The sequence below is a fragment of the Chryseobacterium sp. 2VB genome (assembly GCF_005503635.1).
GTDB classification, from domain to species: Bacteria; Bacteroidota; Bacteroidia; order Flavobacteriales; family Weeksellaceae; genus Chryseobacterium; species Chryseobacterium cupriresistens.
Genome location: NZ_SCNC01000002.1, coordinates 288,358 through 346,028, shown reverse-complemented (window position 1 = coordinate 346,028; position 57,671 = coordinate 288,358). Strand labels below are relative to the sequence as shown.

Annotated in this window: 54 protein-coding genes (2 of these 54 only partly in view); 21 read left to right on the top strand and 33 right to left on the bottom strand. The window is 37.5% G+C overall.

The features are described 5' to 3' along the window. The 3 genes from FFS26_RS03675 to FFS26_RS03665 all read right to left on the bottom strand — a co-directional run. Positions 1-286, bottom strand: partial view of a type VI secretion system Vgr family protein gene (locus tag FFS26_RS03675; RefSeq protein WP_110009763.1) — the 5' end (the start) only. The gene continues 1,877 nt to the left of window position 1, outside the view; only the first 286 of its 2,163 coding nucleotides appear in the window; its start codon is at positions 284-286; its stop codon lies off the left edge, out of view. Positions 287-818: 532 nt separating this feature from the next. Further along, on the bottom strand, positions 819-2,585 hold the full coding sequence (locus tag FFS26_RS03670; protein ID WP_137904308.1) for a S41 family peptidase: 1,767 nt from the start codon (positions 2,583-2,585) through the stop codon (positions 819-821). 76 nt (positions 2,586-2,661) lie between these two features. Then, the gene (locus FFS26_RS03665) at positions 2,662-3,165 is read right to left on the bottom strand and encodes a DinB family protein (protein WP_110009761.1); all 504 of its coding nucleotides are present in this window, start codon (positions 3,163-3,165) and stop codon (positions 2,662-2,664) included. A gap of 147 nt (positions 3,166-3,312) precedes the next feature. Between FFS26_RS03665 and FFS26_RS03660 the strand changes: the two genes are divergently transcribed. Together FFS26_RS03660 and FFS26_RS03655 are read left to right on the top strand one after the other, a co-directional pair. Further along, positions 3,313-4,464, top strand: a complete 1,152-nt coding sequence (locus FFS26_RS03660; RefSeq protein ID WP_110009760.1) for a tetratricopeptide repeat protein — start codon at positions 3,313-3,315, stop codon at positions 4,462-4,464. 63 nt (positions 4,465-4,527) lie between these two features. Beyond that, positions 4,528-4,866, top strand: a complete 339-nt coding sequence (locus FFS26_RS03655; RefSeq protein ID WP_110009759.1) for a nuclear transport factor 2 family protein — start codon at positions 4,528-4,530, stop codon at positions 4,864-4,866. Here the strand turns inward: FFS26_RS03655 and FFS26_RS03650 are convergent. From FFS26_RS03650 to FFS26_RS03635, 4 genes are all read right to left on the bottom strand, one after another. After that, on the bottom strand, positions 4,863-5,426 hold the full coding sequence (locus tag FFS26_RS03650; RefSeq protein WP_110009758.1) for a DUF6624 domain-containing protein: 564 nt from the start codon (positions 5,424-5,426) through the stop codon (positions 4,863-4,865). The genes FFS26_RS03655 and FFS26_RS03650 overlap by 4 nt on opposite strands. A 57-nt stretch (positions 5,427-5,483) precedes the next feature. Continuing rightward, complete coding sequence (locus tag FFS26_RS03645) at positions 5,484-6,035, bottom strand: AAA family ATPase (protein WP_110009757.1); 552 nt, start codon at positions 6,033-6,035, stop codon at positions 5,484-5,486. 56 nt (positions 6,036-6,091) lie between these two features. Next, entirely contained in the window at positions 6,092-7,087 is a 996-nt protein-coding gene (locus tag FFS26_RS03640) for an MsnO8 family LLM class oxidoreductase (RefSeq protein ID WP_137904307.1), read from the bottom strand. A 65-nt stretch (positions 7,088-7,152) separates the two neighbouring features. Further along, entirely contained in the window at positions 7,153-7,509 is a 357-nt protein-coding gene (locus FFS26_RS03635) for a winged helix-turn-helix transcriptional regulator (protein ID WP_110009755.1), read from the bottom strand. 108 nt (positions 7,510-7,617) lie between these two features. On the opposite strand from FFS26_RS03635, the gene FFS26_RS03630 reads away from it, so the two are divergent. Further along, the gene (locus FFS26_RS03630) at positions 7,618-8,751 is read left to right on the top strand and encodes an MFS transporter (RefSeq protein WP_228449384.1); all 1,134 of its coding nucleotides are present in this window, start codon (positions 7,618-7,620) and stop codon (positions 8,749-8,751) included. 127 nt (positions 8,752-8,878) lie between these two features. Here FFS26_RS03630 and putP read toward each other — a convergent pair whose 3' ends face one another. Beyond that, positions 8,879-10,375 (bottom strand): sodium/proline symporter PutP, encoded by a 1,497-nt coding sequence (gene putP / locus FFS26_RS03625; RefSeq protein ID WP_137904305.1) that lies wholly within the window; start codon positions 10,373-10,375, stop codon positions 8,879-8,881. Positions 10,376-10,629: 254 nt separating this feature from the next. Further along, positions 10,630-11,925 (bottom strand): Ig-like domain-containing protein, encoded by a 1,296-nt coding sequence (locus FFS26_RS03620; RefSeq protein ID WP_137904304.1) that lies wholly within the window; start codon positions 11,923-11,925, stop codon positions 10,630-10,632. A gap of 235 nt (positions 11,926-12,160) precedes the next feature. Here FFS26_RS03620 and FFS26_RS03615 point away from each other — a divergent pair, with 235 nt between their 5' ends. The 8 genes from FFS26_RS03615 (at position 12,161) to FFS26_RS03580 (ending at position 20,697) form a co-directional block, all read left to right on the top strand. Then, positions 12,161-13,042 carry a cupin-like domain-containing protein gene (locus FFS26_RS03615; RefSeq protein WP_110009751.1) on the top strand — a complete coding sequence of 294 codons (882 nt, stop codon included), beginning with the start codon at positions 12,161-12,163 and terminating at the stop codon, positions 13,040-13,042. 122 nt (positions 13,043-13,164) lie between these two features. Further along, on the top strand, positions 13,165-13,878 hold the full coding sequence (locus FFS26_RS03610) for a hypothetical protein (RefSeq protein ID WP_110009750.1): 714 nt from the start codon (positions 13,165-13,167) through the stop codon (positions 13,876-13,878). Positions 13,879-13,941: 63 nt separating this feature from the next. Continuing rightward, on the top strand, positions 13,942-14,478 hold the full coding sequence (locus tag FFS26_RS03605) for a TetR/AcrR family transcriptional regulator (RefSeq protein ID WP_137904303.1): 537 nt from the start codon (positions 13,942-13,944) through the stop codon (positions 14,476-14,478). Between the two features lie 10 nt (positions 14,479-14,488). Beyond that, a complete protein-coding gene (locus FFS26_RS03600; protein WP_110009748.1) occupies positions 14,489-15,022 on the top strand; it encodes a Crp/Fnr family transcriptional regulator in 534 nt (177 codons plus the stop codon). Between the two features lie 67 nt (positions 15,023-15,089). Next, positions 15,090-15,473 (top strand): hypothetical protein, encoded by a 384-nt coding sequence (locus FFS26_RS03595; RefSeq protein WP_137904302.1) that lies wholly within the window; start codon positions 15,090-15,092, stop codon positions 15,471-15,473. Positions 15,474-15,566: 93 nt separating this feature from the next. Beyond that, positions 15,567-16,703, top strand: coding sequence for a DUF4236 domain-containing protein (locus tag FFS26_RS03590; protein WP_137904301.1), 1,137 nt, complete (start codon positions 15,567-15,569; stop codon positions 16,701-16,703). Positions 16,704-16,844: 141 nt separating this feature from the next. Further along, a complete protein-coding gene (locus FFS26_RS03585) occupies positions 16,845-19,655 on the top strand; it encodes a TonB-dependent receptor (protein WP_137904300.1) in 2,811 nt (936 codons plus the stop codon). A 7-nt stretch (positions 19,656-19,662) separates the two neighbouring features. Further along, positions 19,663-20,697, top strand: coding sequence for a phytase (locus tag FFS26_RS03580; protein ID WP_137904299.1), 1,035 nt, complete (start codon positions 19,663-19,665; stop codon positions 20,695-20,697). A 123-nt stretch (positions 20,698-20,820) separates the two neighbouring features. Here the strand turns inward: FFS26_RS03580 and FFS26_RS03575 are convergent, their stop codons facing one another. Further along, positions 20,821-23,070, bottom strand: coding sequence for an ATP-binding cassette domain-containing protein (locus FFS26_RS03575; protein WP_137904298.1), 2,250 nt, complete (start codon positions 23,068-23,070; stop codon positions 20,821-20,823). 51 nt (positions 23,071-23,121) lie between these two features. Between FFS26_RS03575 and FFS26_RS03570 the strand changes: the two genes are divergently transcribed. Then, on the top strand, positions 23,122-23,544 hold the full coding sequence (locus tag FFS26_RS03570) for a MarR family winged helix-turn-helix transcriptional regulator (RefSeq protein ID WP_137904297.1): 423 nt from the start codon (positions 23,122-23,124) through the stop codon (positions 23,542-23,544). Between the two features lie 9 nt (positions 23,545-23,553). Here the strand turns inward: FFS26_RS03570 and FFS26_RS03565 are convergent, their stop codons facing one another. The 9 genes from FFS26_RS03565 to FFS26_RS03525 form a co-directional block, all read right to left on the bottom strand. Then, the gene (locus tag FFS26_RS03565) at positions 23,554-24,207 is read right to left on the bottom strand and encodes a sterol desaturase family protein (RefSeq protein WP_228449383.1); all 654 of its coding nucleotides are present in this window, start codon (positions 24,205-24,207) and stop codon (positions 23,554-23,556) included. A gap of 148 nt (positions 24,208-24,355) precedes the next feature. Then, positions 24,356-24,625: a hypothetical protein gene (locus FFS26_RS03560; RefSeq protein ID WP_110009742.1), complete on the bottom strand. Its 270-nt coding sequence runs from the start codon at positions 24,623-24,625 to the stop codon at positions 24,356-24,358. 80 nt (positions 24,626-24,705) lie between these two features. After that, positions 24,706-26,046: a S41 family peptidase gene (locus FFS26_RS03555; protein ID WP_137904296.1), complete on the bottom strand. Its 1,341-nt coding sequence runs from the start codon at positions 26,044-26,046 to the stop codon at positions 24,706-24,708. 6 nt (positions 26,047-26,052) lie between these two features. Beyond that, on the bottom strand, positions 26,053-26,796 hold the full coding sequence (locus FFS26_RS03550) for a hypothetical protein (protein ID WP_228449382.1): 744 nt from the start codon (positions 26,794-26,796) through the stop codon (positions 26,053-26,055). Positions 26,797-26,973: 177 nt separating this feature from the next. Beyond that, entirely contained in the window at positions 26,974-27,897 is a 924-nt protein-coding gene (locus FFS26_RS03545; protein WP_110009740.1) for a T9SS-dependent choice-of-anchor J family protein, read from the bottom strand. A 75-nt stretch (positions 27,898-27,972) separates the two neighbouring features. Next, positions 27,973-29,265, bottom strand: coding sequence for a hypothetical protein (locus FFS26_RS03540; RefSeq protein WP_110009739.1), 1,293 nt, complete (start codon positions 29,263-29,265; stop codon positions 27,973-27,975). 324 nt (positions 29,266-29,589) lie between these two features. Next, positions 29,590-30,882, bottom strand: a complete 1,293-nt coding sequence (locus FFS26_RS03535) for a hypothetical protein (protein WP_137904295.1) — start codon at positions 30,880-30,882, stop codon at positions 29,590-29,592. Positions 30,883-31,170: 288 nt separating this feature from the next. Next, a complete protein-coding gene (locus FFS26_RS03530; RefSeq protein ID WP_137904294.1) occupies positions 31,171-34,458 on the bottom strand; it encodes a TonB-dependent receptor in 3,288 nt (1,095 codons plus the stop codon). A gap of 47 nt (positions 34,459-34,505) precedes the next feature. Further along, positions 34,506-35,462 (bottom strand): FecR family protein, encoded by a 957-nt coding sequence (locus FFS26_RS03525; RefSeq protein WP_110009736.1) that lies wholly within the window; start codon positions 35,460-35,462, stop codon positions 34,506-34,508. Between the two features lie 241 nt (positions 35,463-35,703). Between FFS26_RS03525 and FFS26_RS03520 the strand changes: the two genes are divergently transcribed. Further along, a complete protein-coding gene (locus FFS26_RS03520) occupies positions 35,704-36,330 on the top strand; it encodes an RNA polymerase sigma factor (protein ID WP_137904293.1) in 627 nt (208 codons plus the stop codon). A gap of 211 nt (positions 36,331-36,541) precedes the next feature. Here FFS26_RS03520 and hxpB read toward each other — a convergent pair whose 3' ends face one another. Both hxpB and FFS26_RS03510 read right to left on the bottom strand, forming a co-directional pair. Further along, on the bottom strand, positions 36,542-37,189 hold the full coding sequence (gene hxpB / locus FFS26_RS03515; RefSeq protein ID WP_137904292.1) for a hexitol phosphatase HxpB: 648 nt from the start codon (positions 37,187-37,189) through the stop codon (positions 36,542-36,544). A gap of 27 nt (positions 37,190-37,216) precedes the next feature. Further along, the gene (locus tag FFS26_RS03510) at positions 37,217-37,837 is read right to left on the bottom strand and encodes a helix-turn-helix transcriptional regulator (protein ID WP_137904291.1); all 621 of its coding nucleotides are present in this window, start codon (positions 37,835-37,837) and stop codon (positions 37,217-37,219) included. Between the two features lie 194 nt (positions 37,838-38,031). Between FFS26_RS03510 and FFS26_RS03505 the strand changes: the two genes are divergently transcribed. From FFS26_RS03505 to FFS26_RS03490, 4 genes are all read left to right on the top strand, one after another. Further along, the gene (locus FFS26_RS03505) at positions 38,032-38,658 is read left to right on the top strand and encodes a superoxide dismutase (protein ID WP_137904290.1); all 627 of its coding nucleotides are present in this window, start codon (positions 38,032-38,034) and stop codon (positions 38,656-38,658) included. Between the two features lie 23 nt (positions 38,659-38,681). Then, entirely contained in the window at positions 38,682-39,182 is a 501-nt protein-coding gene (locus FFS26_RS03500; RefSeq protein ID WP_110009731.1) for a DUF2480 family protein, read from the top strand. 3 nt (positions 39,183-39,185) lie between these two features. Continuing rightward, the gene (locus FFS26_RS03495; RefSeq protein WP_137904289.1) at positions 39,186-39,743 is read left to right on the top strand and encodes an NADPH-dependent FMN reductase; all 558 of its coding nucleotides are present in this window, start codon (positions 39,186-39,188) and stop codon (positions 39,741-39,743) included. Positions 39,744-39,913: 170 nt separating this feature from the next. Continuing rightward, entirely contained in the window at positions 39,914-40,264 is a 351-nt protein-coding gene (locus tag FFS26_RS03490; RefSeq protein WP_137904288.1) for a 4Fe-4S dicluster domain-containing protein, read from the top strand. A gap of 85 nt (positions 40,265-40,349) precedes the next feature. Here the strand turns inward: FFS26_RS03490 and FFS26_RS03485 are convergent, their stop codons facing one another. The 3 genes from FFS26_RS03485 to FFS26_RS03475 form a co-directional block, all read right to left on the bottom strand. Then, a complete protein-coding gene (locus FFS26_RS03485) occupies positions 40,350-41,285 on the bottom strand; it encodes a ketopantoate reductase family protein (protein WP_137904287.1) in 936 nt (311 codons plus the stop codon). A 64-nt stretch (positions 41,286-41,349) separates the two neighbouring features. Then, a complete protein-coding gene (locus FFS26_RS03480) occupies positions 41,350-41,931 on the bottom strand; it encodes a Crp/Fnr family transcriptional regulator (RefSeq protein WP_137904286.1) in 582 nt (193 codons plus the stop codon). Positions 41,932-42,149: 218 nt separating this feature from the next. Further along, complete coding sequence (locus FFS26_RS03475) at positions 42,150-43,811, bottom strand: GIY-YIG nuclease family protein (protein WP_228449381.1); 1,662 nt, start codon at positions 43,809-43,811, stop codon at positions 42,150-42,152. Positions 43,812-44,009: 198 nt separating this feature from the next. Here FFS26_RS03475 and FFS26_RS03470 point away from each other — a divergent pair, with 198 nt between their 5' ends. Further along, positions 44,010-44,765 (top strand): helix-turn-helix domain-containing protein, encoded by a 756-nt coding sequence (locus FFS26_RS03470; RefSeq protein WP_137904285.1) that lies wholly within the window; start codon positions 44,010-44,012, stop codon positions 44,763-44,765. 27 nt (positions 44,766-44,792) lie between these two features. Further along, entirely contained in the window at positions 44,793-45,956 is a 1,164-nt protein-coding gene (locus FFS26_RS03465) for an FAD-dependent oxidoreductase (RefSeq protein WP_137904284.1), read from the top strand. A gap of 100 nt (positions 45,957-46,056) precedes the next feature. On the opposite strand, the gene FFS26_RS03460 is transcribed toward FFS26_RS03465, so the two are convergent. From FFS26_RS03460 to FFS26_RS03450, 3 genes are all read right to left on the bottom strand, one after another. Beyond that, the gene (locus tag FFS26_RS03460) at positions 46,057-49,059 is read right to left on the bottom strand and encodes a reprolysin-like metallopeptidase (RefSeq protein ID WP_110009724.1); all 3,003 of its coding nucleotides are present in this window, start codon (positions 49,057-49,059) and stop codon (positions 46,057-46,059) included. 647 nt (positions 49,060-49,706) lie between these two features. After that, a complete protein-coding gene (locus FFS26_RS03455; RefSeq protein WP_137904283.1) occupies positions 49,707-51,131 on the bottom strand; it encodes a tetratricopeptide repeat protein in 1,425 nt (474 codons plus the stop codon). Positions 51,132-51,302: 171 nt separating this feature from the next. Continuing rightward, positions 51,303-52,796 (bottom strand): tetratricopeptide repeat protein, encoded by a 1,494-nt coding sequence (locus FFS26_RS03450; protein ID WP_137904282.1) that lies wholly within the window; start codon positions 52,794-52,796, stop codon positions 51,303-51,305. A 378-nt stretch (positions 52,797-53,174) separates the two neighbouring features. Here FFS26_RS03450 and FFS26_RS03445 point away from each other — a divergent pair, with 378 nt between their 5' ends. Continuing rightward, the gene (locus FFS26_RS03445; RefSeq protein ID WP_228406492.1) at positions 53,175-53,678 is read left to right on the top strand and encodes a GNAT family N-acetyltransferase; all 504 of its coding nucleotides are present in this window, start codon (positions 53,175-53,177) and stop codon (positions 53,676-53,678) included. A 269-nt stretch (positions 53,679-53,947) separates the two neighbouring features. Here the strand turns inward: FFS26_RS03445 and FFS26_RS03440 are convergent, their stop codons facing one another. The 3 genes from FFS26_RS03440 to FFS26_RS03430 form a co-directional block, all read right to left on the bottom strand. Continuing rightward, a complete protein-coding gene (locus FFS26_RS03440) occupies positions 53,948-54,634 on the bottom strand; it encodes an MBL fold metallo-hydrolase (protein ID WP_110009721.1) in 687 nt (228 codons plus the stop codon). Between the two features lie 55 nt (positions 54,635-54,689). Then, the gene (locus FFS26_RS03435; protein ID WP_110009720.1) at positions 54,690-55,277 is read right to left on the bottom strand and encodes a Crp/Fnr family transcriptional regulator; all 588 of its coding nucleotides are present in this window, start codon (positions 55,275-55,277) and stop codon (positions 54,690-54,692) included. A gap of 120 nt (positions 55,278-55,397) precedes the next feature. Continuing rightward, entirely contained in the window at positions 55,398-56,075 is a 678-nt protein-coding gene (locus FFS26_RS03430; RefSeq protein ID WP_110009719.1) for a MarR family winged helix-turn-helix transcriptional regulator, read from the bottom strand. Positions 56,076-56,336: 261 nt separating this feature from the next. Here FFS26_RS03430 and FFS26_RS03425 point away from each other — a divergent pair, with 261 nt between their 5' ends. Continuing rightward, entirely contained in the window at positions 56,337-56,624 is a 288-nt protein-coding gene (locus FFS26_RS03425; RefSeq protein WP_110009718.1) for a hypothetical protein, read from the top strand. Between the two features lie 49 nt (positions 56,625-56,673). Here the strand turns inward: FFS26_RS03425 and FFS26_RS03420 are convergent, their stop codons facing one another. The 3 genes in view from FFS26_RS03420 to FFS26_RS03410 are tightly spaced (at most 28 nt apart) and all read right to left on the bottom strand, a layout consistent with a single transcriptional unit that may run on beyond the window. Beyond that, positions 56,674-57,045, bottom strand: a complete 372-nt coding sequence (locus tag FFS26_RS03420; RefSeq protein ID WP_047422842.1) for a response regulator — start codon at positions 57,043-57,045, stop codon at positions 56,674-56,676. Between the two features lie 28 nt (positions 57,046-57,073). Further along, positions 57,074-57,652, bottom strand: a complete 579-nt coding sequence (locus FFS26_RS03415; protein WP_228449380.1) for a chemotaxis protein CheB — start codon at positions 57,650-57,652, stop codon at positions 57,074-57,076. A 2-nt stretch (positions 57,653-57,654) separates the two neighbouring features. Next, positions 57,655-57,671: the end of a CheR family methyltransferase gene (locus FFS26_RS03410; protein ID WP_110009717.1), read on the bottom strand. It continues 814 nt past the right edge of the window; the window shows 17 of its 831 coding nt (coding positions 815-831); the start codon falls outside the window, past its right edge; its stop codon occupies positions 57,655-57,657.

Sequence of the window (57,671 nt, the reverse complement as noted above, 5' to 3'; positions counted from 1 at the left end):
CTGAAGTTGGCTGCTTAGCCCACACTTTATCTTCTACCAGTGTGGGAGGGTTGGATTGTTTAACCTGGTTCATAAACATTTGGGACCCGTTTTGAGCCATCCCTGTATAGGCCTGGGCCTGAGCCATTTTTTCTGAAGCTTTTTTAATGGTTCCACTCGATTTTTCCTGTGCTTCCTGAGCAGCTTTATGAACTGCCTCATCCGTCAATGTTTGTTTAACATTCTTTACAGCTGAAATTTTATCTTTGGAAACAGGCAATTTGGGTGAATGATCGTCCTGAAACATAATGGTAATATTTGATTGATTGGGTGTCAGATTTTTTTATGCTGAAAGTGATCCGGACCATAAACTTCAGATCATTTCACTATCCGTGCTTCATCTGTAAAGAGGAATCCGGATATTGAGGTCGTAACAGGGTGTTAAAAGGAAAAGCACAACTATAAGTTTACTTTGTATCCCTGTTGAAATTCAGGATTTCGCCTGATTTTATTGTTGTAATATGCAGATTGTAATCATTATTAATTTTTTGTCATTTGATTGGTGGTATTACAAAGATAAAGCGGTAATTGCTATTCAGGAAATTTTCAATGGATAATCTGAAATTTTGTCGTAGTTCTACGACTTTTCATCAATAATTCCAAAATAAATGATTAAAAAAAAGAAATAAATACCTCAATATCAAATAAATATTTAACATTTTTTAATAAATGAAAAGTATAAATTTATCACTTAAAATAGAAATAATCTAAAATGTTATAATAAAAAACCAGCTGCAAAAAATAAATTTACAGCTGGCTTTATAGGTGTGAAAAATTTTTTATTGTTTTCTAAGTTCTGCTACTTTTTTCAGATAAACATCGGTCTGATCAAGAAATTCCTGATCGGTCTGCTGTATTGTCACGTGAGGAATAATCCCCTGTCCTCTTTTCTGATCAGGAAGATTTTGAGCATCCTGAATGACGTGAACAATAGAAAATCCTGTCTGGATTCCGGTATTAGGAAGTTCATACACCAATGGAAGATGGCCATTATGTTCATAATAGCCTCCTACCGTTTCTTTTCCAATCACAACAGCATTGGTATAGGATTTAATAAGGGAAGCAAGGTGTGAAGCTGCAGAAGCTACCCTTTGATCAACAAGCAGATAAAGCTGTCCTTTAAAAGTTCTTTCATTAGGCAAAACGGATGGATTCTTATCATCTGCCCAGTAATATTTTCCCTGAACACTTTTAGGATAAAGCTGTTTCAGATAGGCATTAAGGCCATGTTTATCCTGTACGCCGTTAGAAAGGAAAAGAGGAGTTATAATGAGTTTTTCCTCCAAAGGGACTTCATTGAATTGGGTGTAAGCATAGTGACTGTCACGGAAAGGTCTTTGTGTAAGATAAGAGAATACTTTTTCATAAAGAGCTCCTGTGCCTCCTGTATTTCCTCTGAGATCAATGATCAGATTCTGTATTTTTTCCTTTTCCAGAGTATCCATCATCTGATCAAGAAAAACACTGAATTTTTTATAGGCCGGATCTTCTTTTCCGGTGGCAAAATCGAATCCTCTCAAAGATAATCTGTAAATTCCTTCTCCTTCTTTGCTGAAGCTATATTTTTCAGACAGCATTTTTTTGTCAAAGGCAAGCGAATATCTTGATTCCTGAAGTTTTTTGAAAGTTTCCAATGGTATTCCTTCCAGAGAAACTTCTTTTACGGCACCATTCCATTGATATCGGATCACATAATTTTTATGGTTTCCGAATTCCATATAAAATTTATCCAGCATTCCTCTTTCAAAACCTGTTGTTTCCTTGTAAGGCATAGAATAGCCGTCAGAAAAATAGTATTGCGAAAAACGGCTGATCATTTCTTTTGCAGGAACTCCGTTGATGGAAAGAATTTCGGCACCAAGAGGTATTGCTGCCTCTTTTGAATCCTGAAGCAGGCGTCCGTCAATATTCTTCAGAGTGATGGGCAGATATTCAGGTTTCTGGGTGAGATAATAGGAGGCGTGATTAGGTAAATCCGTATAATTATGGCAGCTTCCTTCAAATCCGGTAATTCTGGCAATGATTTTATAGAAATCAAAAATATTTTTGCTGTTTCTGGCTTCTGCTTCCGCCTGCTGGTAGATGCTGTCTATCTGCTTTTTGCTTCTGTACACATAGAGTCCGGAATTTGCTTTTTCCCTGATCAGACGGAATGTTCTGAGATCTTCCACAAACTGATCGGAACTGAACTGGCCGTTCAGAACAGGTACGCTTTTAGATTCGGCAATAGATACTTTTGCGATTTTACTTTTTTCAAGATAAGATTTAGCCCAGATCTTTACTTCATATTTCTTTCCTTTTTCAGGAGTAAAATATAGGCGCTCCACACTTTTTATTCCTCTGGAATCATCCTGTTCTTTCAGTTTCTTTCCATCCATGAACAAAGCAATTCCCAAATTAGCATCAGCCGACTGTACTGAGATCCATGATGGTTTGTAAGATTGTGGTGAATATTTCAGGGTGTCTCCCGGTTTAAGCTCCAGATGAGTCTGTGCATATGTACTGTTTAAGAATAGCAAAAGAGGGATGATAAGAGGTCTGGCCATTATTATTTTTTTGAATGGGCTAATATACAAATTAACCTCAACCGATTGAATATTCTTCGGCTATTCCCTTTCAGCACTATAGTTTCACACTCATATCCTGTACTTCTTCTGCAGAAAATCCATAGATCTGTGGGGTTTTTACATCCAGAAGGTTCAGATAGATATATAATTCTGCCCTGTGGTGGATTTCATGTTCTATCATAGCCCGGAGCCATTTCCACAAAGAAATTTCATGATTGGCAGGAGTAAGGCATTTCCTGGTAAGATCCTCATCTGAAAGTCCTGCGATGATTTCAAGAGTCTGCCTGTGCATTTCATTAAAAAACTTAACGGTATCCGCATAGCCGTCAGCAAGGTCTTTACCACAACCCGGATAAGCACTTTTCCTTCCTGATATAGTTTCCCCGTACATATACCTTTCGATGGCTGCAATATGTCTTATCTGATCTCCAATGGTAAATTTTCCCGGTTTATAGGAAAAATCAATATGCTCAGGAGGAACAACTTCAATAATGCGGTTGGTTCTCTCTCTTATTTTCTCATAATAATCAATGAATGACTGTACAGTTTTTATTTCCATATCTTATGCCTGATTTTTATATAAAGTGAATATAAGAAATCTGACTTAGTGTTTCATCATAAACCATTCAGAATAAAAAAATCCCCGATAAGTGAGACTAAAATTTGGATCCCTGGTAAATAACCTATATTTTAGTTAAAAATAACCATGATGAAAAGAGGAATCTGCTTGTGTATTATTCTATTAAGCTTTAAAAATCTTACTGCCCAGTCTGCAAAAATTGATACTGAAAAACTTCTTGAGTATTACGAAACACAACGTTATGCTGATGCAGCTAATTATCTTCAGAGCATATATCCCGGAGATACACAGGATATAAAAGCTCTGTCGCAAATAGCCTATTGTAATATGATGGCCGGAAAACTACCGGAAGCAGAAAAAAATTATCTGAAGATCAACACTATTCAACCCGACAGTGTGCCCACCTTATTCAGTTTGGCCAGTATCAATTCCAGACGGGGAAATGTTTCCAATGCCAAAACGTATCTTCAACAGATTATCCGGCTGGACAGTCTTAACTTCAGTGCTTATAAACAGCTTGCGGCTTATGCAGAAACTCCTGAATCCAGACTTTCTTACCTCAAAAAAGCCAATACCCTTAATTCTGCAGATCCCGATGTTGCTTTTGATCTTTCTGCAACTTACAGCAGCCTCAAACAATATCAGTCTGCGTATGATGTATTGAAAACAGCCATTGCAGCCGATACTGAGAACTTTACTTTACTGCAGGCTCTACTTCCGGCTGCCAACCAACTCCACAAATATCCGGAAGTGATTGAAACAGGTGAAAAGCTCCTGAAAAACCATGCTGATGTTAATGTAATGAATGATCTCGGACAGGCCTATTTTTATGTCAAGGATTATCAGAAATGTATCACGCTTTATAAAACACTGGAAGATATGGGAGTACAAAATGAAGGTACATTATATTTTATGGCCCTGAGCTATCGTGAACTGAAAGATTATAACAATGCTGCCCTCTATGCACAAAAGACTATTGACGAAGCTATTTCAGATCACACCAACCTTTATTATGCTGCACTTGCAGGCATTTATGAAGCTAAAAACCAGTATAATGATGCTTTGACAGCTTATAAAAGAGGATTAACTTTTGGTACCAGCAATATTATTTATTACCGTTTGGGGCTTCTTTATGACCTCAATCTGAAGCAGCCTAAGAATGCCGCAACATATTATCAGACATACCTCAAAAACAATCCTGATCAGGACAAGGAAAAAGAGCAGATTGCCTATGCAAAAGGAAGAATTATTGCTTTAAAACAGATAAGCTCTTTATGATTATAGTCACAAGCAGAATCTCCGGTGATCCGTTAATTTTGTATAGACAATAAACAGAATATTATGGACAATACAACTCAAAACACAGCAGAACTGTTTATCCAATATCTAAACGAAGAAAATTTTGATAAGGCAGAAAGCTGTCTTGATCCTGATTTTACATTTATAGGAGTAATGGGAAAGAGAGAAGGAGCCTCTGTTTACATCAAAGATATGAAGCAGATGAAGTTTAAGTATGAGATTCTTAAGACTTTTACTTCCGGTGAAGATGTTTGTTTCTGGTACAATATTGATATGGGAGAAAAAACAATAGAGTCTTCGGGATGGTATCACATCAAGGATGGAAAGATCCGTACTTTAAAAGTTCTGTTTGATCCGAGACCTTTATTAAAAGAGTCTTAAATCCATCCTGTTTTTTTCCTCCAGGCGGTATATTCAGCGTCTTTGCTATCAATTTCCGGAATGTCCTGGACCTCCGGGATTTTATTAATATCTGATTCGGAAAGGACCCGCAGATTTACCTTTTCGCGTTCTGTATTTAATTTTTCCTTGTTCTCTACGGGATAAATTATTCCGTCGGAGGTCAGCTGAGTACCATATTTTTGAGGTTTACCCTGAAAAACCTGAATCCTGTCATATAAGTAGGCTTTATGGATAGGATTAATATCATTACAATGCTTTTCCATCATAGCGTAGCTTGTTTTCATAAATTCGGGTTCGCCGATAGCATGCTGGATGATCAGCCATGCTGCATCATTAGCTTCCTCGCCTACTTTTGAGATGGTAGGATAACCGATTTCTGCAATAATTTCACGCAGCCGTTGTGCATTGGCTCTATGGATCTTTTCCATTTCGGGATGATAGCCTGCGGATAATTCTCCAGCCAGCAATAGTTTTTCTCTTACAGACAGGTCTTTGTCAGCCATTTCGATCAGTTCTTTTTCAAAAGGAAGATGATTCATACTTGATAATTGATGAGTGATGAGTGATGAGTGATCATTGATAGATGATGAAATACTTTATAAGAGCCTGTCAAGGATAAAAAGGGCTCTGTTTTCTACTGAAATTTTCGGGACTTCTATGATATTGTAACCATATTCCTGATAAATTTCGTTCATGCATTCAAAGGTAAGCATAGATTTCTCGAAGGTTTGTTTTCTTTCAGGGTCATTTTCGTAAATCTCTTTCCATGGCGGCAGAATGAAAACATTGTTATGATAAATCATTTCTCTTGCTTTAACCTCCATAGATTCCGGAACAGGAATATTTTCAAGTTTCATATAACCCAGTGTATCCAGTATTCCACGGTCAAAGAAAACAGGTTTTGCAGAAGCTGTCTGACTTATTCTCAGGTAGGTTTTTACAGATTCTTCGAACATCAGTTCTGCAAAAAGTTCTTTGTTAAGCCATGGAAGCCCTTCACCACCGGAATCCATCTGTTCTTTAATGATTCTCCTTCCTTCTTCAGGTACAGTTAACAGTTCATGGCTGCTTAATTCATCCAGCAACGTTGTTTTTCCTGCTCCGGGACCTCCGGTAATGATATAGAATGTTGAAATATTCTGTTTCATGGGTTTGAATTATAGTATAAAACTCCATCATACAGCAGAATTTCATACTGTGGAGTTTATCTGTTATTTTTAATGATACTTTTATACGTGTTGATGCGGTCTTCTTCCCGGTACATATTACACAATATCAGGAGATCATCGGTATTGTACTTTTGGGCAATTTCATCTAATCTCTGGTTAACAGATTCCGGTGTTTCTATAATAATTCTGTTTAAAACAGTATAGAATTCTTCTTCATCCTTTGTTCCCAGAATCTTCTGTTCCACCACTTCCGGAGAAAGAACCGCATCCGGACTTTCTAATTTCCGGGATTGTAAAAACTGATAGGCCATTCCGTAAGCATTCCGTCTGGCAACTTCTATCGTATCTGCTACTGATACCGATACGGCAACCTGCAGAGAAGGCTGGGAAAAATATTGTGTTCCGTCAAATTCTCTGAGATATGTATCTGTATTTTCCTTTCCGTTCTCACTATTCATAAAAGCAGCGAATGAATATCCAACTCCATGCTTTGCAGCTTCCCGGGCGGAGGTCATTCCTGAGCCCAGCCACATAATTTCCGGAATATGCTGTACATGAGTCGGCTGTGCAATAAGGCCTTCATAGACTCCTTCTTCGTCCTTTATGAATTGAATGATCTCTTCCAGCTTTGTTTCCATATTGGATAACACTACCGGTTTATGATTGTTCAGTGCCATGACAGCATCTTTTAATCCTCCGGGAGCTTTTCCCAGGCCGAGAATAAAGCGTTCAGGATAAAGGGTCGACAGCATTTTGGTCCATTCTGCAATCTTATAGGCAGAATAGTTTCTCATCATGATTCCGGCAGTTCCTATTTTGATCCGGTTTGTTTTACTGAGAGCAATTGCAGCTAAAAGCTCGGGACTGGAACTTCCATAAGCTTCTACTCCATGATGTTCGGAATACATGATGCTGTGAAACCCTGTTTCTTCAGCCATTACAGCAAGATTAAGACTGTTTTTCAATGCAGATGCCGCACTGCCGCCCATGGTGGCGGGTGACTGATCTAATATCCCTAATTTCAGCTTCATACTGTTGGATCAATTTTATGGTGAAGGTATGAAAAAAGCTTTATGCAACAGAAAATGAAGTGTTATCATTCTTTAGGCGGGAAGACAATTCCCTCATCCTTAATCAGATCGTAACCAAATTTCATGATAGTTTCAATAACCGGAATGGCTTTCTCTCCTTTCTTTGTAAGACTATACTCTACTTTTGGAGGAATTACGGGAAATACTTCCCTGTGAATCATCTCTTTAGCTTCCAGCTCACGCAGCTGACTGGTGAGCATTTTATCTGTAATATGAGGAATATCCTTTTTAAGCTCGCTAAAACGGAGTGGCTTCTCCTGCAGTCTCCACAAAATCGGCATCTTCCATGTTCCGCCGATATGACTTAATGCAAATTCAATAGGAGTATAATACAGTCTTTTATCATGGAAAAATTCAGGCATAACAACGTTTTTTAGATTAACACTTTCAAAAAGGTAAGTATAGAACTAAAAGGTAAGTATATAGTTTTCTGATAGTCTATTCTGCAAATTTGCAAAAAAATAATGAATATGAACAGAAATCTTTATGTACTGGCACTAGGTGTTTTCGGAATTACCACTACAGAGTTCGGAGTGATTGGAGTATTACCCGAACTTGCTTCCGCATTCCGGGTTTCCATTGAAAAAGCGGGATGGCTGCTGAGTGCATTTGCATTGATCGTTGCTGTTTTCGGGCCCTTCATGCTTCTTATATTGTCTTCTTTCAAAAGGAAAAGCTTATTAATTTTTTCTTTATCGGTTTTTGTTGCTGCCAATATCCTGTCTGCATTTATTACCAATTTTTATCTCCTTCTCATCGTTAGAATGATTCCTGCATTTTTTCATCCGGTATACTGGTCCATTGCTTTATCTGTCGCCGGGCAAACCTCAGATCCTGCAGAGAAATCCAGGGCTGTTAGTATTATTTTTTCCGGGCTTACACTAGCAACGGTTTTAGGAGTGCCATTGGCAACATTTATATCTGGCCTGCTTTCCTGGCAGTCCTCTTTTTTACTTACCGCTTCCATTAATGGAGTTGCTCTGGCGGGAGTATGGTTTTATCTGCCATCCATTCAGAATACGGGAGCATCTTCAGGTAAATTTCCCATTAAAATATTCCGGAATAAACATCTATGGAACGGGCTTTTTCTGGCATTCTTCATCATTGCAGCCATGTATTCAACTTATGGTTATATGGCAGATTTTTTAAAGAATGTCACCCAAATGAACGGGAAACAGATCAGTATACTATTTTTTCTGTTTGGAACCGCAGGAATTGCAGGAAACAGAATTGCAGGAAAATATATGAGCAGGTTTCCGTTTCAGACTACTTTTGTGTTCCTGATTTTATTATCCGGAATCCACCTTCTGATTGGGCATTACGGAAGTTATTTTATACCGATGATTTTGATTGTAACCTTTTGGGGGCTTATTCATTCCGGAGGTTTTCTGATCAGCAATATCAATGTAACGTCCTCCTCATCAGAGACCTCTGAGTTCATCAACAGTATTTTTACTTCCTGCGGGAATTTTGCCGTTACAGCCGGAACTCTGCTTGGAGGGAGCTGGATTGCCCATTATGGTATTGAAAATATAATATGGTCGAGCATTATAGGCTTTATCCTTGCACTTATTATGCTAATCATTAATGGCAAAAAACAGTAAAACACCTATAGCACAGACTGTTAAATAATAATAAATTTTCGATTTTATTTTAAATGTAAAATAAAGAATCTCCCCTTACTTGTGCAAGAGGAGATTCTTTATAACTGTAATATTTTAGTGCCGGATGCTATTCGTGCATGATCTTTTGAACTTCATTGAATTCGCTTTCAATGACAGGATCAGGCTTATATGTTGATAATGAAACAATCACGTTAGTCAACAGGGAAAGCGTAAACCCAGGAATGATTTCATACCAGTCTTTCAGCGGATGTTGTAGATAAACCCAGGCTAATACTGTGATTCCTCCTACCATCATTCCGGCAAAACCTCCCTGCCATGTTGCCTTTTTCCATAAAAGCGACAGCAGGATCAGGGGCCCGAATGCAGAACCAAAACCTGCCCATGCATTTCCCACCAGATTGAGAATACTATCCTTTGGATCCAGGGATAAAAGTACCGCAATGACAGCTACCAGTAAAACAGAAAGCCTGCTTGCTATTAATAATTGCTTAGGAGTTGCTTTTTTATTCAGAAAAGCTTTGTAAATATCTTCTGTTAATGAACTTGAAGTCACCAATAACTGAGAGGAAATCGTACTCATTACCGCTGCCAGAATAGCTGTAAGTAAAAATCCTGCAATGAACGGATGGAATAATATACGGGAGAAATAAATGAAAATAGTTTCTGCTTCCGTCTTTGATCCGTCAAACTTCATCATGGTATTCATATCGAACTTTTGCAGATAAGCGATTCCTACCAATCCTATGGCCAGAGCTCCGGCAACAGTAAAGATCATCCATGTAATCCCGATGCGTCTCGCTTTGATCAGATCTTTCGGTTTGTCAATGGCCATAAAACGTACCAGAATATGAGGCTGACCGCAATATCCTAATCCCCATGCCAATAAAGACACAATACTTACGGTTGTGGTTCCTCTGAACAGATCCAGATATTTTGGATTTTTTGCTTCAATCAGGGAAAACGTCTCTCCCACATTTCCGATTTGGGAAATCGCTACAATCGGAACAATCACCAATGCTAATACCATAATGGTACCTTGCACAAAATCAGTAAGACTTACAGCCAGAAATCCACCTAAAAATGTATACAGCACTACCACCAGACTTGTCAGAAGTAAGCCAGCAGTATAATCCATTCCGAAAGCAGATTCGAATAATTTTCCTCCCGATACCATTCCTGCAGAAGTGTACAGGGTAAAAAATACCAGAATGAAAATAGACGATGTAATTTTCAGGAGCTGATTTTTATTTTTAAACCTGTTTTCAAAAAATACAGGTAACGTAATGGCATTCTGTGCCACCTCTGTATAAATTCTGAGTCTTGGGGCTACAATAATATAATTGAGATAAGCACCAATGGTTAGCCCTATCGCAATCCACGAACTTGAAATTCCGGACAGATACATTGCTCCCGGAACCCCCATCAAAAGCCATCCGCTCATATCGGCTGCTCCCGCGGATAATGCTGTTACGGCAGCTCCCATTTTCCGGCCGCCAATTAAAAACTCTTCTGAATTACTTGTTGATTTTCTATAAGAATATATGCCTATACCTATCATTAATAACAGATACAACCCCACAGAAATCCCTTCATATACTTGCATATCATTATTTTTACGAAGCCGAATATAATGATTTTCTAATGAATGGAATTACGAAAAGCAAACTCAGCTTTTACTTTTGCAGCTTTTTTCGAACTCTGCCAAACAACAAATGATAATATAAAACCGAGCCCCATAAACAGAACAGGAATATATTTACCCCAAACTTTCTGTAATACTGAAAGGAACAACAATAAGCAGAAAGCAAACTATTGGAACTGTATATAAAAGCTGGTTATCACTCATTTGTAATCAAACTATTTTTCCCTCGTTTTAAATTTTATAACCAGGTTTTCATCTTTCAGAGGGTATCCTTCTTTAGACCTGAAACTTTTATTGGTAAGTATAAATTCATACTCTTTGCCCGGCTTTACATCTACTTCCAAGACCAACGTTTTATCATTATTTTCCATTCCTTTCACTTTGGTCATCGGCATATATTCTTTTCCTTTATCAGAAAGATTGAAAGAATAATATCCGGGAACCATTTCCTGTGAAAAAGTAATTCTGAGTTCTTTTGTATCGGCACTTACGCTCGCAGAGCCATTTTCAGGATCTATTTTTACAACATATGGCTGCTTCTTACGATATTCTTTCAAAAGATCAGCGGTTTTTTCCTTGAAAAACTTTGATTTGCCCAGGAAATCTTCAACAGCTTTATTATCATCATAATTCAGCTCAATAATATCTTTGATGGCCTGCTTTTTATCTTTTGCATTCTGGTAGTACATTTTACTGATTTCATACCCCACATAATACCCTAAATCAGCTCCCTCTCCTTTTTGTCTTCCATTATAAAACCAGTTGGGAAGATTACCGCTAAACATTTCTTTTTTAAACTGAGCTTTAATTTCAGCTTCGTAAGCCATTCCGTATGAAATATATTTCCTTTTCAAAGGTTCATTCATCACCAGTTCGGCAATCAGATCACATGAGCCTTCCTTTATGGCCTGGTTTAAAACCCTGTTTTGATTTCCGCTCTGCTGGGTATGGATATATTCATGAATATTCAGGGAAACGATATTATCCGGAGACTGATTGGCAAAAACACCCTTCAGCCATTCATCTTTAAATTCTGAGACCTCTGTTGCTTCTGTTCCGCTGGCAAGTTCTGCACCTACCAATACCATATTTCCGCTCACAGTTCCGCCAGAGTTAAGTGCCCCAATTGTAAAATACATTTCGGCATCTTTAAGTTCAGGATACAATTGCTTCAGCCTGACAACACCAGCTTCCAACTCTTTGGTCTTGGTTTTTATTATTAAGGTATTCGGCCTTACTGAATTCCAGAATTTAGGGTATTTTTCTATGACTTTTACATATACACTATCGTTATAATCTCTGGCATCCATAAAAGCTTTTAAGCCTTTTGTTGCTTTATCAGTATAGAGTCGTTTGATAAGATCAAGCTTTCCGGAATAATCATTTGTTTTTTGAATGCTGTCATAAGCCACCCAAAAATTATCAATATCTGAAGTAAAAATCCTTGTTGATTTCTGTGAAAAAGCACTTGCAAATACAAGCGAAAGAAGAATAGTCGAAATACGCTTCATGGCTGTTTTTAATACAACAATGATACATACAATTATTGTATTCTACAAATATCGTTTATCGTTTGCACACAATAGAATTAAAAGAATAACAGAAACATCCTCATCATAATAACTCCAAAAAAGTAAAGTGTAAATCTGCATTTTTACTCTTTATTTATATTAATTCCAAATAATTTTAATTCTTTCCATCTTTTTATCACAAATATTTAATACTTTAGCTTAATAATTTGAACGAATGGGAATAATCCTTAAACCAATTGATATTGTAGATGACATTTCACAGGAAGATTTCCGTGAAAAATATCTAAAGCCATGTAAGCCGGTGGTAATCAGAAATATGGCAAGAAAGTGGCCCGCTTATCAGAAATGGACGATGGATTACATGAAAGAAGTAGTAGGCGATGTTGAAGTTCCCCTTTATGATAGTTCCAAAGCAGATCCTGCCGCTCCTATCAATACTCCGACTACAAAAATGCCTTTTCGTGATTATGTTGACCTTATTCAGAAAGAGCCTACTGATCTGAGAATTTTTTTCTTTGACCCTATAAAATTTGCGCCCAAACTGTTAGACGATTATGTTCCGCCAAAGAATCTTATGGGTGGGTTTTTAGATAAATATCCCAGTATGTTTTTCGGAGGTAAAGGTTCTGTCACATTCCTTCATTACGATATTGATATGCCGCATATCTTCCATACCCATTTTAATGGAAGAAAGCATGTTCTTCTGTTTGAATACAAGTGGAAAACACGTCTGTATAAACTTCCTTATGCCACCTATGCACTGGAAGATTATGATATCGCCAATCCTGACTTTGAAAAGTTTCCTGCATTGGATGGTATTGAAGGTATTGAATGTTTTCTGGAACACGGAGATACCTTATTTATGCCTACAGGCTGGTGGCACTGGATGAAATATCTGGACGGATCTTTCTCTATTTCCCTGCGTGCCTGGGATAAAAGCTGGGCTGTAAAAGCACATTCCCTATGGAATCTTGCTGTTCAGCGTAATTTTGATAACTTTATGAAAACCAGATACAAGAAAAGGTATATGGACTGGAAAGAAAGAAAAGCAGTAGAAAAAGCCCATATCGCTTTGAAAAAAGGACTGCCAAAATAAAAACCTTTTAGATAAAAAAGTGGATGATTCGCTCGGAATCATCCACTTTTTTTATTCACTTTTGAGATGTATTGCAAAAAATAATTAAATTGCAAACGTTCCCTTAATACAAATACACATACATGTTTGAAAAATTAATCGATAGCTTTGAGAAGCTGTGCCTTCAGATTATTATTGAAATTTTACTGGTTCCTGTAACGATATTCAAATTGTTTCAGGATCCGCGACGCTGTTATGACCTGTCTGTTCATGAGATGGAAAAAGAAGAGGCTGAACGTTTTCACGACTACCTTTCTCCTATCAAACTGTCTGTTTATACCTCTGTGATTGTCTCTGTAATTTTAATGGATTATGGTGGTGAGCATAATATTATTTCAAAAATCAAAGGGCTCAGTATGGTAGAAAAAGCGCTCTTTATATTTTTGATGAATAATATTACTGCAGTCATATTCACTGTTGCTTTGTTATGGTACAAAAAAGAAAAAGTGAATACCGTCACCTTCCGGACGTTATTATTTTCTTTTATTTATACAACCGTCTACACCTCTACTCCTTTTTTTATATTAATCAGCTCGGCTATGTTTCTTGGAGAAACTTTGAATGTAGATGCTTATATAGAAAGTCTGGGAAAGATAAGTAATTATGGAACAAGAGAATATTTGTTCTTTCTGGTTTTTCTGGTTTTTATTATCATTGGAATCATCGGAATCTTCAAGCTTTTCAAAGCTTTACACTATATTCTGAAGAATAATTTCAGCTACCATCCTTATATCGTATGGTTTTTCACCGTATTATTCTTCGTTATTCAGCTTTATTATGCCAGAGGTTTTATTTAAAATCATTTACTTTTTCAAACATACCGGTCTGTTTATTTTCTACATTTGTAAAAATTTCACATTATGCCTAAACCTCGCGAAAGAATATTAAACACAGCAATGGTTCTCTTCCATAGACAAGGTTATAACAATACGGGCATCAATCAAATCATTGAGGAGTCTAAAGTATCCAAGGCAAGCTTTTACCAGCATTTTAAATCTAAAGATGATCTTTGTATAGAATTTCTTAATAAAAGATATGATTACTGGGTGTCTGAACTTGAAAAATTCACAGCAGAAGCAGAAACACTACAAGAAAAGTTCCGGAAATCCTTCGATTTCCTGATCGACATGAATGAAAGAGAAGATTTCAGAGGATGCAGTTTTCTGAATATTCTGTCGGAAATTCCTGCAGATAAGGAAGAAATTCATAAAGTAATCCGTGATCATAAAATAAAGTTGAGAGAATCCTTCAATGAAGATATTCAAAACGATATGATTTCAGCCCATATCTATCTTCTTTTTGAAAGTTCAATACTGACCAGCCAGCTTTACAGATCCAATGAACTGATTGAAAAATCTAAAGTGATCGTACAGGATATACTGAACATCTCCCATTAATCCTTCAGATATGCACATTCCAGATCTTCATTCTTTTTTGAAAACAGACCTTCATTTATCAACTGAAATTACTTATCCTGCTAAAACTATCCTGCTTGAGGAAGGAAAGATCTCAGATAAGATGTTCCTGGTAAAAAAAGGAGCCTTAAGAATATTCTTCTATCAGGACGGAAAAGAACTTACCCTGGAGTTTATAACAGAAAATCAGGCAGTTTCATCTTTTGACAGCTTCCTGAATGGCAATCCCAGCGATTTTGTTATTGAAACTCTGGAATCAACCACTGTTTATGAATTACACGCTGAAACTTTTCACAGGCTCATGGAAAATGAGGAATTCCAGCACACTTTTCAGCCGCTTTTTTACAAACGTTTCAGTGAAATTAATAAACGGCTGATTTCTTTTATCAGAGATTCACCTCAGGAAAGGTATCAGCAGCTTCTCAAAAACAGACCGGAGCTTCTTCTACGCTTTCCACAGCATTATATTGCCTCTTATCTCGGAATCACAAGTGTTTCATTAAGCAGAATACGCAACCGCAGGTAATTTCTTTACAATTGTTATCGTTCAGTCATGAGTCTGTAAGGTAATTTTGCTTCAAAATAATAAAATTATGAAGCATTTTATCCGGCAGGTATTCCAGGAAGTACTAGAAAATCCGGTATTTGACGAATTATTAATCGAAAAATACTTTTCAAAAGAATACATTCAGATTGTTGATCATTCTCAGCTTACTTATGATGAATTTGTTCTTCACATCAGAAAACTGAAAGAAAAAGTGGCTGAACAAAAGCTTGATATCATCAGTTACGCTGAAAATGGTAATATCATATTTACCCACCACATAGTAAAATCCACCCTAAAAGATGGAAGTAAGGTGGTACATAAAGTATTGGCAGAATTTACCATCAGGAATCATCAGATTATACGATGTAATGAATTGACTTTGCTCGTAGAGGGAAATGCTGTTGAGAAGAATTTAGGTTCTGAAAGATAGAGTTTTTAATTGATTATATGCCATTATGGAAAACCGTAAAAAGACTATCGTTTTACTATTTAATTTTGACACCTAACCAATAAAACAATAATCATGGCTTGGAGCTATAGAAAAAGGATCAAGGTAATTCCCGGAGTACATCTTAATTTTAGTAAAAGAGGTATATCTACTACAATAGGTGTAAAAGGTGCCAGTATTAATTTCAACAAATCCGGTACAACATTAAGTACTTCTATCCTTGGCTTTTCTAGTCGACAAAAATTATCTACTCCTAAGTCAGCATCCAAAAGCAGTTCAAAATCCCAATATCAACCAATTTCACAGTATCCGGAAAATCCTATCAACAATTTTTATTATGACGAAAATATTTTCAGTGCTGATATTCATGAAATCACAAGTCAGAATATGCAGGGAATTAAAGAATCTATCATTTTAGCTCATCAACAAAAAAAGGAATTAATTACTGATCTTAAAAAAACTTCAAGAACGCTCTTTTTAACAAAGACAAAAAAAATTTTGAGTTTTGTATTTCTTTATGGTTTTGTTAATAAGAATATTCCGCAAAATTCTGATAGAGATATAAAAGCTCAAAAGCAAGCTATTAAACAGATAAAAATGATGATTGAAAAATGTTATGTTAACCTTGAAATTGATTTTGATAATGAAGTTAAAAAAAAATTTGAACTGGTGCATGAAGCTTTCAAGAAACTTACAACCTCTCACAAGATATGGGATATTACAAGTTCTCATTACCAAGACAGGGTGGCAATGCGCTCCTCAGCAAGTACAATAGTAAAGAGACGCGAAGTACATTTTGCATTGAAATCAATTCCTTATATCAAGTCAGATTACCAGGCATTATATCTGAAAAATGCAAATGGAGCAGACTTTTATATCTATCCAACATTTATTGTTATGTATAACAATGAAAACAATTTTGCAATTATAGGGATTGACGAGCTTAATTTTCATCAAACCTATACGAGATTTACTGAAACATCAACTGTTCCCAGAGACTCTAAAATCATAGGCCAAACCTGGGCAAAAGTTAATAAAAATGGTAGCCGGGATAAAAGATTTAAAAGTAATTATCAAATTCCTGTCGTACGCTATGGAAACATTCGATTTTCCACTCAAACGGGTGTACTTGAAGAATATGAATTAAGCAATTATGAACTAACAGAAGAGTTTGGCAAAACTTTTAGAGAATTTCAAACCCATTTCAGATAGCATTTTTTAAATTTAATAGATAAAATTTCGGATTTCAGGACCTTTATATTAACAATTCTTAAGATATTCTTAATTTTCTCTTCAACGCATTTGCCAAACAGACGTTTAATTTTGCTGTTATTTTTATCTAAAATATTAAAAGTGAAGAAAATTTTTACGTCTGTTTTATTTTGTGCCTCTATTTTTTTCTATGCACAAACCGGTTCTTTGTCCGGAAATATCAATGATGATTCAAAGATAGCCCTGCCTGGAGCCAAGATCTCTTTAAGCCCGGGAAATATATATACCACTTCGGATGAGCACGGAAACTTTGTATTTCTGAATGTTCCTCCAGGAAGCTATACCATGAAAATTGACTACCTCGGTTATGGTGTGCATGAGTATACTGTAACGGTAGAACCTGAAAAAAACACCCGTCAGAATATTATTTTCGACAAGAAAGAGACATCCATTGCAGCCATTGTAGTTTCGGGAGCGACTCTGAAAAATCAGGCAAGAGCCTTGAATAAACAAAGAAATAACGCCAATATTACCAATGTGATTTCTTCTGATCAGATCGGACGTTTTCCGGATGCCAATATCGGAGATGCTTTGAAACGTGTTCCGGGAATTACGATACAAAATGATCAGGGTGAAGCCAGAAATCTTATTATCAGAGGGCTTGCACCCAATCTGAACTCCGTTACGCTGAATGGTGACCGGATTCCGTCTGCTGAAGGAGATAACCGTAATGTACAGATGGACCTGATCCCTTCCGATATGATTTCTACTATAGAAGTTAATAAGACTTTAACTCCGGATATGGATGCCGATGCCATCGGAGGTTCCGTAAACCTGATTACCAGGGCTTCCCCGAACGGACAGAGGATTTCCGCAACCGTTGCCGGAGGATACAATCCGATTCGTGAAAAAGGAAATTACACTGCCGGATTTGTGTACGGAAACCGTTTTCTGGATAAAAAATTAGGCGCGGTATTCAGTTTTTCCTATAACAACAACAATTTTGGTTCGGACAATATAGAACCCGTATGGAGCCAGGCCAATGATCTTGCCCAAACGGTTTATGTAAGCAAAATGGGAGTTCGCTATTATAATGAACACCGTATCAGACATAGTTTTGATCTCAACATGGATTATGAGTTCAATTCCAAAAATAAGATCTATGCTTCTGCGATGTACAACTTCAGGAATGATAAGGAAACCAGATTTGCTTTAGGATATAAAATAAAACCTGTTTATAATGCTGATGAAACTGAGATTACAGACTGGAAAGGAAGTATCACAAGACAAAATAAAGGAGGTGATGCCGATAATGACAATACCCGTCTGGAAAAACAAAAAGTTCAGAACTATGCTTTACGAGGAGAACATTTATTAGGTTCTAAAGTTGACCTCGACTGGGCTGTCAATTACGCCATCGCAAGTGAAGATAAACCTCATCAGCGTTATATAGAGTTTGAAAACAGCAAGATGAACTTCTCTCCGGACCTTAGCAATCCTGAAAAACCTGTGATCAACCTTCTCGCAGCAGACAATCTGGGAAGCTATAAACTGAGTGATCTCTCGGATGCCAATAACTTTACCCAGGAAAAAGAACTGGGAGCAAAAGTGAATGTACGTTTTCCGTTTTCTGTAATTGATGGGCAAAAAGGACGTCTTCGTACCGGTTTCCGCATGCGTTTGAAGAAAAAGGAAAGAGAGAATGATTTCTACGCTTTTACACCTGTTAACAATATGGGAAGTCTTTTATCGGTGCCAACCATACACCTTAATGGTGAAAACTTCCAGCCGGGAAATTATGTTCCGGGAACATTTGTTGACCCTTCTTTCCTTGGCGGATTGGATTTATTCAATCCAACTTTATTTAACGGTAAGCTGAAACCTGAAAAGTATCTTTCCAGCAATTACAATGCAAAAGAGCAGATTTATGCAGGTTATATCCGCTGGGATCAGGATTTTAATGATAAACTATCGATGATCTTTGGAGCCCGTATTGAAACAACCCAGATTAATTACACCGGAAATTATGTCATGAATGAGAAGGATTTGGTAGGGCAAATCAATAATACCAATACATATACCAATGTCCTTCCGAATATTTCCTTCAAATATGTTCCGGTGCAAGATCTTGTACTACGTGCAGCATTTACTACCGCTCTTGCCCGCCCTAACTATTATTCTTTAGTTCCTTATCTGAATGTTATTTCAGAAGATGAAATTGTTGCAGCAGGAAATCCGAATCTGAAGGCAACCTATGCCTACAATTTTGATTTCATGGCAGAGAAATATTTCAAGTCTGTAGGGATTCTTTCCGGAGGTGTTTTCTATAAAAATCTTAACGATTTCATTTATACGTATTCCAAAAGAAATTATACCGCGAACGACTTTGCCAATGATTTTACGGGACAAACCAACCCAATTCCGGCCGGAGAAAGCAACTGGAAATTTACCCAGCAGCGTAATGGTGACAATGTAGATATTTATGGGTTTGAAGTTGCTTTGCAAAGACAGCTTGATTTCATTCCCGGAGGTTTCTGGAAAGGACTTGGAGTGTATGTCAACTATACTTATACTAAATCCAAAGCAAAAGGAATTACCAATGAAGAAGGCATTGAAAGAACAGATGTAGGGTTTCCGGGAGCTGCTCCTCATATGTTCAACGGATCTCTTTCATGGGAAAACAAACGTTTTTCAGCAAGAGTTTCCATGAACTATGCTTCTCATTATATTGATGAGCTTGGTGGCAAGGCATTTGATGACCGTTATTACGACAAACAGTTTTTCCTTGATGCTAATGCTTCCTACAAGATTACGACCCAGCTCAGAGTTTTTGCAGAAGCCAATAATCTGACGAACCAGCCGTTAAGATACTACCAGGGAATCCCAAGCAGAACCGCACAGGCTGAATATTACAGACCAAGGTTTACAATGGGAGTGAAATTTGATTTTTAAAATAAACATGAAAAACCTACATTATATACTGGCTCTTTCAGTTCTTCCTTTTGTGGTCAGCTGTACAGGACAGAAAGAAGTTATAGAAAAATTAAAACCTACCGTTATTACAGAAACAGTGGTTCATGATACAGATGATCCTGCCATATGGATCAATTCTCAGGATCCTTCAAAAAGTATTATCATCGGAACAGATAAAGATACGGATGGAGGTTTGTACGCCTTTGATCTTAACGGAAAAATCATCCATAAAGTATTAGGATTGAAGCGCCCCAACAATGTTGATCTTGAATATGGTTTTATTTTAAATGGAAAGAAAACAGACATCGCTGCCGTAACGGAAAGGGAAACGAACAAAGTAAAATTATATTCGCTTCCTGAACTGAAAGAAGTGGGAGAAATCTCAGTATTTGAAGGAGAAACGGAACGGGGTCCGATGGGAGTTTCCATGTATAAAAATCCGCAGACAGAAGAAATATTTGTCATTGTAGGAAGAAAATCTGGTCCTGCTGACGGCTACCTATGGCAATATAAGCTTACGGAAAAAAATGGCTCTATCACCGGAGAAGTTGTCCGTAAATTCGGAAAATACAGTGGTCTGAAAGAGATTGAAAGCATTGCTGTAGATGACGAAATGGGCTATATCTATTATTCTGATGAGCAATTTGGAGTTCACAAATACTATGCTGATCCGGAAAAAGGTAATGAGGAATTAGCTGTTTTCGGAAAAGGTGATTTTAAATCTGATGTGGAAGGAATTTCCATCTATCCTACTGATAAAGGGAAAGGTTATATTCTGGTTTCGAATCAGCAGAATGATACCTTCAACGTATATTTGAGGGAAGATCAGGCCAAAGGGAGAATTGCAGAAATTCCCGTTTCTACATTAGAAAGTGATGGTTCTGAAGTTACCCATGTTAACTTAGGTCCAAAATTCCCGAAAGGCATTTTTGTTGCAATGAGCAATGGCCGAGTATTTCATTATTATGACTGGAGATTAATTGAAAAAGTCATTAAATCTGCGGTAAAGGCTGGAAAATAAAAGAATCTTGAACCATTAAGGCTGATAAGGTTTTAGGAGCATTAAGTTGAACTGTCCTGTCATTGCGAACCATAGGTGAAGCAATCTCATGGTTCAGTTCAACTTAATGCTTTTCTTTTGTTTTTATTGGATATGTTTTCTCAAAAACTCTGCAGTGAATGATTTTTTATTTTTCAAAAGATCCACCGGAGTTCCTTCAAACAATACTTCACCTCCAAATTTCCCTGCGCCCGGTCCCATATCAATAATCCAGTCTGCCTGAGAAATAATATCAAGATTGTGTTCGATAACAATCAGCGTATTATTCTGATCTGCAAGACCATTAAAAAACGTAAGCAGTTTTTGGGTATCGCTTGGATGCAGCCCTGTGCTCGGTTCATCAAGAATAATGATCTGATTGGTATTTTTCAGTTCTCTTGTCAGCTTCAGGCGCTGTCTCTCGCCTCCGGAAAAGCTGTCCAGTCTTTGTCCCAATGTCAGATAATCAAGTCCTAATTGTATCAGCAGATCAAAATTTCTGAGCACCAATTCTTCCTTAAAAAAATCAGAGGCCTCAGAAACCGTCATGCTCATGACTTCTGCAATTGTTTTTCCGCTGTAGGTATATTGCAGTACGTCAGGATCAAATCCCGATCCGCCACAAACCTCGCATGGCTGCTCAATATCATCCATAAAAGCCAGGTCAATCTTTTCTATTCCCAAACCTTTACAGTTTTTGCAGGCTCCGTCACTGTTTCTGCTGAAGAGTTTATCTGAAACATGGTTAGATTGTGCAAAAAGCTTACGTACAATATCTGATATTCCGAGATAAGTAAGCAAATTGGAGCGGGCACTTGCAGCAAACAAAGATTGATCAATAATAGTTACATCCGGATAGAGTTCCGGGAGAATACGATTTATCAGGGTACTTTTGCCGGATCCTGCCACTCCGGTAACGACGGTCATTATTCCGGTGGGAATATTTACCGTCACATTTTTAAGATTATATCTGTTGGCATTTTTAATTTCCAGATAGCCATCAGGTTTTCTGAATTCTTGTTTGATGGAAGGTTTTGTTGCGAAATAAGAACCTGTTTTACCTGCCGATTTTTTTAAATTTTTAAATGTCCCGTCATAGATCACTTCTCCTCCATTTCTTCCTGAACCAGGGCCTATATCAATAACCCTGTCCGCCATTTTGATCAGATCCGGATCATGCTCAACGATTAAAACAGAGTTTCCTTTGTCTCTGATCTGCTGAATAATAGTGATGATATTCTGCAGATCCTTCGGATGAAGTCCAATACTGGGTTCATCAAAAATATACAATAGGTCTACCAGGCTGTTTCCCAAACTCCTCACCATTTTTATACGCTGGGATTCTCCTCCTGAAAGCGTGTTGGTACTTCTGTCAAGAGTCAGATATTGTAATCCGATTGTGATGATATTCTGCAGTTTTGCAGAAAGCTCTTTGATAATAACTTCATATGCCCCTGAATCCAGAGAGGTAATAAATTCCAGTAATTCATCTACAGAAAGCGCCATACAGTCAGCGATATTCATTCCCTGAATTTTACAGGACAGTATTTTTTCGTTCAGACGTTTTCCCTGGCAAGACGGGCAGGTTTTGGTAATCACAATATTCTTCAGAGCGTCTTTTCTTGTAATGTTTTCTTTAGAATCTTTTTTCAGAAACGCTTTTTCAATCCTTGGAACAATACCTTCATATCTTACCGTTTTTCCCCATTCTTTATGTGGATGTTTAGGTTTGTGTTCCTTTGCATACAGCAAAGTTTCCCATTCTTTATCGGTGAAATCCTTTAGTTTTTTATCATTATCGAAATAACCTGACAAAGTATATCTTGTTAGACGCCATCCACCAGGCTGAAAAGTCGGAAACCGGATGGCGCCTTCATGTAAGGATTTTTCACGATCAATCAAGGTATTCACATTCAAAGTCTGAACAAATCCCAATCCTTCACATTCAGGACACATTCCCTGCGGGTGATTAAATGAAAATACATTGGAATATCCTACAAACGGCTCTCCCATTCTGGAAAACAAAAGTCTTAAAGAAGCAGACACGTCCGCTGCCGTTCCTACCGTAGATCTGGCATTTCCGCCCAACCGTTTTTGATTGATAATGATTGGAACATTAAGGTTTTCAATTTTATCTACATCCGAAAGGCCATAATGCTGCAAGCGGTTTCTGATAAAGCTGTTCTGGGTTTCATTAATCTGTCTTTGTGCTTCAGCCCCAATCGTTTCAAAAACCAAAGATGATTTTCCGGATCCCGATACTCCTGTAAAAACCACGATCCTGTACTTTGGAATTTTTATGGAAATATTTTTGAGATTATTCTGACGGGCGTTCGTAATTTCTATATTTTCCATGATAAAAATACTTAACTTTGTTAATATTTAACTAAGTTAAGCATATTTGTAATGAAACCCATTGAAAAAGAATTTTTTAACACATTTACTGATTTCCAATGCCTTATTCTGGCTCACATGAACCGGGGTGATATTAACGGAGTCACCGCAGCCCATTATAATATTATTGAATTTATTTTAAGAAAAGGAACAGCCACGGGAGGAGAAATATCGACAGCATTTAATATCAGTCAGGCAGCCATTTCAAAACAGTTGAAATTTTTGATCAGTCATGATTTTATTATCAGAAAACAGGAGGAAAAAGATCACAGAAAATTTAATCTTTCGGTTACCGACAAAGGACAATTTATCATAGAAAATTCGGAAACATTCCGTAAGAATATTACACGGCAGACAGCTTCTATACTCACTTCTAAAGAACTCGAAAATTTTAATTATCTGCTGGGTAAAGTTTTGAATAATATAAAACTGTAATATCCATAGTTACTTATACGTCCCGAATAACCTGTCCCAGATCGAAGTATAAAATCCAAAGTTTTTACTTTCATCCAAATGGTGCTGGTTATGAAACCTGGTTGTTCCCACAAAAAAGCGGTCAAAAGACACCGGAAAAAATTCTCTGTTCAGATGCCCTATCGTTCCCCAGATCAGATTAAGCAAAAGATAGATGGAAATCGAAATGACAGAGAAATCATATCCCATGAGTATAACCAGCATCATCAGTCCAAACCCTATGGTTTCCAAAGGATGCAGAACAAAAAGGCTCAAAAAATTGGTACTGACATGCTCATGATGTTTCCCATGGAGCATTTTATAGATGAAAGGTAAATGCGCCGTAAAATGGAAAAGATACATCAAAAAATCCATTAAAAGAAGTAAAACTGCAACTTCCGCTGTTATGCCTATTACTGATTCTGTCTGTCCCGGCACAATCCATCCTTTTTTCCATAAAAAAGATCCGAGCAACATGACAAAGCTGTTACACAATATTGTAAGCAGACTAAGATAAAAATCAGATCCGGTGACAGGACGATTCTTCTCCTGCAGCTGACTTTTACGACAAGTCTTCTCGATAAAAATATATAAACCTATGGAAAACAGGTAGAGGAAAATATTGGCAATCAGGCTGAATATCATCCATTGCGGCTAGGAAAACTGCCACAATACCTGTAAATAACCGGAAAGTTCTGCCTGAGTAAAATTCATAAGTCTTTCATCCTTCTGCTTGATGTCATAAAGGTATGAATTTCACCGTAAAATCAACCGATAAAGTACATTCCGGGCTTTATTTCTGTCTTGCCTTTCTTCTGAGCTCCCTCAGTCTTGACGTGAGCTTTTTTCTCAAATCGTTATGATAGGCACGGTAGTTTTTGATGCTGTTTTCCAGATTTTTCTTGTTAAGCAGATACTGTTCGTACAGATGTCCCAGTTCTGAAATCTGGGTAATCATCTCCGAAGGCTGGCTTTCAGGATCTTCCGCAGCTTCTATCAGCAGACGGTAATATTCAATACGGCTGGTCAGGTTCATGTGAAGTTTTGGTTCTATTCCCTGCATGATTTTATCATTTTAGTTATTTTGTGAATGGGTAATGGATAAAGATATTTTTTATATTATTTTTTGTTTTTGAATCCAGCTTATTTCTCCATCATAACCGGAGGCACGTCACTCTGAAATAAAATTTTGATATTTCCATTCTTGTCGTGACCTGCTGATTTGAAATAACCACCGTTAAGTGCAGAAGAAATAAGGGTTTCATTGGGATCTCCCAAAGGTAATAATGGCAGTCCGGCAAATTCATTAACATTGCTCTGCGGGGAAATTCCACTACTGTATTCTCCGGCTCCGCTGGCATTAAAGACTTTATAAATCACCGGATGAATCTGCCAGGAAATTTTTCTGGGTTTACGCTTGTCTTCCACTACAAATCCGGCCATATCTTTCCCCAGCGTAATATCCCCTATCTGAATCACCTGCATATAAGGTTTGAGATTATTCACAACAATCTCGGCGGCAGATGCCGTACTGTTCGATGTGAGAATATATACTTTCTGTAATCCCAGCGCATTCGCACGCAACGTTGCAAAGTCCAACGCTTTGGGATCATAGGCAATTTGCTGGGCAAATGTTCTTTTTACTTCACCTCCATTTTTATTTCCTTTAAAAATGATGAACGGCGAGACGGATGATAATCCTGAAGGAATCAGTGAACAAAGTGCTGCGGCAGATGACACCGAGCCTCCATAATTATAACGGAGATCGAGAATCAGCTCCTGTACTCCTGCCATTTTGAATTCTCCAAATTTTTGGTACAAGGTCTGTGTCATGCCGTCAGGAAAATCATAGATGTACAGATAGCCCACTTTTTTCCCATTTTTCTCAAAAATCTTTGATAAAACCGGCTGTTCAAAAGAAAAACCATAATAAACGGTAATACTTTTTTCATCAGTTACCGATCCGTTTTGCCACTTTCCAACGGTAAGCTCTACAACGGTCTGATCTTTAATGGATGAAGCCATTGCTTCGGCATTCGCAGCTGTCATTGCTTTTCCATTGACTTTGGTAATGATCATTCCCCTTTCCAGCCCTGCATTGAAAGCCGGGGAATTTTGAAGCACCAGCTTCACTACAGTAACCACTTCATTATTAGCAAGCTGAACAATGGTATAGTCAAAACCGTACATATTCCTTATCGAACGTGGATAGGAAGAAGAATCTTCAGTATTCACCATGAAAGAAAACCGGTCCTTTGAAGACAGCAGACTTTTAAAAAAATCTTTTACAGGAAGCTTATAATCCGGCTTTGCAGGCATCTGATCTGCCCAGTAATAGTATCTTTTCATACTGTCCTGAACCCAAAGATTTACAGCTTCGGTACTTCCCTCCGGAAAAACGGGTGCGCTTTCGTCATTATTACTGGTACACGAAATGAGAAAAACTGCGATGGCAATATATTGAAGTTTTAAAAAGTTTTTCATATATAATTACAGATATTCTGCTACGTCAATATCTCCTTTTACCACCCATTCTCCATTTTCCATTTTTTCCTGAAGTACAATCATATTGGCGCCCGTGTGTTGTTTTAATTTCACCTGAATCATTTTAGATCCCGCATAAGGCTCTGTAGTTCCCGGTTTGTATAATTCAAGATATATGGGAGCTGTCGAGCTGAAAAAACTATAGATTTTCACTGCCGTAAAGTTGTCTTTACCTATATTGTCAAACTCGGCAAGTACTACTCCGTTTTCTCTTTTCAAAATGCCTTTCACTTCTTTGAGAGAACTTCCGGAAAATTCACCCAGGTTGGGAAAAATAAATTCAAAACCTACTTTTCCCAGATTTACCTGGGGTTTTACGGCATAGGTCTGCAGATAGATTCCGGGGAGATTAAAGAAATACAGGTTTTTATAATCATTTATATTGTCATATGTAATATTGTATTTTGCAATTTCAGCGCCTGTTTCATGATTATAGACAGACAATTTATTAGTTTCTCCCTGATCCAGAACAAACTGAAGCTGGGTTTCAATTTTATTGGTATAGGACGTTTTTCCGTCAATGGATACAGGCTGTCCGTTCAACCTCAACTGAAGGACATCAGGTTTGGAAAATCCTTTGATATTAACGTCTCCGGGTTTCTGCACTTTATCATACAGCTCCATGGTATTATTATCTGTACATGAAAACAGTACAGTGAAAAACAGTAGTAATGCGAAGATTTTGTTCATCTTTCTTCAATTATTTCTTGTAAAACTTAAAAATATTGCCCGGCCCGTGGGCCGGGCAATATATAATTATAAAAAAACTAGTTGGATATGTTCCGGATAGCTTTTTTCAAAGACTCTCCGTTATTTATTTAAAATTTCATGGTGTTCCTAAAATCAGATTCCAAGGGGATAGAATGATTATTTTTTAATAAACTTCAGCCTTTCCGTAATCTTTCCATCTGTAATTTCTGCGATATACGCTCCCGATATAAGGACTGCCGTATTAATCGTTTTAGAATACTGAGTGGTTAATACTTTTTGTCCCGCTGCATTGTAAATATTCACTACAGTTGTATTTTCTTTCAATGCCGGATTAAGCTGCAGCTGTAAAGATTCTCTAACCGGATTTTCTGCTATTTGTGTTACAATTTTGTTTCTTTTTACATCCTTAGTTCCCAAAAATGAAGTAGCATAAATTCCTATTTCATCAATATTAATGTTCTGGACATTGTTTCCGCTTGTTTTTCTGTTTGACCACATTCCGATATAGATCTTTTTCCCGGCAAAAGCAGAAAGATCTACAAGGGATTCTACAAACTGGGTAAGATCAGCCGGAAAAGGATTGGCTGAGTCACCCACCTGTATTTTATACATACTCTGAACATCATTTCCGTCTGCATCTACGGTCATTGCCTGAAAGTCCGATAACGTTGGAACTTCTTTCTGCGGTGTGCTTACATAGATAAAAAGTTCTCTGGCAACAATCGTGTGAGTAGATCTCTGTCTCCCGATATAAGCGGCCAGCGTAATGGTTCCTGCAGTATTGGTAAGGTCAATCTGAGGAGAAATAATCCAGTCATTTTCTGTGGTAAATCCGTTAGCATTTCCAGTTGGAACCAAATTGATAGAATGGCGGAGAACACCTGCAGTTCCATAGGCTAAGGTAGTTCCGTTGTGATAGATGTTTTCTCCCTGTACCCATCCGTTTCCATTGCTATTAAGGTCATGAAAAGTCCAGCCCTGAAGATCGGCAGGAGTATCAAACGAATTTCCCCATACCAGAGACTGTGCTGCAGCCAGGTGGGATAAAAACAGAACAGATGATAAAATTATTTTTTTCATAATGCTGATGATTAAAATTTTTGAAGTAAAAGCAAGGAATCAGCATGTGCTGTTCCCTGCTTTTTAAAGTTTTTATTATTCTACAATGGAGAAGTTGTATTTTGTCCAAAGTCCCTGGAAATTTCCACAGTTTCTTGGAGATACATTCCAACCACCTTCGTTGAAGAAAGGCTGGCTCATACCCCATAGAGCTGCAGGAGTACCAGTCGCCAGGTTAGCTGCAGGGATTCCTGCTGTACCTGCACCTGTAACTGAAGTAGTAAATCCGTGAACCTGGATGGTGCTGTATGCTGAAGCTGAAGAAAGCTCAGAACCTGTACCTTCTACTTTGATACCCACAGGGTAACCTGTAACGACAGCGTTATTTAATGTTAATCTTCCGTGTCTTCTGATGTGGATACCGTTTTCATATAAAACACCTTTAGAAGAGTTCTTGGCACCGATAATAGTAAGGTTGTTGATCACCGGATGAGTCAACAATGTTGTAGAAGAACCTTCTGCGTTGTTATCAAGCTCGATACCGTTAGAATCCGGGCTTGCTCCGCTAAGACTGTGTGTAGAGTTGTAATCTGCCAAAGCTAGTGCACAAGTAATTGTTCCTGTATATCCGTTATCGAAGTCGAAGTTATCGTCATCAGCTGCAAAAGAAACAAGGTTTGAAGCGTTTACAGTTCCCCCGAAGAATTCAAAAGAGTCATCTTTTCCGAAAGAAACCTGAATATGATCTAAAGTAGTTCCGTTACCTACTCCTCCTAACGTAAGACCGTTGATTTCGTTACCTGAATTCGGAGCTAAAAGATCATATCCTGCAAACTCGATACGAACATATTTTAATGTTCCTCCGTTATGGGAAGCATTGGTACCTCCGTAATAGAAATCAGGACCGGATAATCCTTCAATTGTTTTTGTGAATGGAGTGTTTGTAGGCGCATCCCCTAATATAACAACACCTCCGAAGTCACCAGGAGCAGCAGTTGTATCTTCGTTTCCGTCTAACAATTTGTAGCTGGTGAAAATAATAGGCTGAGCCTCTGTACCTGCTGCATTGATTTTTCCTGTTTTAGCAATTACCAAAACTCCTGTAGCTGTATTGTTTGCGCTTGGCTTAGCTTTAATGAATGTACCAGGCTGAATGGTCAATGTAGCCCCATTTTTTACCGTTACAATTCCATCTAATTCAACTACTCCACTCCATGTAGTATTCGAAGTAATAGCACCACTTACGGTAGTTACCGGAAGAGCAGAAGCTGTAAGGTACTCAGCAGAAGTAGATTTCATTTCGAATGGAGAAGATGAATCTGCCAGTTGATCATTTTGACAAGCTGTAAGAGATAATGCTGCCACTGCAATTAGAGTTAGTCTTTTCATTGTTATAATTTTTAATAAATCCGGTTGTGTTATTTTTATACCAGATCAGTTTTTTATTCAGGAATATCTTCCTCTCTATTCCTTCGATTTGTTTTTTGGTGTTCATCCCATCGCTGCAGGAGGAGCTGCATTGCGGGCGTTCCCATAAAATCCGTTAATGCCTGGGAAAAGCTGTTAACGTCCGGTTTTTTCAGAACTGTACTGCTGTGCGCATCATCAGTATTATTTCAGTTTTTGATCAGGTTCCCGAAACCTGTACCTCTCTATAATTAAGATATCTTTTTACTCTAAGTTTCTATCTCCATACTCATAAGGTTCATTTCCTTATTCTAAAATGGAGAAATTATACTTGGACCAAAGTCCCTGAAAGTTTCCACAGTTTCTTGGAGATACATTCCAGCTTCCTTCGTTATAGAAAGGTTGGCTCATACCCCATAGAGATGCAGTAGTTCCTGTTAATAGGTTAGAAGCAGGAATTCCTGCCGTACCAGCTCCTGTAACGGAAGTACCAAATCCGTGTACCTGGATTGAACCTAAATTGGAAGCTGCAGAAAGTTCAGAACCAGTACCTTCTACTTTGATTCCTACTGGATAACCTGTTACAACAGCATTGTTCAATGTCAATCTTCCGTGTCTTCTGATATGGATACCGTTTTCATATAAAACGCCTTTAGAAGAATTCTTGGCACCGATAATAGTAAGGTTATTGATCACCGGATGAGTCAACAATGTTGTATAAGAACCATCTGCATTGTTATCAAGTTCAATACCGTTAGAATCCGGACTAGAGCTGCTAGGACTGTGTGTAGAGTTGTAATCTGCCAAAGCCAGTGCACAAGTGATTGTACCAGTATATCCGTTATCAAAATCAAAGTTATCGTCCTCAGCAGCAAAAGAAACAAGGTTGGAAGCATTTACGTTTCCCCCGAAGAATTCGAAAGAGTCATCTTTCCCATAAGATACCTGAATATGATCTAAAGTAGTTCCCTTACCAACACCTCCTAAAGTCAGACCGTTGATTTCGTTTCCCGAATTAGCTCCTCCATAGTCATATCCTGCAAATTCAATACGAACATACTTCAATATTCCTGCATTGTGAGAAGGGTTTGTACCTCCGTAATAAAAATCATACCCAGATAATCCTTCAATTGTTTTAGTATTAATTGTATTTGCAGGGGCATCTCCCAACAAGATAACACCTCCGAAGTCACCAGGGGCAGCAGTAGTATCTTCGTTACCATCTAATAATTTGTAGCTGGTGAAAATAATAGGCTGAGCTTCTGTACCTGCTGCATTGATTTTTCCTGTTTTAGCAATTACCAAAACCCCTGTAGGGGTATAGTTTGTGCTTGGTTTAGCTTTAATGAATGTACCCGGCTGGATTGTTAAAGTTACCCCGTTTTTTACCGTTACAACTCCATCCATTTCAATCACCCCGCTCCATGTTGTATTGGAAGTAATATCTCCGCTTACACTGGTTACCGGAAGAGCAGAAGCTGTAATATACTCAGCATAAGTAGATTTCATTTCGAATGAAGTAGAAGAATCCGCTAAATGATCATTTTGACAGGCAGTAAGGGATAGTCCTGCCACTGCAATTATAATGAATCTTTTCATGTTATAATTTTTAATAAATCCGGTTGTTTTATTTTTATACCAGATCAGTTTTTAGTATTCAGTAATATCTTCCTCTCTATTTCTTCGTATTGTTTTTGGGTTCATCCCATCTCTGCAGGAGCAACTGCATTGCGGGAGTTCCCATACAATCCGTTAAAGCTGCTAACGTCCGGTTTTCTCAGAACTGTACTGCTTTGCGCATCATCAATATTTCAGTTTTTGATCAGGTTCCCGAAACCTGTACATTTCTATCGTTAAGATATCTTTCTATATCGTTGACATACTTATCTAAAAAGTATAATTCACACTAAGACTGAACATTCTTCCGCTGTAAGCTCGGAACATAATTGTGTCAATATTTTTATCATACTTATCCGTTGCTCCGGGAAGAAGATCCCAGGCTTCTCTTATTGTACCTATATTGCTTCCTCCTACCTCTTTTGCAGCCAGATAAGAATTATAGTTGTTGTAATATTCCTTTACCCTGTTGAAGATGTTTCTTATATTAAATTTTAATTCAAGATTTTTATTGCGAAGGAATTTATAGGAGACCTGTGCGTCTGCCACCGCATAAGGACGCTGTATTTCTTCTCCTTTGTAAGCATATCCTACGGTGATATACTGATCTCCTTTAGCATTGTATAAAAAGCTCAGTCCCAATCGGTCGTCATCATAAGTCAATCCAAGGTTATAGGCATACGGAGTCTGCCCGTACAGCGGACGTTTTACTTCATAGGTTTCATCATTGTCTCCTGTTTTATAAAGATCTATAAAGGATACTACCTTTGTATGATTATAGGTAAAGTTTCCGCTTATAAAAAGCTTTTTCAGAAAGGTTTCGTCTGCTATAAATCCTAAATTCTTTCTTACCTCGGCTTCCACACCCAATAATTTTGCATTTTTTGAATTACCGTTATAGAGATATAGATTCCCTTCACTGGAAATATGCCCTTCACGTTCTATGGGTCTGTCTATATTTTTATAGTAAAGCCCTGCAGAAAATATTTCTCCCAATCCTGGAAACCACTCAAATTTGAAATCATAATTATTAATGACAGAAGAGGTCATTTCTGTGTTGTAAATCAAACCGTTGGCCACCGGATCGAAATAAGGAAGCCCCGTTCTTTCATTAAACTGCGGACGGATGACAGATTTATTATAGGCAAGTCTGAAATTGATTTTATTCGTAGGGCTATAAGTAAAATTTGCAGAGGGCATAAATTGCCATGACTTATCCTCAATAGCTGCTCTTTCAATATTCTTATCATCAGTCGTGTCCAGTTGCTGGGAAATAAGGTCATACTTAAAGTACTCTGCACGAAGTCCCCATACCAATCTTAATTTCTTCCAACGGTTATCAAACATAAGATAAAGAGCGTGCTGTTTTACTTCTCCTTCATATTTATCGTTTTTATACAATGCCTTGGTTTCCCATCCGATACCTCCCGGTACATATTGAGATCCATTGAACCAATCTGAAAGGGTTCCATACATTGTCAGGTAATTTTTTTCACTATTTGGAACATTTCTGTTCTCATCCACCCGCAAAAAGAATTTTTGTTGTTGATTGGTATTATTTTTCACTGTTCCTGCATATCCTGTCTTAATCGTATTGTTTAAGTTTCCGAAATCCAGATCCCATTTAACGGAAGCTCCATAATTGTAATCCGTTTCTTTATTGGCGATATATCCTCTATAAAAATTTGCTCCGGTGTTATAAATTTTATGATAGGCCAGAATTTCACTTCCAATAAAATCATAAAGAGTCAAATACTGCGTATAATCCTTCGTATCAGAAGTTATCCCTGTTCTTGCTGCAAACCAGCTGACTTCAGTATTGTCTATTTTATGGTTCCCTTCCAGTTTATTCTGCAAAAGGGTCTGAAAGATGGGATAGTTGGTATTATCAGTATAAGGTCTGTCCAGGTTTTTAATCTGGGAAGGATCATTATTGGGGATGATTCCGTTATAAAAATAATTATAGGCTAATTCTGCATTGGATGCCATACCACTGTTAGTAGTATACTCATTCCAACCGGTAACTCTTGTTAATGTATTATCAAAAATATGGGTGTAGGAATTACGGAATGAAATTCTGTTTTTTCCCAGCTGCAGCCCAAAGTTCAACATCCCTGCCAGTGTAGAGTTATAATTGTAGGAAGCTCCGCTGTTTTTGAAGTTATAGAATGGAATCTGCCCGTTTGCATCAGGCATTCCTGTGGTATCCAGCCAGTTTCCCCTTCCTGTATGGTCAATATCCAGTTTGTTTTGTTCATTTCTGATAACAAATGCTCCGGCAAATCCCCATTTATTATTATTTTTAAGAGCGTAGGTTCTTCCCACTGCCAGCTGTATATTAGATCCCATGTCACCTCTGGTTTTATAGGTGCTGAAATTGTCATTGGTAAACTGCCTGGACTGTTCAAAAAACCTTGGATCTGTCCAGTTCATCGGCTCCAGTCCTTTGGGAAAATCTCTTGTCCCGTCATCATACCCGAAATAGTCGTACTTTCCCCGCTTGCGGGTCAGAAATTCTTTGAAAGCCGACTGATCATTATATGAAGTTCCTAATGTAACGGTTGTAAAGTTCTCATTGGGAATATCCTTGGTTCTCACTTCTACGTAACCTCCTGCAAAGCTGGCATTCATATCAGGAGTGGCAGATTTGCTTACCACCACACTTTCTACCATTGCCGTAGGAATAATGTCAAATGAAAAATTCTGATTATACGCTTCCGTGCTTGGCAGGTTGATTCCGTCCATGGCCGCGGTGTTCCAACGTTCTCCCATGGATCTTACCACTACATATTTATTATCAATGGTGGTAATTCCTGTTACCCTTTTCAAAGTTCCTCCCACATCGCTGTCGGGTGTCTTGGAAATCTGTTCCGCTGAAATACCATCACTCATCTGGGCTGCTTTCTTCTGCTGGGCAAGAAGTCCCGCCTGAGTATCTGCTTTACGGGCTGCCGTAATCACAACTTCTTTGATATCTGTAATTTTATCAGAAGCTTTGTTTAAAGCAAATGAGACAGAACTGGTTTCGTTATTGATAACAGACAATTTTTCAACTCTCAGCGTATTATATTTAGGTGCTTTTATCGTCAGATTATAAGTTCCGGAAGGAAGATCTATGGTAAAATCTCCGTTATTGTCTGTTACCACAGTTTTCTGAGCAATATTAACTTCTGCTCTGGTAACGGGATTTCCCACCTCATCCACTATTTTACCGGAAATACGTCCGTTTCCCGGTACGGAAATATTTGAACTTTCATATTTTATCGAAATAAGATCACCATGCAGTCGGTAAATAACAGGAAGCCCATTGGTAATGTCCTTCAGACAGTTGTTGACAGAAGTATTTTCACATTTCACTCCTTTTACCTTCAGCTCTTTAATATCTACTTTGGAATAAGCCAGTCTCATCCCCGTTTTTCCCGCAAATTCTTCTAAAACTTCAATCAACGGTCTGTTGGCAGGTACAGAAAATGTTACTTTCTGAACCAGCTCCTGAGCTTCTGCTGCTACAGTAAAAAATAAGGCTGCTATGGTAATCCCACATTTCAAACTTTTCATACTTAATAGTGTTCTCTTGATTATGATTATTTATTTTTTATAATGATTTATTTCTTAAGGATATAGGTATTTTCTTTTTTCTGTACTTCCAGTCCCAGGATGAAAGCCAGTGATTCAATATTTTCTCCGACCGTTCCTCCCGTAAAATCAGCAGTAATTTTTTTATCTTCAGCTTCCTTAGGATATTGAACCTTTGTATGATAATTGCTTTCCAGGACTGCTACTACTTCTTTTAAAGGAACATCGTTAAAACTCAGAGACAATATTGCAGCAATCCTGTCTGCTGAATTTTTTACAGGTTTCAGTGAAATAACTGCCGTAGTATGAGCAATTCCGAAGTTGGTCCACTTCTGATTAGGCTTAAGGAACGAAACCGGAACCCCGGGAGTGGATACAGCCACCTTTCCTTCATAAAGATCAACCGCTTTTTTCTTCCCGGACTGTGAGATTTTAAATACCGTTCCCAATACTTTAGTACTGAAACCATCAGCACGAACAATGAATGGATGTGTTTTAGATTTTGCCACAGAAAAGATTGCATCTCCTTTCAAATCCACAACTCTGGTGGACGCAGGAAAAGATTTCTCTACAGTCAGTACAGCGCCTGGTAAAAGAGTAACCACAGATCCGTCTTCAAGATGAACAATACGATTTCCGGATTCTGCAAGATAAACATCTGGCTTAATGAATAAGGTGTAGGTAAAAACTCCGCCCAATGTTAAAAGCAGAATAATAACCGCTGCAATTTTATAAAGATGTGTTCTAAAGCTTTTTGCTGACGGGATAGATACAATATCTTTTTGAGAAAAGTAATTTTCCAGTCCGGATAATACCCTTTCTCTGGATTCTTTAAGATGCACAATATCCAGATCTTTTTCTGCAAGATTTTTCCACTGTTTTAAAAGTTCATTTTCTTTTTCAGAAATTGAGTCTTCCGAAACTTCCCGTTCCCAAAGTCTGAAAACAAAGGCTTCAATATTTTTATATGGTAAAAGTTTTTTCATAGGGGTCTTTCATGTATTCACAGATACTTCTATCTATAAGACAGTGAAAATGAAAAACTTCCCCGGGGCATTCTTAACGTTATATTCACATTACAACCAAATTGTTAATAATTTTCGTCATATTTCACATTTACTCAACATTAACGTTCAATTTTCGGCCTGTTTTTCAGAAATATTTAATCTTATCACACCCAAAGTTCACAAAAAGTTAATTTTCCTTTAGGTAATTTTGTATCACAATATGAGCCCAACAGACTATATATTATTAAAGAAAATAAAATCAGGTGACCGCCCTGCATTTATGCTGCTGTATGACCGGTATTGGGATAGTCTGTACCGCTTTGTTTATGTACGGACACGGGATAAGGAAGTTTCTGAAGAAATCCTCCAGAACCTGTGGATGAAGATTCTTGAGAATACGGATGCCATACAAACCGATGATACAGAAAGTGCCAAAGGCTACCTTCTCCGTCATCTTCATTACCGGATTATTGATTTTTATAACAGCTACAAAAAAGCGCCTCCTACGCTGAGTATTGACGAGTTTGATATTCCGAATGAAATAGAAATAGCAGATTCCGAGTATTTTGAAATCCTTGAAGAAAATGAGATCAGTGCTTTATTGACTATGATTGATGAAGTCGTTTCCCAGCTTCCCTCAACGGAACAGCAGGTATACGATATGAGAATCAGGAAAAATATGTCTGTGAATGAAACAGCAGAAGCGCTGGGACTCAGCAATAAAACAGTAAGTAATAAATTAAGCAAAGCTTTGGGAGAAATCCGTGAACAGCTTAGTCCGGAGTATCAGTCGTCTAAAAAGCTGGTTTCTATTCTGTTGCTGATGGAGGTTTTGACGAGGTATTGATTTTGGGTTCGGGATGTGAGATGCGAGGAAATGTCAATGGTCAATTTGCTGCGCAGTCAATAGTCAATTTTTATAACAACTGTTAAATTCACAGCGGAGCGGATTCACCTTTTACCTTTCACTTTTAAAGTCAATAGTCAATTTGCTGCGCAGTCAATAGTCAATTTTTATAACACCTGTTAAATTCACAGCGCAGCGGATTCACTATTCACTATTCACCAAATAACGGCAGAAAAACTGTATTAAAATCCAGGATTTTAAAATCGGCAAGGTTTGAATCTATGCTTTCATCATTATTGGTGAAAATTACAGTCTGCATTCCGGCTTCTTTTGCGGCCTTTAATCCTGACTGACTGTCTTCAATAGCTATACAGTCTTCCGGGGAAACTCCGAGATTTTTTGCAGAAGTAAGATATACGGCAGGATGAGGTTTTCCCTGAGTTTCAAACTCTGATGAGTGAATGGTATCAAACAGGTCATGAACCTGAAGCTTTTCAAGCACCGCATGTGCTACCCGTAAAGGAGCATTGGTAGCCAGGCCTATTTTGTAGTCTTTGTTCTTAAGATTTTTAATAAACTTCTCTACACCAGACATGGTACAGTTTTCGGTCTGTATCATTTCGATTACTCTTGTAACCACTTTATATTCCAGATCAGAGGCATCAAAATTTTCCCAGGGGAATCTTTTATACCAGAATTCGGTTACTTCCTGAGTCGTCATATATTTGGTTTGTGCCGCAAGATCATCCGTAACCTGCACTCCATAAGATGAAAATACATCCAGTTCTGCCTGGGTCCAGAATTTTTCTGAGTCTACCAGAACACCGTCCATATCAAATATTACTGCTTTTAAAGCCATTTTGAATGATAAATTATAAGCGATGAATTATTGGCTGATTTTATAAACACAACGCTGCCCACCGGAAGTAATATGATCTATTCTTTCCACTGTATACTCCTTTCCTATCAGGGATTGGAAATTGGATAGCTCCGCGCGGCAAAAACCCTGGCATTCTGTTGCTGCAGCGCATATCGGACAATGATTTTCAATCAGATAATAGTCTTCCCCTTCTTTTTTCCATTCTGCCATATAGCCTTCATCACTACGCACTTTTGAAAGAGATTCTAGGCGCTGTTCCAGTGATTCTGCCTTTGAAAGTACTTTTTCATAACGCTCATGGGTATTTTTTTCCCGGTCGCTGATTAATAAATCCAATGCATTTTCACCCAAAAGATTTTTCACGGATTTCAAAATCTGAACCGTAACATCCGCATGGGTATCCGGAAATTGAGCCAGTCCTTTCTCTGTAAGAGTATAGTACGTAGATGGGCGCCCAACCCCTTCGCTCTTCACCGAAGACCTAATTAATCCTTCCTGAGCAAGATTCAGTAAATGCTTTCTTGCTCCTTCCTTGGTGATTGACAATTCTTCAGCAATAAGAAGTGATGTAGCCTCACCTCTCATCTTCAAAAACATCAGAATACGATCCGCAGCCGGCTTCTTCATTTGACAATATTTAGGTTGTTTTATTTTTCAACAACAAATATAGTCATTTTCTATAACCTTATAAAATCAAGGATAAAATAAAGATTTACTACATTTTACTTATACTCATCAGAAAATAAATAAAACAACCATAAAGTTGTTTTATTTAAATATATTTCTACCTTTGTGAGACATTAATCAAAAAAATAAATACAATGACTCCATTTACATTACCACAGTTACCTTATGCTTACGATGCTTTGGCGCCTTTTATAGATAAAGAAACGATGATCATTCACCATCAGAAACATCATCAGGCTTATGTAGATAATCTGAATGCAGCACTGGCACAAACCAATGAAACCAATCCCGACCTTGATTCATTACTGCAAAGAATAAGTGAATACAGTCCTGCCGTCAGAAATAATGGTGGCGGCCACTATAACCATTCTTTATTTTGGGAAATTATTTCTCCAAAACCCAAGCTGAATCCTGAAGGCATGCTTCATGACGATATCACAGCTACTTTCGGGAGCCTTGACAATCTAAAAGCAGAAATGAAGAAGACAGGTTTGTCACAGTTTGGTTCAGGATGGGTATGGCTTTTTGTAAAATTCAACGGCTCATTGGCCATCAGCTCTACCCCTAATCAAGATAATCCGATGATGGATATTCTTTCCACCAACAGAGGTTTTCCGATTTTGGGAATAGATGTCTGGGAACATGCCTATTATCTGAATTATCAAAATAAACGCGCAGATTATCTGGATGCTTTCTGGTCTGTACTGGATTGGTCAGCTGTTGAAAGAAAATATGAAGAAGCCTTGTCAAAAGTAAAATAAATAATACTGAAAGTAAACGAATTATGACTGAGGAAAATTTTATCAATAAAGCAAAGGCTTCAGGCATTATTGCTCTTGACCTTTCAGATTACAAACCGACTACGGAAATTGTAGAACTGGATATCAAAGAACATCTTTTCATGGGAATGATTGTTAAGGAGAAGGAATTTAAAGAATCAATTGCTGCGGTGGATTTTTCTGTTTACAATGAAAAAGCAGTAGCGATCATCTGTTCTACGGATGCTATCATTCCGCCCTGGGCTTATATGCTTATTATGGAAAAATTGTCTCCTTACGCTTCTTATGCTGATTTAAACAATGCAGAAACTGTACTCCTTGATCTCTGGAAACGCCGTCTCATCTATGCTGATCTGAAACAGTATAAAAATCAGAAAGTGGTTGTCCGCGCAAGTACTCATCATGATCCTTCATTGTATTTATTAGCAGCAGGATTACTGAAACCGCTGGTGAAAACACTGATGTATGGTGAAATTGGGTTACCCAAAGTAATTTTTAAACATTAAAAAATGAAAGCAATCATATTCAACGGATCGCTGGAAAGAAGAACTTTATCTACTTCCGGACTGATTTCAGATTATTTTTCTGAACGCCTGAAAATACTGGGAATTCAGACTGATATTTTTACACTTGCTGACTCCGGCATTCCTCTATTCGATGTCACACTTAACAAAACTCCTTTGGCCGTAGAGCGTATGGCTCAAATGTTTACAGATGCTGATCTGCATATCTGGCTGGCTCCGCTTTATCACGGCAGCATTCCGGGAGTAATGAAAAACTGCCTGGACTGGCTTGAAGTAACCGCCAACTGGTACGAGCCTTATCTCACGGATAAAACTGTAGGGCTGGTATGCTGGGCTGATGGTCTTCAGGCCATGCAGGGAATTAACGCCATGGATTCTATAGCCAAATCATTGCGTGCCTGGCCATTGCCATTCAGTGTTCCGATTGTCAGGTCTTCATTATTTAAGGAAGAACCACCCTCTCAGATTTCGGATCTGTATTCCGGTAAGTTTGATAAGCTTATCAGCATTGCAGCTTCTAAAAAAATAACCATTATTGACTAAGTACCGGCAGAAATTACTGCATATTAATGATTTAAAATAAAAAATAGCACACTTTATGCTGATTATTTTCAAAGAACAGTGTTGAACTGCTGTAATTAAGTTTAGCGGGGATTTCCGAACTGTTCAACGTTGACGAAATCCCTTTTTTAAACCCTCTAAATTCAAACAATATGGCTATAAAAATAACAGATGCCTGTATCAACTGTGGAGCCTGCGAACCTGAATGCCCCAACTCAGCCATTTACGAAGGTGCTATTGACTGGCGCTGGAAAGACAAAACCAAACTTTCAGGACATATCATATTTCCTGACGGTACGGAAGGTGATGCCGATGCTTATCATCAGGCAGTCTCGGATGAAGTGTATTATATTGTATCCGGAAAATGTACGGAGTGTAAAGGGTTTCATGAGGAACCTCAATGTAAGGCGGTATGCCCTGTAGACTGCTGTGTAGATGACCCTGATCATCGGGAAACTGAAGAAGTGCTTTTGAACCGGCAGAAATTTATGCACAGTGCCTAAACTTCTGTATTTTATATTCGATTTCAATAAAGGCGGGCTTTAGCCCGCCTTCTTATATTGCTTTTCTTTGAGTTAAGGCCCAAACTTATTTTGCTTTAATCTCAGTGTAGATTTTTTGAGTAAAAGGAGTTTCTACCCCAGTTTCAGAACCATATTTCAATACAGCACCTGCAAACAATTCCAGCTCATTATCCTTCTTTCCGGAATTAATATCAAGCTGTAAGGAAGTTGGAGTCTCAAAAGGAAATGTTGAGGCTTTTTCAAATGTTTTAGCAATGATATCTTCCTGAAGATAGATTCCTTTCTTATCAGCAATCTGTTTGATTTCTTTCATAATTTCAGCCGCTTCTTTCTGCTGCTGTTCATCGGTACATACAGTTCCAATAGATGAATTATGCTTTGCTGTTACCAATCCGAAGCTGGCAATAAAAATAAATTTCGTCCAGATATCTGATAATGAATTATCTTTAAAATCAAAATCAATTTTACTTTCAATCAATAGCTCTGTAATCCATTCTACAGGAGCAGAAAAATGCTCAGGATCTCTTCCCACAATCATTTTTCCGGCTTTTCCTTTATGTTCCACTACTCCTCTTTCTTTAATATGGGAAGCTACGTAGATACAGGTTGGAAGAATAGTGTGTTCCGGAATTATTTTACGGATTCTGTCATAAATATCTGCTCCGTTCATCATCGGAAGCAATACAGTATCTTTATTAATAATTTCCTGCAACTGTTTACAGACATTTTCAAGATCGTACTCTTTTACACAGATCAAAACCAGGTCAGGATTTTTGATCTCACTGATATTCTGCACGATATCATCAGGATGGGTCTGAGAATTGGAATGCTCGGGAGATAACAAAGTCAAGCCGTTTTCTTTCACTTTCTCATACGTTTCTCCACGGGCAACAAAAGAAATGGTATATTTTTCCGTGGTTTCATTATTCTGATTTATTTTAAATCCAAAATAACCGCCTACACCACCTAATCCTACTACAACAATATGTTTTTTGTTCATGAAATTATTTTTAAGCAAAGATGAGCGATGATTTCTGAACTATCACTTGACAAATGAAAAGAAATTACAATTTATGAATATCCCTTCTGATCCTGCTCAGGGAACTGTCCTTGATGCCAAGGTAAGAAGCAATCACCTTCAAAGGAACATGCTGAAAAATATCCGGATCTTTCTTCATCAGGTTAAAATATCTTGTGGATGCCTTCTGACTCGCCATTTCGATGAGCCGGTCATGGATCGTATAATAATTAAGAACAAAAAGAAGCCTACTGAACTCTCTGAATTCAGGAATATTATGAAAATTATGCTGTACGTTTTCCAATCCGGTCTCCCAAAAGACACATTCGGTGATCGTCTGATATATTTCTTTGGTAGGCTGCTGTCTGAAAAAAGACAGAAAATCATTAACGAAGCAGGGAGCTGTATAAATATTGGTGGTAATCTCCTCATTATCTTCATTCAGGATATAAGACCGCACATAGCCTTTTTCCAGGAAGTAGGTTTTGGTACTGATCGTATCTTTATCCAGCAAAACAGTATTTGCTTTTACCTCAAAATGACTGAATTTTTCAGTAATTTTTTCAACTATTTCAGCTTGGATACTAAATAAGGAATGGAAGTAGGCATTAAGTGATGATTTGTTCATTAGAGTATCGCTATAAATCTATTTTGGGGCTTCTAAAATAGCAATAATTCCCGGAAATCCGGTTAATATGAAACGATAAACCACCCCGTCAAAAATTCTTTGAATTTTCGCCATCCTTCAAAAGGAGGGGAATTTTTCACATCATAAGGAATGATATTTAGAAAAAATAAAACCCTTTAAACCGTGGGTGTAAAGGGCTCGTATCTTTTTTGAAAAACTTAGTCTTCCAGGAGAACTTCATCATAAGTAACAGGATCTGCAACCTCTTGATATTGTTCCCATTCTGCTTCAAGTTGTTTATTGGTTTTCATATCTTCTTCAAGCTTCAAAGTTTCACGGTATTGTTTTGCTTCTGCTACCAGTGTCCATTTACAAGCAATTCCCATAGAATCAATATAACTTCTGACATCATGGATATTTAGTCTAAAAAACTCTTTTCTTGGATTAATTTTGTTAAGCTGACTTTTCAAAAACTTTTTATGAAGCTGTTTTTCCAATGCAGGGGCATCTTCAGCATATATCATAGCATGAACATCAAACTCAAAAGGGACACTTGCATCCCCAAGTTCACGAACACGGTCTAAAGGATCCAAACGTCTTGTCATACCAATTTTATAAACATCTTCTCCAAATGAACCGATATTTGAAATAATGTATACATTACCGGTTCTCGTCTGCTGGGCCATTGAGATTGCTCTTTGATTTTTCTCTTCAGCCTGAGTAAGTTTTTGCTGTAATTCTTCAAGCTGTTGCTGAAAAAGTATCTTTTGTTCTTCATTAGCTCTGGCAACCTGAGATTCAGCTTTCTCAATCAGTCTCTTTAAAGTTTGTTCTTCTTTTTCTGCCTCTTTGATTGCTTTTTCATAGTCTTTGCGAGCTCTTTCTTCTTCCCGAATCTGCTCACGAATTTGTCTCTGCTCTTCCTGTTCCTGCCATTTCAACTCCTGGGCAACTACAGCCCATCTCAGTTCTTCTACCCTCGCACTATGGTAAACTTCAGATATTCTCGCATTCCTAAAAGCCTGACCATTAAAATTAACCAGTTGGAAAGCATCATCCATCTTTTGTTTCAATATTCCAAAGTTATCTTTCTTTACTGACGCTAAAATAGAATCTACTTTTCCATTATAAGCATCAATAACAAAATCAATAGCAGTATTTCTTCTTGATTCATCCATATAATCACAGATACCAGCCTGTCTGCTAACAATCATTAGTTTATTGTTATGTCTAAGTTTTTTAAGTTTATCACCTGCTTCTTTATGACTGAAATCTTCCGCAAGCTCATCCAATAAAGTATAAGTTGGTACCAGATATTCATTGCCATACCCTTCAATAACATTTTTCATTGCTTTTATTCTATCCGCAATCTGATCTGCTTCTCTCAAACTTCTGTAAGCATCTCCTCCTATTGATTCTGCTCTCACTTCAGCATTATCTACAATACGCTTCGCTTCATTTACAGCATTTTCATACAGTAATTCAATCTCTCGTGTTTTCTTCTCAGTAGTTTCTTTTACATTCCTACGAAGCTCACGAGCTTCAAGCTGTGCATTAGAAAGCTCCTGTCCTGCCTTATCTCTTAATCTCAGGCTATCTCTTTCTGCTTTTTTAAGAAGGTAATCGCACTCAACTTTAACATCAATAATATCTTGATACTTTCTCAATGCATCATTATGTTGTGATAGTTCAACTATTTTTCTGTTCAAAGTATTCTTATCGAGCTGTAATTTGGAAACCTCTATTTTCAAACGGCTGTTCTCTCCTTTTAGATTTGTAATTTGAGTATCTTTTTGAAGAGATTCTTTTTTAAACTTCCCTGATGTACTGAATGCATACAGCATCAGTATAAATAAAATAATAATCAATAAAATTGCCATGGTTGAAATTTTTATCAGGCAATATTAAATAAAAAATACAGGCCCAACTTACGGAAAACCGTAACTAGAAGTCTATATTTCAAAAGGAATATCCAATTGAATAGTTTATTATCGAACCATAAGTAATTGTACATTACTTTGCCATTTATAACAAATTGTGTAATTTTCTTAACCAAAGCAGCTAAAGAGGCCACAATTATGGATACTGATTTCACTTATAACTTCATCGAGCCTGATAAAGAGATTGCAGATTTCGTTGAAAATCTGGGCACTTTTCAGAACCTTTCGGATGAAGCTAAGGAAGTGGTTATCATTCCGGATGGAAGAATTGATTTATTTTTCTCACAGTCGGCTACAGAACCTTTTCATGTTACGCTTCTCGGATTGGAAACCTATCCTGAGCAAAGGTTTATAGCTCCCCGTATGGCTACTTTTGTTGTAAGTTTCAAACCTCTTGCAGTTGAATACATTCTGAATACCTCCATTGCTGATTTATTGAATATCGGAAAAGAGCTTTCTCCTGATTTCTGGAATTTTAAAGCTGATGATATAAAGGATTTCAGCCATTGCTGTACGAAAGCAACCCAAAAAATAAAAGAACTGCTTCCACTGAAAGTAGATGAAAGAAAACGAAAACTTTTTGAGCTGGTATATGCCTCAAAAGGAGAAATGAGCGTGCAGGAACTTTCTGAAAAAACAGGCTGGAGCAGCAGACAGATTAACCGGTACTTTACCAAACAGCTTGGCCTGTCATTAAAAGCCTATTCTACTATTTTGCGTTTCAGAGCATCATTGGAACACATTGCCCAAGGGAGACTTTTCCCGGAACTCAATTATACAGACCAGAATCATTTTATCAAAGAAGTAAAGAAGTTTTCCGGGGTTGCACCCAAAGAATTATCCAAAAATAAAAACGACCGATTTGTACTATTATCCGTGTTGAAAGGAAGATAAATTTGCCATGTAAAATTTAAATCAACAATGCTGATAGACAATAAATCAATAGCAATCGTTGGTGGCGGTCCGGCAGGACTTACACTGGCAAGACTTTTACAATTGAAAGGCGCAGATGTAAAAGTATATGAAAGAGACTTCAACAAAAATGCACGCGTAAAGGGTTCTCCACTCGATATGCATGAAGATTCAGGTTTGGTAGCCATCCGTAAAGCGGAACTTCTGGAAGAGTTTAAACAGGTTTTCCGTCCCGGCGCAGACAGAACACTGATCATGAATGAAAAGGCAGAAATATTTTTTAATGATCACGAGACGAAACCTGAAGAGGATTTTGGTCATGAACATTTCCGTCCTGAAATAGACCGCGGCCCGTTACGAAATATGCTGTTAGAATCTTTGCATCCTGAAACGGTAATCTGGGACAGTCATTTTCTTTCTATGGAACCTCAAAATGAAGGCTGGCTGCTTCATTTTAAAAACGGGAAATCAGTGTATGCTGATATTGTGATTGCTTCAGATGGTGCCAATTCTAAAATCCGTCCGTATCTCCATACCCATAAACCTGTTTACTCCGGAATCATTATGCTGGAAGGAAATGTTTCAAAAGAAAATGCACCTCAGATTGATGCATTGATTAAAGGTGGAAAAATAATGGCATTCGGAAATTCTCAAAATATTTTAATGGGGCAAAAAGGCAATGGGGATCTCGGATTTTATGCAAGCTTTAAAGCTGATGAAAACTGGCCTGCCACCAGCGGTCTTGATTTCTCTGATCAGGCGCAGATGCTGAAATGGTTCAAAACAGAATATTCCGAATGGGCTTCTATCTGGGAAGAATTGTTTGAAAATGCAATGACTCCTTTTATTCCACGTCTGATTTACTCTATGCCCCTGGATCAGACCTGGGAAACACAGCCTAACCTGACTCTGATTGGTGACGCAGCACATGTGATGCCTCCTTTTGCAGGAGAAGGCGCCAATATGGCGATGCTGGATGCCCTGGAACTGAGCGAGCATTTAACAGATAACAATTATACTACTGTAAAGGAAGCTATCTGCGCCTACGAACACCACATGCGTAAGAGAGCTGCCGCTGCCACACAGGAATCCCTTGAAAACGGAGAACGGATGCATTCTGAAAAATCATTAACTACCATGCTTGATTTTTTTAACAGTCACCTGGCTTCATAAGTAAAACAAAAGGCTGCCTCCAATCCAGAGACAGCCTTTTTAAGTTTAATAAACTCTTTTTCTCTCCGCTTTTAGATCCGGGTGCGGAGGTTCATATGTGTTATTTCTTGATCAATTTGGTATTATAAGTATTTTTATCATCTTTTATTGTAATCACATACATTCCTTTGACCAGAGAAGCTACATTGATTTTTCCGTCAATCTTACCTTCCTGAACAAGTCTTCCATCCGCACTGTAGATTTTATAGTCGCCTTTACCTTTAAGGTTTTTCACTTCTACAAATGTATCTGCAGGATTAGGATAAACAGAAACCTCTGATGATTTTGTATCTACCGTTTCTCTCACGGCAAGTGTACTCGCGGTAATTTTCACAGGAAGATCCATAATACCTCCAGCCTGGCTTGCCAACTCACCACATACGCTATTCAGGGCACTCGTTGCGAATTTACCAACGACTCTCATTCTTAATGTCTTATCTCCGGAGTAAGTGGTAGCAGGAACGGTGAAGTTAAAACCTGGTAATCCTATATTACCTGCATTTGTTGTCGCTGAAGTCTGTCCTACCCTTTCTGTAGATTCAAATACTCCGTTTCTATTGTAATCAATCCAGGCAGATACATTTACCGGAAGTCCGTTTTGCAACAAATTCCCTATTCTAGGTGTAAGCGTATAGGTACTGCCTTGTGTCAAGTTAACAACTTTAGTAAGATCTTCGCTTAAATCTTTATAGGATTTTGCTGTAAGATCACTATAATCAAGATTCGCAACGGTAACTTTTAAGATGGTTCCTACATAAGGTGAACCTGAATTTAAAAGGCAGTAATCAGCTCCTGTCTTTAATCCTTTTGTTTTAAATGTATAATTATTAGAGAAAGTTCCGGGAACTGAATTTACCACAGCTGCTACCTGAACTTCGTAATTGGTTTCATCTTCTAAATTATTCAAAACTACAGAATTTGCCTGACTTACAACATTAGACCAGCTGGCTGTTCCTGCTTTTCTGTAATTAACAGAGTAAGCAGCTCCGGGAACACTATTCCAGGATACCCTTGCTGTTGTTTTGAAAATCTCAGTATCTATCGTGGAAACTCCTGTAGGTGCTGATGCAGTTGAAGTAGGTGCACTTCCCACAGTAACAGCAGGAGACACTGCATAAAAGATATTCCCTACAGCTGACACTCTTAATTTTACTGCTCCGCTTACATTACCCGGCATTTGTGCACTATAGCTTCCGGTGTTTGGAGTTGCAGCTACAAGATTTGTCCAGGTTGCACCGTTATCTGTAGTATAATCTATTTTCACGCTCGCTGTATTATAAGGGGCAGCATTTGTATTGGCAACCTCCCAATAGATTGTATTTACTGCATCATTATACAATACTGAAGATGTGGTCAGTCCATTGAATTTGAATGGCCCGTCATTCCCTACAGTCACTGTAGTTGTTGAGCTTGAAACCATGGGACGCTGAGCGTTCAGATCCCGTACCGTTACCGCATAGTTCAATGTTCGCGGGATATATGATACTGTTTCCCATCTCTGTTTGTCTGTCAGGATTCCATTCATCACACTTGCAAAGTTGGGAAAATACCTTCTTCCGTTTGCTGTTCCGGGAACTGATCTTGTCAAAGCTCCTTTTGGATTGTATCCCCATCCGCTGTCGCCGGAAATGGTAGAAAATTCATCTGTACTGTCATTCTGTTCCCAGGTATAGTTCACAGAATCATTTTCAGCATCTGTAGCTGAAGCTTCAAGATAATAAGCAGTTCCTTTAGGAATACTATAAGCAGCTAAAGGATTAATGGCTGGAGCAGTATTGTTGATAATATTTTGAGAGGCTCCGCAATTCACTTTACTTTCTAAATTAGTTAATACCTGATCAATGGATTTATAATGAAAATATCCGTCAGCATTAGCCTGAACATTATCATAGGTAATCCCGGCATAGCCCATAATAGTAGTCCCTCCTCCGGGCTCTACATTGGCACCCTGATTGGCATCTGTGACAGAAGTATTTGAAAATGTGTGATTAGCTCCCAACTGATGTCCCATTTCATGAGCTGCCGTAAAATCAAAAACTTCCCCCACCGGAACAGGTCCCTGGGTGTAAGCGGAACCTTTTTTTATTTCAGTATTAGTCGCCGGATCGATGCAGACAATTCCGATTCCTCCTGCGTTTCCGCTTCTCTCAGCATTCTGATTAAGAACATGGCCGATATCATAGTTGGCATTTCCCACTACAGAGGTAAGGGTTTGTTGCAGCTGGAGATTCAAGTTCCCTGTATAAGGATCTGTTGCCGGATCAAGATAGATGATATCCGGAATATTCTGAACCGTTAAATGGGCTCCGAAATCCCGTTCAAAAACCCCGTTTATGCGGGTCATGGTATTATTCATGGCGGCCAGTACAACGCCTTTTTTTACGTCGTCGGTCGCATTGGCCGGAGTTCCTGCCGCTGTTAACTGATATTGGCTGTATTCTCCTGTAACGGACAATGCCATTCTAAAATCTCTGTATTTCGTATTGGTAGGTCTGCTGGCAATCCCCACTCCTGAAAGCATTTTTTTACCATTCTCTACCAATTTATTAATACTCTTAAAATCATGTTCTCCTGTATCACATTTAAAGCCGTGCTCTCCTTCATTCTTTGATTTATAGAATACACCGTAAGTCTGTTTATCAGCACTTATTGGTTCTATAAACTGAAATATACCATTTTTAATGATCATAGACTGCATATCATAGGGAGAGGTACTGAATCTCAAATATTTAGACGGATCATCTACGCCCACTCCTACATATGACCCAAGCTGATATCTTTCGGCCAGGAATTTATCAATCACTGGATTGCTATAGACAGCAAACTTTTCAATTTTCCCTTCAACCGTAGGTAAAGAAATAATAACTGGTGTTGCTCCTTTCCCGGTTTCTTCAGCATTTCTCAGCATTTCGCGAAGGGATTTCAGGTCCACTCTGTAAGAATGTTGTACTTCTACTCCTTCTCTTATCTGTGAAGTTTTCTGTGAGACAGATTCCCATCTCTGAGCATTGAAAACCGTAAAACAAGATGCTAATGCACAAACGAATAAAATTCTTTTTTTCATAGATTTATTTAAAATTACTTTGGTTGTATGAGTATAGGTAGCTCATTTTTATCAAAAGATCATTTTTGGATTCTGATCAATCCACTTAAGTATTATCATAAGTTCAACAAAATAAAATCAATGATGAAAAATTCACAACAAATCACTTCACAAAACTTGTATATTCCCAATAAAAAACAAAAATAAATGATACTACTCATATACATCAGGACTTACAATTAATTAATTATCAATCAATTATATTTTACGCTCAATTTTGTCTTGCTAAATTCTGTTTTTTATAAGTAAGAATGAATACAATTCTAACCTAAAAAACGGATAAAAAAACATATTGAAAATCAACTAAAAAGAGGAAGAAAAAAAGAGAAATAATCAGGAATACAGTATAAAAAAGGAGAAACTTCCAAAGAACTACTGCTGTTTTTCATGAAAGGATTAATAAATTAAGAAAATATCATAATTACTTAAATATCAGATGTTTAAAATCAAAAATATAACATGTAGTATCCGTGTAGTATCGTATTTTTTCATGTTTCCGTCAAAAATTTTCATATTTGAGCACTGAGACCACTAAAAAAAACCGGGTGGTGAAAAGAGAATATTTCGAGTACTGTCTGACCTGATGAATCAGACAGTTTTTTTTTGGATTATTGTAAGGTATCAAAGAAATGATAAATATCTGTATCCCCGGGAATATTCAATTTTTTTCTGATCCTGTATTTTTTCTGCTGAATACTTCTATGCTGAACCATCGTATAGTTTGCTATTTCTTTAGAAGAAAAATGTAATTTAAGCATTGCACAGAAAACCAGTTCGGAATTTTCAAGATTGGGGTTAATCATAAAAAGCTGAGGGATAAACTCGGGATAGGTTTCTTTAAAACGATCCAGAAACTCAGGATCATTCTTTTTACCAAGTTCTATAATTTCCTCCTGCTTATTGTCATTTATTCTTATTTTCAGATTTTCAGCTTCCCGGGCAAGAATTTTTTTTCGTTTTCTCAAGGCAATACTAATTCTCCAGGCATATACCCCCAGCAGGCAAAGCCCCAAAAACGACAGGGAAATAATCCAGTATATTTTGCTTTTATGCTGATCCGCATCCTGTTGGGTGACTGTAATAAAAGACTCCATATCCTGATTAATGGTAGCCAGCAAAGAGGTGTTGGTTCTGTCGAAAGCCTCTGTATAGGCTTTCAAATAAAAATAGGCCTTCTCTTTATCTCCGGTACGTTCATATAACATTCTTAGATCGTTATAGATATACTTACCATAATAAACATAGATACGTTTTGTTTTATCATTGATTTTCAATGCTTTAATCAGAGCCTGTTCCGCCTTATCATATTGTTTATCATAAAGAAAATATTCCCCCAAAATAGTATTGGCATAGAGGGCAATTCCATCTTCTTTACCTCTTAGATTGGCTTTATTATAAGCAATGGTTATATACTTATATGCAGAATCTTTGTCTTTATGCATATAGATATAATCGCTTATTGCACAATCTGCAAGACCTGTATCGTCCAGCCGTTTTGCTTTATGAAAATACCCCAGTGCTTTTTGGTATTCCTTTTTTTGAACAAGATAAATAGCCTGTCTGAAATAAATACTGAAAAGGATATCGTCTTTAAGCGGGGAATGATCACTTTTCCTGATAAGACTCATTGCTTCATTATTATACTGAAAAGCTTTATCAAGCCTTCGAAGCTCTACATTGAAGCGGCCATACACGTTATAGAATCTTGCCTTGTGCAGGTTGTCTTCCGAATCATCCAGAATTTCCTTTGCATTATCAAAAAGGATCTGCGCCTTCTGGAAATTTTCAAGCGATATATTAAGCTCTGCCAGATTGATATAGCACAGTGCCTTCCCATCCGGATAATTCATTTTATCGGCCTGTTTGTAATATCTTTTATTAAGACTAATGAGTGAATCATATTCTCCACCAAGCCTAAACTTTTCATTCTGTCTCAGTAAAGCAACGTCAAATTTCTTTTCAGCCTCTTTCTTTGAATGGGAATGGCACGAAACTAAAACAAAAAGTAACACAAAAAGAAAAATACGCATCATATGTCTCTCTAATTAAGCTAAATTCATGTATATATTATGATTAAATAATGATCTCTCCGGAGAAAAAACAGTCTGTATAATTTTAAAATTCTCAATGGTTATTTCTGCTGAGATCAACAATAAATCTTTTCATAAAACAGAATCATTCTGCTTTTATTGTGATGTATTTCTTTATTCTGCCAGGTTATCAAAAAAATCGTAAATATCTGTTTCTCCGGGAATATTCAGCCTTTTTCTGATCCTGTATTTCTTTTGTTGAACAGATTTATGCTGTACAAAAGTATAATCTGCAATCTCTTTGGATGAAAAACGTAATTTCAGCATTGCACAGAAAGCCAGTTCTGAATTTTCAAGATCCGGATTGATCGCCAGCAGCGATTTAATAAATTCAGGAAAGAGCTCTTTAAATTTCAGCAAGAAAGAAGAATCATTTCTTTTAGCAAGCTCAGTCACCTCCTGAAGCTGTTTTGTCTGGACATGATTTTTCAGTGCGTCGGTTTGTTCTTTTAAAGTATTCTTCTTCTTTTGTAATTTGTTAATCATCTTTCGAACATATACTCCTGAAATAGTAAGTACTGTGATAGACAGTGCAATAAACAACGGAAGATCATTTTTATGCCAGTCCGATTCCTGCTTCATTTCCGAAATAAAATCTTCGGTAGCTTTGTTCATAACGGTAAATCGTTCCGCATCAAATCTTCCCTCCTCTTCCATATATTTCTTCAGATAAAAATAGGCCTTCCCTCCGTCATTTTTTTTCTTATATAATTCTGCAAGTGATTTATAAACTTCTTTGATATGTGAAGAATAGGTCCGTCTTGTCTTAATATTTATTTCCAGTGCTTTTTTTAGTGCTTTTTCAGCCTGTTCGCTATTTTCAATTTCATTATAATAGTATCCCATTGTATAATACACCCAAAGAGATTCCACATCTGTAGTTTTCTGACTGATCATTTTTTCATCTGCTTTGCTGATGTATATACCGGCAGAATCAGGTTTATGAGTAAATAAATAGTATTGTGCCACCATACAATTGGTGTACGCCGAATTTTCCAACACATTTGCTTTTGTAAAGCATTTCAGAGAAGTTCCCAGCCATCCTTTCCATGCATAGTAAATTCCTTTGTTTACATAAAGTCTGGGTAGAAGTTTTTGGCTAAGCTTTGTTTTTTCAGTCTGTTTGAGATAATAAAATGCCTTGTTGTTGCATTCTATAGCCTTATCGTTTAATTTGAGATGAGAATAATAGAGACTGTAATCATCATAGAATGCTGCTTTATGGTAAGCATTTCCGGAATTAATCAGATCTTTTTCTGCTTTATTGAAAAAAAAACGGGCTTTTTCATAATTTCCTGCAGAAACATTTACGCCTGCCATATTCAGATAGCAAAGTCCTTTTCCTGCTGTATATTTTAATTTTGCCGCTTTATTCAGATATTCTTTATTAAGCTTAACAAAAGCCTCATATTCACCAGATAGCTGAAGCTCAGAGCTTTGAGTTAACAGAGATACATCAAAATTTTTCTGGTCTGTATTATCAGTTTCCTTATAACATGAAAACATAACCAGAATCAGCCCCATGAAGATTGTAAAGGCTATTATCTCTTTGATAGCCTTTGAGTTGATCGTTTTATTTTTAAAAATGATTACATTAATTTTTCTCATCAGCACACTTTTCCCTGTATATCTACATATCTACCTATTCACTTACTTAATAATAAGTTGATAATTTTCTATCGTTATTCTAATATTATTCCCCAATCAGTGTTATAAATATACATAAATTATCATGTTCATTGTGAAATAAACAGGTTATTTCGCAAAAATGTAACATTCAGATAAAATATTGTAATATTTCTCATTTAAACAAACACTTTTTACCATTTAAAGACTGCTTTTATGAACTTTCTGTCAAAAAGTATATGCTTTATTCTAATAAGACTACCTGAAACGAAATTTGTTACAAGCAGATAAGGTTGTTTTATAATTTTTGATAAGTTATTTTGACAAACAAAATTATCTCCATATTTGTATATTGATCTTATGAAAAATCTTATCAGTATGAATATCAGCTATCGCCAACTTCTTCCTGAAGAAAGTAAGGCATATCGGGCCATCCGTCTGGAAAGTCTGGAACAGTTTCCTGAGTCATTTTGCGCAACCTATCAGGAAGCCAGTAAAATTGAAAAATTTCAGATGGAAAACGACATTGAAGAACAGACTTTTGGAAAATTTGTAGTGGGTGCATTCTCAAATGATTTGCTGATAGGCATCTGTGCTTTTGTTAAAAGTGACGAAAACTCAGGTACTCTTTACCAAATGTATGTAAAAAGAGAGTTCCAGGGAAAGAATATTGGTCAGGGATTGATTGAAGCTGTTATTCATGAAGCAGGCAGACAGTTTAATGATATTGAAATTTTCCTGGAAGTTACACCCGGAAATGACAAAGCGTACAATTTATATAGAAAAACAGGATTTTTGGAAGTAAAAAATACCTCTGCCGAAGATCCCGGTAATTATATTGTCATGAAATATACACCTGAATAAAAGCTGGATAACTTTCAAAATCATGATACATAAACCTGGTACTGCATAGTTCATTTATTCTGGACTACGGATGAGACCATTTCAAGCCAGAAGAACACAGAAACGTACTGGCAGCATATTGAAAGTAAAAAAGAGATCACCTTCACAAAATTAGTTCCTTCGGAATTAGGATTGAAAAAAATTGATCATTTCGGTTTTTTCAAAAAAAATATGAAAGACAGGCTTTGGGCTAATGTGGTAGAAAAGTTAAACGGTTTTCTTTAAACCATTTAACTCTGATCATTTTTTAAAGTCTTTACAAATTTCTCAAACTGTCGATCTGTATTTTGTAAGACCGGTCCGTGACCAAAGCAGATAGTAGCCGGATTCAATTCTGCCAGTTTCTGAAGCGATTTGATATTGCGCTGCTGATCCGTGGTGAACATATTGGGAGGAAGCCGAAGCCCCGGCACTGTCGTAAGCAGGTTCATATTGGTAGCGGCATCCCCAATGATCAGTAATCCATCCTGCTCTCGAAACAAGGAAATATGACCTCCCGCATGTCCTGGGGTTTCTATTACCTGAAAATTTCCGATTTTATCGTTTTCAACGATGGTCTGCCCTACTTTATGTCCCTGACCCGCCCAGTATTTTTGCTGAAGCTTTGCCAGCCAATGCTGCGGAGCCGGATAGTCGTTGGTTACGAGACCTGTTTCAGTCCTGAAAACTTCATTGGGATGGCAGAGCAGGGGTATATTGAATTCTGCACATATATGATCGCTGCAGCCCTGGTGGTCTGCATGGGCATGGGTTAGTACATGTTGATGAACAGGGAATTTCTGCAGGATTTTCTTTATGGTTGTGTACGAACTTCGTATTCCCGAGTCTACCAGAACACCTTCAATAATATAGCAATTGATACTGTTTCGCGGCATGAGTGGAATATGGAATACTTCAGGAGCAATTTGACGTAGCATAATTTTTTTTCTGCAAATCTACATTACCGACCAGTATGGCATAAGGACATTTGTCCTATAATATGCCAGGTCTGTGGATTTGTCCTTTCGCCCGGGTAAGTGATCGCTGTGTAATTCCAAGGTATGAAGCCAGATCCTGTGTCGATATCCGTTTTACGAGCATCGGTTCATCAGATAAGACATGACGGTATTTGTCTACAGCGGATTTATTATTGTAATTCAGAAGATAACGTTCCTTTTGAATATACTCCTGCTCTATCACCGATTTTGTAACTCCGTTCAGAGCAGCCACCTTTTCCAGCAACTGCTGATAGTCTGGATAACTTATGCTATAGATTATGCTATCTTCTACAGCCCTGAAGCTTTTTCCGGATTTCTCCTGCGCTATAAACCCGGAAAACGAGGTGACAAATTCATTTTCAAACTTGAAGCAGGTTATATTTTCCTTACCTTCTTTATCGGTAGCATATGCTTTTACAGCGCCACTGGCAATAAATCCAATATAACGGCAGATTTCATCTTCATGAATAAAAAAATCACCCTTTTTTAAGTGAACCGGTTTAAAGAACTGCAAAGAAAAGTTGACTTCATTGGGTGATAATCCTCCTGTTGAGGACAGATAATTTTCAAAAACATTACTCATCCCACAGTCTGTTTGGTTTTTATTTTCTTGCAAATCACACATCAGATCCAGTAATTTTATTAAGGTGAATGAAGGAATTAATTATAAAAATAAGGTTCGGTTAACTATCACTTTTAAATATTAAGAACCCTTAAATACATACTCATCATACACCGTATTGATCAGCTCATCAGGATTGATGTTCCGCGAAAAAATAGGATAATGAAAGCGATCCAGCTTATTAAGAATACGGATCAGTTCCATTTTCTCGTAGTGGTTGAGATTTCCGGCAACGATATTGGTAGCCTGACGGATTTTTTCCATTTGATTTTCCAGGACCTTTAATCCTCGTTCGGTAATACGGATTAATTTACTGCGTTTATCTACATCAGAATCTGTCTGTTCTATAAGTCCCTGGCGCAAAAGCCTGGCGATAATAAGCATCCCTACCGGCTTATCATGGATATTTTTTTTGATAAGCGCCATTTTTGTCATTTCCCCGAAAGCTTTAAGATTAATCAGATAAATAAAATCTTCCTGAGTAGAAAATTCAGAATGTGAGATGGCAGACTTTGAATAGGTTTTTGCATACCGGTTAAGATGAACAAGTAATGTACTGATGGCACTCTCCGGCGTTCTTCCGTTCTCCTTGCCTTCCCAGTAGGGCTCTTCAGGGTGATGTTCTTCAATATTCCCTTTACCAGAAATCCATGCTTTAAAGCCCTGAATAGTTACCGGATAAGACTCCGGGCTATTACTGACTTCAGTTTCAAACTCTTCCAGCAGGTCTATATAATCTTTAATAAGCGTGTAATTCATTTCTGTTAAATAGTTTACAAATATACTAAATTCACCTCATATATAAACAAAATTAAAGCAAATAGAATAGATTCTGTGAACAATGGTGAACGGGTATTTCCTGCATAATACTCTGTTTTTTATCTTATCCAAACCAGGAATAAAAAGAAATGATAATCTGATCATTTTGGTTATCAAAGTTTTCCAATCAATCGTTGTGTGGTATTACGATATAACACGGTATAATAATTGTTGGAAAATAGACAGGAGTAAAATAAGCGTATGGATCATATAGAAACCGAACCAATAGATTTGGTAAGAGATAAAAATTTTATTGATAAATACTTCAGTTTAACTATAAAAAAGGAATTGAATATAGAAATCAATGTCAGCAGTGAGTATATTACTGCCCAAAATATTGTTTCCCGAAAATTAATTCTGGTGAAAACATTTTCGGATGCTGTCATGGGAAATCCTGAACTGTACCTTTTATTGGCTTCTCTCATCCATGATGTGAATACCCACTCTTTAACAAAGGGACAGATCATCAGAGCACTGGAAAAAGAATAAAGATCTCTCAAAGCCTGAGAGATCTTTTATTTTTTAACGTAACCGGATATTATACCTGTTCTTTCAAATGTTTCGCAACCATTGCTTCCAGATCATCAAGATTAAAAGGTTTTGAGACATAATCATCAGCTTTTGCTTCTGAGGCCAAAGCAACAATATCATTATTGGCTGTAACATAAATGACCGGAATATGTTTAAATTCCTCGGTGCTTTTGAGAAGTTTTGTAGCTTCTACCCCTCCTATTTTAGGAATCCAGTTATCCATCAGAATAACATCCGGCTGATAGTCTGCCACTTTCTCAAGGATATCGTGTGAAGTCTCTGAGATTTTGACATCATACCCGTTTTCTTCAAATATGATGGTGATCACTTCTAAGATAGCCGCTTCATCATCAAAAATTAAAATCTTCTTTTTACTCATATTATGTAGATTATTCTATTCTGAAATATTATAATTGTTTTATATAATCCGCTAAACCGGCGGGCGTGATAATTAAATCATATTCAATTTCTTCTATGGCATGTTTCGGCATAAATTCCACTTCTGCTGTTTCCGGATCCTGAATCCATACCTGCCCGTTATTTTTTTTAATATAACTTAAGCCTTCTACTCCATCGGCATTAGCTCCCGATAAAAGGATACCGATCAGATTTTCCCCATAAATTTCTGCTGCAGACCTGAAAGTAACATCTATAGAGGGACGGGAATAATTCATTTTTTCCGAGCTGTCCAATGACATCCATTGTGTGTTCTCAAACAACAAATGATAGTCTGCGGGAACAATATATATGGTGTTATTATGAACTTCCGTTTTATCTTCAACCTCTATGACAGGTATTCTGGTAAACTGCTGCAGTAAAGTACGCAGAATATCTCCCGATTGAGCTTTACGATGCATCACCAGTACAATGGGAACAGGGATGGTATGATCCAGGTTTTTGATCATTTCTATGATGACCTGCAAACTTCCTGCTGATCCGCCGATAACAATTAACTCTGTATTGGTTTGTGGTTTCATTCCGCTCATTACTAGTGGTGATCAATTT

Excerpts from the sequence above, each read along its gene's own strand:
- FFS26_RS03545 (WP_110009740.1), bottom strand. The coding sequence starts at position 27,897 with ATGAAAAAAATAATTTTATCATCTGTTCTGTTTTTATCCCACCTGGCT.
- FFS26_RS03500 (WP_110009731.1), top strand. The coding sequence starts at position 38,682 with ATGACTGAGGAAAATTTTATCAATAAAGCAAAGGCTTCAGGCATTATT.
- FFS26_RS03465 (WP_137904284.1), top strand. The coding sequence starts at position 44,793 with ATGCTGATAGACAATAAATCAATAGCAATCGTTGGTGGCGGTCCGGCA.
- FFS26_RS03535 (WP_137904295.1), bottom strand. The coding sequence starts at position 30,882 with ATGAAAAGATTCATTATAATTGCAGTGGCAGGACTATCCCTTACTGCC.
- FFS26_RS03495 (WP_137904289.1), top strand. The coding sequence starts at position 39,186 with ATGAAAGCAATCATATTCAACGGATCGCTGGAAAGAAGAACTTTATCT.
- FFS26_RS03645 (WP_110009757.1), bottom strand. The coding sequence starts at position 6,035 with ATGAAACAGAATATTTCAACATTCTATATCATTACCGGAGGTCCCGGA.
- FFS26_RS03540 (WP_110009739.1), bottom strand. The coding sequence starts at position 29,265 with ATGAAAAGACTAACTCTAATTGCAGTGGCAGCATTATCTCTTACAGCT.
- FFS26_RS03605 (WP_137904303.1), top strand. The coding sequence starts at position 13,942 with ATGCCTAAACCTCGCGAAAGAATATTAAACACAGCAATGGTTCTCTTC.
- FFS26_RS03475 (WP_228449381.1), bottom strand. The coding sequence starts at position 43,811 with ATGGCAATTTTATTGATTATTATTTTATTTATACTGATGCTGTATGCA.
- FFS26_RS03600 (WP_110009748.1), top strand. The coding sequence starts at position 14,489 with ATGCACATTCCAGATCTTCATTCTTTTTTGAAAACAGACCTTCATTTA.
- FFS26_RS03630 (WP_228449384.1), top strand. The coding sequence starts at position 7,618 with ATGAACAGAAATCTTTATGTACTGGCACTAGGTGTTTTCGGAATTACC.
- FFS26_RS03580 (WP_137904299.1), top strand. The coding sequence starts at position 19,663 with ATGAAAAACCTACATTATATACTGGCTCTTTCAGTTCTTCCTTTTGTG.
- FFS26_RS03455 (WP_137904283.1), bottom strand. The coding sequence starts at position 51,131 with ATGATGCGTATTTTTCTTTTTGTGTTACTTTTTGTTTTAGTTTCGTGC.
- FFS26_RS03435 (WP_110009720.1), bottom strand. The coding sequence starts at position 55,277 with ATGAGTAATGTTTTTGAAAATTATCTGTCCTCAACAGGAGGATTATCA.
- FFS26_RS03520 (WP_137904293.1), top strand. The coding sequence starts at position 35,704 with ATGAGCCCAACAGACTATATATTATTAAAGAAAATAAAATCAGGTGAC.
- FFS26_RS03620 (WP_137904304.1), bottom strand. The coding sequence starts at position 11,925 with ATGAAGCGTATTTCGACTATTCTTCTTTCGCTTGTATTTGCAAGTGCT.
- FFS26_RS03470 (WP_137904285.1), top strand. The coding sequence starts at position 44,010 with ATGGATACTGATTTCACTTATAACTTCATCGAGCCTGATAAAGAGATT.
- putP (WP_137904305.1), bottom strand. The coding sequence starts at position 10,375 with ATGCAAGTATATGAAGGGATTTCTGTGGGGTTGTATCTGTTATTAATG.
- FFS26_RS03550 (WP_228449382.1), bottom strand. The coding sequence starts at position 26,796 with ATGAACAAAATCTTCGCATTACTACTGTTTTTCACTGTACTGTTTTCA.
- hxpB (WP_137904292.1), bottom strand. The coding sequence starts at position 37,189 with ATGGCTTTAAAAGCAGTAATATTTGATATGGACGGTGTTCTGGTAGAC.
- FFS26_RS03480 (WP_137904286.1), bottom strand. The coding sequence starts at position 41,931 with ATGAACAAATCATCACTTAATGCCTACTTCCATTCCTTATTTAGTATC.
- FFS26_RS03615 (WP_110009751.1), top strand. The coding sequence starts at position 12,161 with ATGGGAATAATCCTTAAACCAATTGATATTGTAGATGACATTTCACAG.
- FFS26_RS03525 (WP_110009736.1), bottom strand. The coding sequence starts at position 35,462 with ATGAAAAAACTTTTACCATATAAAAATATTGAAGCCTTTGTTTTCAGA.
- FFS26_RS03575 (WP_137904298.1), bottom strand. The coding sequence starts at position 23,070 with ATGGAAAATATAGAAATTACGAACGCCCGTCAGAATAATCTCAAAAAT.
- FFS26_RS03490 (WP_137904288.1), top strand. The coding sequence starts at position 39,914 with ATGGCTATAAAAATAACAGATGCCTGTATCAACTGTGGAGCCTGCGAA.
- FFS26_RS03460 (WP_110009724.1), bottom strand. The coding sequence starts at position 49,059 with ATGAAAAAAAGAATTTTATTCGTTTGTGCATTAGCATCTTGTTTTACG.
- FFS26_RS03665 (WP_110009761.1), bottom strand. The coding sequence starts at position 3,165 with ATGGAAATAAAAACTGTACAGTCATTCATTGATTATTATGAGAAAATA.
- FFS26_RS03670 (WP_137904308.1), bottom strand. The coding sequence starts at position 2,585 with ATGGCCAGACCTCTTATCATCCCTCTTTTGCTATTCTTAAACAGTACA.
- FFS26_RS03440 (WP_110009721.1), bottom strand. The coding sequence starts at position 54,634 with ATGCTACGTCAAATTGCTCCTGAAGTATTCCATATTCCACTCATGCCG.
- FFS26_RS03530 (WP_137904294.1), bottom strand. The coding sequence starts at position 34,458 with ATGAAAAGTTTGAAATGTGGGATTACCATAGCAGCCTTATTTTTTACT.
- FFS26_RS03450 (WP_137904282.1), bottom strand. The coding sequence starts at position 52,796 with ATGAGAAAAATTAATGTAATCATTTTTAAAAATAAAACGATCAACTCA.
- FFS26_RS03420 (WP_047422842.1), bottom strand. The coding sequence starts at position 57,045 with ATGAGTAAAAAGAAGATTTTAATTTTTGATGATGAAGCGGCTATCTTA.
- FFS26_RS03445 (WP_228406492.1), top strand. The coding sequence starts at position 53,175 with ATGAAAAATCTTATCAGTATGAATATCAGCTATCGCCAACTTCTTCCT.
- FFS26_RS03595 (WP_137904302.1), top strand. The coding sequence starts at position 15,090 with ATGAAGCATTTTATCCGGCAGGTATTCCAGGAAGTACTAGAAAATCCG.
- FFS26_RS03655 (WP_110009759.1), top strand. The coding sequence starts at position 4,528 with ATGGACAATACAACTCAAAACACAGCAGAACTGTTTATCCAATATCTA.
- FFS26_RS03610 (WP_110009750.1), top strand. The coding sequence starts at position 13,165 with ATGTTTGAAAAATTAATCGATAGCTTTGAGAAGCTGTGCCTTCAGATT.
- FFS26_RS03415 (WP_228449380.1), bottom strand. The coding sequence starts at position 57,652 with ATGAGCGGAATGAAACCACAAACCAATACAGAGTTAATTGTTATCGGC.
- FFS26_RS03570 (WP_137904297.1), top strand. The coding sequence starts at position 23,122 with ATGAAACCCATTGAAAAAGAATTTTTTAACACATTTACTGATTTCCAA.
- FFS26_RS03635 (WP_110009755.1), bottom strand. The coding sequence starts at position 7,509 with ATGCCTGAATTTTTCCATGATAAAAGACTGTATTATACTCCTATTGAA.
- FFS26_RS03560 (WP_110009742.1), bottom strand. The coding sequence starts at position 24,625 with ATGCAGGGAATAGAACCAAAACTTCACATGAACCTGACCAGCCGTATT.
- FFS26_RS03590 (WP_137904301.1), top strand. The coding sequence starts at position 15,567 with ATGGCTTGGAGCTATAGAAAAAGGATCAAGGTAATTCCCGGAGTACAT.
- FFS26_RS03485 (WP_137904287.1), bottom strand. The coding sequence starts at position 41,285 with ATGAACAAAAAACATATTGTTGTAGTAGGATTAGGTGGTGTAGGCGGT.
- FFS26_RS03425 (WP_110009718.1), top strand. The coding sequence starts at position 56,337 with ATGGATCATATAGAAACCGAACCAATAGATTTGGTAAGAGATAAAAAT.
- FFS26_RS03660 (WP_110009760.1), top strand. The coding sequence starts at position 3,313 with ATGATGAAAAGAGGAATCTGCTTGTGTATTATTCTATTAAGCTTTAAA.
- FFS26_RS03430 (WP_110009719.1), bottom strand. The coding sequence starts at position 56,075 with ATGAATTACACGCTTATTAAAGATTATATAGACCTGCTGGAAGAGTTT.
- FFS26_RS03565 (WP_228449383.1), bottom strand. The coding sequence starts at position 24,207 with ATGATATTCAGCCTGATTGCCAATATTTTCCTCTACCTGTTTTCCATA.
- FFS26_RS03650 (WP_110009758.1), bottom strand. The coding sequence starts at position 5,426 with ATGAATCATCTTCCTTTTGAAAAAGAACTGATCGAAATGGCTGACAAA.
- FFS26_RS03555 (WP_137904296.1), bottom strand. The coding sequence starts at position 26,046 with ATGAAAAACTTTTTAAAACTTCAATATATTGCCATCGCAGTTTTTCTC.
- FFS26_RS03505 (WP_137904290.1), top strand. The coding sequence starts at position 38,032 with ATGACTCCATTTACATTACCACAGTTACCTTATGCTTACGATGCTTTG.
- FFS26_RS03510 (WP_137904291.1), bottom strand. The coding sequence starts at position 37,837 with ATGAAGAAGCCGGCTGCGGATCGTATTCTGATGTTTTTGAAGATGAGA.
- FFS26_RS03640 (WP_137904307.1), bottom strand. The coding sequence starts at position 7,087 with ATGAAGCTGAAATTAGGGATATTAGATCAGTCACCCGCCACCATGGGC.